60 protein-coding genes and 1 other RNA gene (2 of these 61 running past the window's edge) are annotated in these 55,681 nt (G+C 59.1%); 30 read left to right on the top strand and 31 right to left on the bottom strand.

Features of this window, described 5'->3' with window-relative positions:
• The 3 genes from GS611_RS00585 to GS611_RS00575 all read right to left on the bottom strand — a co-directional run.
• Window positions 1-72, bottom strand: partial view of a hypothetical protein gene (locus GS611_RS00585; RefSeq protein ID WP_152458722.1) — the beginning only. The gene continues 282 nt to the left of window position 1, outside the view; only the first 72 of its 354 coding nucleotides appear in the window; its start codon is at window positions 70-72; the stop codon falls past the left edge of the window.
• A gap of 133 nt (window positions 73-205) precedes the next feature.
• Window positions 206-691 carry a DUF6497 family protein gene (locus GS611_RS00580; RefSeq protein WP_171630883.1) on the bottom strand — a complete coding sequence of 162 codons (486 nt, stop codon included), beginning with the start codon at window positions 689-691 and terminating at the stop codon, window positions 206-208.
• A 109-nt stretch (window positions 692-800) separates the two neighbouring features.
• Window positions 801-2,333 (bottom strand): acyl-CoA carboxylase subunit beta, encoded by a 1,533-nt coding sequence (locus GS611_RS00575; RefSeq protein WP_171630880.1) that lies wholly within the window; start codon window positions 2,331-2,333, stop codon window positions 801-803.
• 183 nt (window positions 2,334-2,516) lie between these two features.
• Between GS611_RS00575 and GS611_RS00570 the strand changes: the two genes are divergently transcribed.
• Window positions 2,517-3,722, top strand: a complete 1,206-nt coding sequence (locus tag GS611_RS00570) for a multidrug effflux MFS transporter (protein ID WP_171630878.1) — start codon at window positions 2,517-2,519, stop codon at window positions 3,720-3,722.
• 63 nt (window positions 3,723-3,785) lie between these two features.
• Entirely contained in the window at window positions 3,786-5,186 is a 1,401-nt protein-coding gene (locus GS611_RS00565) for a short-chain fatty acyl-CoA regulator family protein (RefSeq protein WP_171630876.1), read from the top strand.
• Window positions 5,187-5,267: 81 nt separating this feature from the next.
• Here GS611_RS00565 and GS611_RS00560 read toward each other — a convergent pair whose 3' ends face one another.
• The 7 genes from GS611_RS00560 to GS611_RS00530 all read right to left on the bottom strand — a co-directional run bounded on the left by GS611_RS00560 (window position 5,268) and on the right by GS611_RS00530 (window position 11,753).
• Window positions 5,268-5,507 carry a YdcH family protein gene (locus GS611_RS00560; protein WP_152458727.1) on the bottom strand — a complete coding sequence of 80 codons (240 nt, stop codon included), beginning with the start codon at window positions 5,505-5,507 and terminating at the stop codon, window positions 5,268-5,270.
• Between the two features lie 100 nt (window positions 5,508-5,607).
• Window positions 5,608-6,255: a thermonuclease family protein gene (locus GS611_RS00555; RefSeq protein WP_171630873.1), complete on the bottom strand. Its 648-nt coding sequence runs from the start codon at window positions 6,253-6,255 to the stop codon at window positions 5,608-5,610.
• Between the two features lie 55 nt (window positions 6,256-6,310).
• Window positions 6,311-7,969, bottom strand: coding sequence for a choline dehydrogenase (gene betA, locus GS611_RS00550; RefSeq protein WP_171227852.1), 1,659 nt, complete (start codon window positions 7,967-7,969; stop codon window positions 6,311-6,313).
• A gap of 70 nt (window positions 7,970-8,039) precedes the next feature.
• Window positions 8,040-9,548: a choline-sulfatase gene (gene betC, locus GS611_RS00545; RefSeq protein WP_171630870.1), complete on the bottom strand. Its 1,509-nt coding sequence runs from the start codon at window positions 9,546-9,548 to the stop codon at window positions 8,040-8,042.
• Entirely contained in the window at window positions 9,545-10,117 is a 573-nt protein-coding gene (gene betI / locus GS611_RS00540) for a transcriptional regulator BetI (protein ID WP_171630867.1), read from the bottom strand. The genes betC and betI overlap by 4 nt, the downstream gene beginning before the upstream one ends.
• Before the next feature lie 87 nt (window positions 10,118-10,204).
• The gene (locus GS611_RS00535) at window positions 10,205-11,113 is read right to left on the bottom strand and encodes a DMT family transporter (protein WP_171633757.1); all 909 of its coding nucleotides are present in this window, start codon (window positions 11,111-11,113) and stop codon (window positions 10,205-10,207) included.
• A 40-nt stretch (window positions 11,114-11,153) separates the two neighbouring features.
• Window positions 11,154-11,753, bottom strand: a complete 600-nt coding sequence (locus GS611_RS00530; protein ID WP_171630864.1) for a LysE/ArgO family amino acid transporter — start codon at window positions 11,751-11,753, stop codon at window positions 11,154-11,156.
• Between the two features lie 87 nt (window positions 11,754-11,840).
• Between GS611_RS00530 and GS611_RS00525 the strand changes: the two genes are divergently transcribed.
• Window positions 11,841-12,734 carry a LysR family transcriptional regulator ArgP gene (locus tag GS611_RS00525; RefSeq protein ID WP_171630862.1) on the top strand — a complete coding sequence of 298 codons (894 nt, stop codon included), beginning with the start codon at window positions 11,841-11,843 and terminating at the stop codon, window positions 12,732-12,734.
• 26 nt (window positions 12,735-12,760) lie between these two features.
• Window positions 12,761-13,450: a nitroreductase family protein gene (locus tag GS611_RS00520; protein ID WP_171630860.1), complete on the top strand. Its 690-nt coding sequence runs from the start codon at window positions 12,761-12,763 to the stop codon at window positions 13,448-13,450.
• Between the two features lie 11 nt (window positions 13,451-13,461).
• Here GS611_RS00520 and GS611_RS00515 read toward each other — a convergent pair whose 3' ends face one another.
• Window positions 13,462-14,739, bottom strand: a complete 1,278-nt coding sequence (locus GS611_RS00515; protein ID WP_171630859.1) for a permease — start codon at window positions 14,737-14,739, stop codon at window positions 13,462-13,464.
• Window positions 14,740-14,888: 149 nt separating this feature from the next.
• Entirely contained in the window at window positions 14,889-15,629 is a 741-nt protein-coding gene (locus GS611_RS00510; RefSeq protein ID WP_152458737.1) for a YebC/PmpR family DNA-binding transcriptional regulator, read from the bottom strand.
• Between the two features lie 110 nt (window positions 15,630-15,739).
• On the opposite strand from GS611_RS00510, the gene GS611_RS00505 reads away from it, so the two are divergent.
• The 4 genes from GS611_RS00505 (at window position 15,740) to GS611_RS00490 (ending at window position 20,866) form a co-directional block, all read left to right on the top strand.
• The gene (locus GS611_RS00505) at window positions 15,740-17,512 is read left to right on the top strand and encodes an SLC13 family permease (protein ID WP_171630857.1); all 1,773 of its coding nucleotides are present in this window, start codon (window positions 15,740-15,742) and stop codon (window positions 17,510-17,512) included.
• 16 nt (window positions 17,513-17,528) lie between these two features.
• The gene (locus GS611_RS00500; RefSeq protein WP_171630855.1) at window positions 17,529-18,263 is read left to right on the top strand and encodes a glutamine amidotransferase; all 735 of its coding nucleotides are present in this window, start codon (window positions 17,529-17,531) and stop codon (window positions 18,261-18,263) included.
• Window positions 18,264-18,336: 73 nt separating this feature from the next.
• On the top strand, window positions 18,337-19,194 hold the full coding sequence (locus GS611_RS00495; protein WP_171630853.1) for a bile acid:sodium symporter family protein: 858 nt from the start codon (window positions 18,337-18,339) through the stop codon (window positions 19,192-19,194).
• Window positions 19,195-19,204: 10 nt separating this feature from the next.
• A complete protein-coding gene (locus GS611_RS00490) occupies window positions 19,205-20,866 on the top strand; it encodes an FAD-binding dehydrogenase (RefSeq protein WP_171630851.1) in 1,662 nt (553 codons plus the stop codon).
• A gap of 13 nt (window positions 20,867-20,879) precedes the next feature.
• On the opposite strand, the gene GS611_RS00485 is transcribed toward GS611_RS00490, so the two are convergent.
• The 3 genes from GS611_RS00485 to GS611_RS00475 form a co-directional block, all read right to left on the bottom strand.
• Entirely contained in the window at window positions 20,880-21,617 is a 738-nt protein-coding gene (locus GS611_RS00485; RefSeq protein WP_253284939.1) for a YbaY family lipoprotein, read from the bottom strand.
• A gap of 95 nt (window positions 21,618-21,712) precedes the next feature.
• Window positions 21,713-23,491: an SLC13 family permease gene (locus tag GS611_RS00480; RefSeq protein WP_171630849.1), complete on the bottom strand. Its 1,779-nt coding sequence runs from the start codon at window positions 23,489-23,491 to the stop codon at window positions 21,713-21,715.
• A gap of 87 nt (window positions 23,492-23,578) precedes the next feature.
• A complete protein-coding gene (locus tag GS611_RS00475) occupies window positions 23,579-24,394 on the bottom strand; it encodes a TIGR00282 family metallophosphoesterase (RefSeq protein ID WP_171114781.1) in 816 nt (271 codons plus the stop codon).
• Window positions 24,395-24,527: 133 nt separating this feature from the next.
• Here GS611_RS00475 and GS611_RS00470 point away from each other — a divergent pair, with 133 nt between their 5' ends.
• Window positions 24,528-24,755, top strand: coding sequence for a DUF333 domain-containing protein (locus GS611_RS00470; protein ID WP_224853568.1), 228 nt, complete (start codon window positions 24,528-24,530; stop codon window positions 24,753-24,755).
• A 3-nt stretch (window positions 24,756-24,758) separates the two neighbouring features.
• On the opposite strand, the gene GS611_RS00465 is transcribed toward GS611_RS00470, so the two are convergent.
• Together GS611_RS00465 and mgtE are read right to left on the bottom strand one after the other, a co-directional pair.
• Window positions 24,759-25,316, bottom strand: a complete 558-nt coding sequence (locus GS611_RS00465) for a 5-formyltetrahydrofolate cyclo-ligase (protein WP_171630847.1) — start codon at window positions 25,314-25,316, stop codon at window positions 24,759-24,761.
• The gene (gene mgtE / locus GS611_RS00460; protein WP_171630845.1) at window positions 25,313-26,707 is read right to left on the bottom strand and encodes a magnesium transporter; all 1,395 of its coding nucleotides are present in this window, start codon (window positions 26,705-26,707) and stop codon (window positions 25,313-25,315) included. The genes GS611_RS00465 and mgtE overlap by 4 nt, the downstream gene beginning before the upstream one ends.
• A 136-nt stretch (window positions 26,708-26,843) precedes the next feature.
• On the opposite strand from mgtE, the gene guaD reads away from it, so the two are divergent.
• Window positions 26,844-28,130: a guanine deaminase gene (gene guaD / locus GS611_RS00455; RefSeq protein WP_171630843.1), complete on the top strand. Its 1,287-nt coding sequence runs from the start codon at window positions 26,844-26,846 to the stop codon at window positions 28,128-28,130.
• Here the strand turns inward: guaD and GS611_RS00450 are convergent.
• From GS611_RS00450 to GS611_RS00440, 3 genes are all read right to left on the bottom strand, one after another.
• On the bottom strand, window positions 28,127-29,461 hold the full coding sequence (locus tag GS611_RS00450) for an 8-oxoguanine deaminase (protein WP_171630841.1): 1,335 nt from the start codon (window positions 29,459-29,461) through the stop codon (window positions 28,127-28,129). The genes guaD and GS611_RS00450 overlap by 4 nt on opposite strands.
• A 114-nt stretch (window positions 29,462-29,575) precedes the next feature.
• Entirely contained in the window at window positions 29,576-30,367 is a 792-nt protein-coding gene (gene hisN, locus GS611_RS00445; protein ID WP_171630839.1) for a histidinol-phosphatase, read from the bottom strand.
• Window positions 30,368-30,407: 40 nt separating this feature from the next.
• Window positions 30,408-30,779, bottom strand: a complete 372-nt coding sequence (locus GS611_RS00440; protein ID WP_152458749.1) for a helix-turn-helix domain-containing protein — start codon at window positions 30,777-30,779, stop codon at window positions 30,408-30,410.
• A gap of 339 nt (window positions 30,780-31,118) precedes the next feature.
• Between GS611_RS00440 and GS611_RS00435 the strand changes: the two genes are divergently transcribed.
• Window positions 31,119-32,075 (top strand): NADPH:quinone oxidoreductase family protein, encoded by a 957-nt coding sequence (locus tag GS611_RS00435; protein ID WP_171630837.1) that lies wholly within the window; start codon window positions 31,119-31,121, stop codon window positions 32,073-32,075.
• Between the two features lie 6 nt (window positions 32,076-32,081).
• Here the strand turns inward: GS611_RS00435 and GS611_RS00430 are convergent, their stop codons facing one another.
• The gene (locus tag GS611_RS00430; protein WP_171630835.1) at window positions 32,082-32,963 is read right to left on the bottom strand and encodes a LysR family transcriptional regulator; all 882 of its coding nucleotides are present in this window, start codon (window positions 32,961-32,963) and stop codon (window positions 32,082-32,084) included.
• Window positions 32,964-33,087: 124 nt separating this feature from the next.
• Between GS611_RS00430 and GS611_RS00425 the strand changes: the two genes are divergently transcribed.
• Both GS611_RS00425 and GS611_RS00420 read left to right on the top strand, forming a co-directional pair.
• Window positions 33,088-33,297, top strand: coding sequence for a DUF1127 domain-containing protein (locus GS611_RS00425; RefSeq protein WP_171630833.1), 210 nt, complete (start codon window positions 33,088-33,090; stop codon window positions 33,295-33,297).
• Window positions 33,298-33,481: 184 nt separating this feature from the next.
• Window positions 33,482-34,258, top strand: a complete 777-nt coding sequence (locus GS611_RS00420; protein ID WP_171630830.1) for a Bax inhibitor-1/YccA family protein — start codon at window positions 33,482-33,484, stop codon at window positions 34,256-34,258.
• Window positions 34,259-34,378: 120 nt separating this feature from the next.
• Here the strand turns inward: GS611_RS00420 and GS611_RS00415 are convergent, their stop codons facing one another.
• The 3 genes from GS611_RS00415 to GS611_RS00405 all read right to left on the bottom strand — a co-directional run bounded on the left by GS611_RS00415 (window position 34,379) and on the right by GS611_RS00405 (window position 36,096).
• The gene (locus GS611_RS00415; RefSeq protein WP_171630828.1) at window positions 34,379-34,885 is read right to left on the bottom strand and encodes a hypothetical protein; all 507 of its coding nucleotides are present in this window, start codon (window positions 34,883-34,885) and stop codon (window positions 34,379-34,381) included.
• Between the two features lie 208 nt (window positions 34,886-35,093).
• The gene (gene rpmG / locus GS611_RS00410; protein WP_037309480.1) at window positions 35,094-35,261 is read right to left on the bottom strand and encodes a 50S ribosomal protein L33; all 168 of its coding nucleotides are present in this window, start codon (window positions 35,259-35,261) and stop codon (window positions 35,094-35,096) included.
• A gap of 127 nt (window positions 35,262-35,388) precedes the next feature.
• Entirely contained in the window at window positions 35,389-36,096 is a 708-nt protein-coding gene (locus GS611_RS00405; RefSeq protein WP_171630826.1) for a DUF533 domain-containing protein, read from the bottom strand.
• Between the two features lie 278 nt (window positions 36,097-36,374).
• Here GS611_RS00405 and GS611_RS00400 point away from each other — a divergent pair, with 278 nt between their 5' ends.
• The 3 genes from GS611_RS00400 to GS611_RS00390 all read left to right on the top strand — a co-directional run bounded on the left by GS611_RS00400 (window position 36,375) and on the right by GS611_RS00390 (window position 38,266).
• Window positions 36,375-37,010, top strand: coding sequence for a DUF1326 domain-containing protein (locus GS611_RS00400; protein ID WP_171630824.1), 636 nt, complete (start codon window positions 36,375-36,377; stop codon window positions 37,008-37,010).
• A 13-nt stretch (window positions 37,011-37,023) separates the two neighbouring features.
• Window positions 37,024-37,866: a DUF2182 domain-containing protein gene (locus tag GS611_RS00395; RefSeq protein ID WP_171630822.1), complete on the top strand. Its 843-nt coding sequence runs from the start codon at window positions 37,024-37,026 to the stop codon at window positions 37,864-37,866.
• Between the two features lie 67 nt (window positions 37,867-37,933).
• The gene (locus tag GS611_RS00390; RefSeq protein WP_171630821.1) at window positions 37,934-38,266 is read left to right on the top strand and encodes a GYD domain-containing protein; all 333 of its coding nucleotides are present in this window, start codon (window positions 37,934-37,936) and stop codon (window positions 38,264-38,266) included.
• 6 nt (window positions 38,267-38,272) lie between these two features.
• Here the strand turns inward: GS611_RS00390 and rnpB are convergent.
• The 5 genes from rnpB to gatC all read right to left on the bottom strand — a co-directional run bounded on the left by rnpB (window position 38,273) and on the right by gatC (window position 41,979).
• Window positions 38,273-38,672: RNase P RNA component class A (gene rnpB, locus GS611_RS00385), an RNA gene on the bottom strand.
• 124 nt (window positions 38,673-38,796) lie between these two features.
• Window positions 38,797-39,507 carry an N-acetylmuramoyl-L-alanine amidase gene (locus tag GS611_RS00380; RefSeq protein WP_253284938.1) on the bottom strand — a complete coding sequence of 237 codons (711 nt, stop codon included), beginning with the start codon at window positions 39,505-39,507 and terminating at the stop codon, window positions 38,797-38,799.
• Window positions 39,458-40,162: a hypothetical protein gene (locus GS611_RS00375; RefSeq protein WP_171630819.1), complete on the bottom strand. Its 705-nt coding sequence runs from the start codon at window positions 40,160-40,162 to the stop codon at window positions 39,458-39,460. Before GS611_RS00375 ends, GS611_RS00380 begins: the two co-directional genes overlap by 50 nt.
• Before the next feature lie 38 nt (window positions 40,163-40,200).
• Window positions 40,201-41,688, bottom strand: a complete 1,488-nt coding sequence (gene gatA / locus GS611_RS00370) for an Asp-tRNA(Asn)/Glu-tRNA(Gln) amidotransferase subunit GatA (protein WP_171630817.1) — start codon at window positions 41,686-41,688, stop codon at window positions 40,201-40,203.
• A 3-nt stretch (window positions 41,689-41,691) separates the two neighbouring features.
• Entirely contained in the window at window positions 41,692-41,979 is a 288-nt protein-coding gene (gene gatC, locus GS611_RS00365) for an Asp-tRNA(Asn)/Glu-tRNA(Gln) amidotransferase subunit GatC (protein WP_117868236.1), read from the bottom strand.
• 226 nt (window positions 41,980-42,205) lie between these two features.
• On the opposite strand from gatC, the gene GS611_RS00360 reads away from it, so the two are divergent.
• The gene (locus GS611_RS00360) at window positions 42,206-42,364 is read left to right on the top strand and encodes a hypothetical protein (protein WP_170343617.1); all 159 of its coding nucleotides are present in this window, start codon (window positions 42,206-42,208) and stop codon (window positions 42,362-42,364) included.
• 156 nt (window positions 42,365-42,520) lie between these two features.
• Window positions 42,521-43,084, top strand: a complete 564-nt coding sequence (locus tag GS611_RS00355; RefSeq protein ID WP_171630815.1) for a DUF4202 domain-containing protein — start codon at window positions 42,521-42,523, stop codon at window positions 43,082-43,084.
• A 70-nt stretch (window positions 43,085-43,154) separates the two neighbouring features.
• On the opposite strand, the gene GS611_RS00350 is transcribed toward GS611_RS00355, so the two are convergent.
• A complete protein-coding gene (locus tag GS611_RS00350) occupies window positions 43,155-43,826 on the bottom strand; it encodes a ceramidase domain-containing protein (RefSeq protein ID WP_171630812.1) in 672 nt (223 codons plus the stop codon).
• A 60-nt stretch (window positions 43,827-43,886) separates the two neighbouring features.
• On the opposite strand from GS611_RS00350, the gene GS611_RS00345 reads away from it, so the two are divergent.
• Window positions 43,887-44,579 (top strand): metal-dependent hydrolase, encoded by a 693-nt coding sequence (locus tag GS611_RS00345; protein ID WP_171630810.1) that lies wholly within the window; start codon window positions 43,887-43,889, stop codon window positions 44,577-44,579.
• A gap of 15 nt (window positions 44,580-44,594) precedes the next feature.
• Here GS611_RS00345 and GS611_RS00340 read toward each other — a convergent pair whose 3' ends face one another.
• Window positions 44,595-45,059 (bottom strand): nucleoside deaminase, encoded by a 465-nt coding sequence (locus GS611_RS00340; protein ID WP_171630808.1) that lies wholly within the window; start codon window positions 45,057-45,059, stop codon window positions 44,595-44,597.
• 62 nt (window positions 45,060-45,121) lie between these two features.
• Here GS611_RS00340 and GS611_RS00335 point away from each other — a divergent pair, with 62 nt between their 5' ends.
• The 11 genes from GS611_RS00335 to GS611_RS00285 form a co-directional block, all read left to right on the top strand.
• On the top strand, window positions 45,122-45,937 hold the full coding sequence (locus tag GS611_RS00335; protein ID WP_171630806.1) for a pseudouridine synthase: 816 nt from the start codon (window positions 45,122-45,124) through the stop codon (window positions 45,935-45,937).
• 175 nt (window positions 45,938-46,112) lie between these two features.
• Window positions 46,113-47,027, top strand: coding sequence for a 5-bromo-4-chloroindolyl phosphate hydrolysis family protein (locus GS611_RS00330; RefSeq protein WP_171630804.1), 915 nt, complete (start codon window positions 46,113-46,115; stop codon window positions 47,025-47,027).
• A gap of 30 nt (window positions 47,028-47,057) precedes the next feature.
• On the top strand, window positions 47,058-48,248 hold the full coding sequence (locus GS611_RS00325; RefSeq protein WP_171630802.1) for a toxic anion resistance protein: 1,191 nt from the start codon (window positions 47,058-47,060) through the stop codon (window positions 48,246-48,248).
• A gap of 49 nt (window positions 48,249-48,297) precedes the next feature.
• Window positions 48,298-49,218: a DUF2927 domain-containing protein gene (locus tag GS611_RS00320; protein ID WP_171630800.1), complete on the top strand. Its 921-nt coding sequence runs from the start codon at window positions 48,298-48,300 to the stop codon at window positions 49,216-49,218.
• Window positions 49,219-49,240: 22 nt separating this feature from the next.
• Window positions 49,241-50,389, top strand: a complete 1,149-nt coding sequence (locus GS611_RS00315; protein WP_171630798.1) for an SPFH domain-containing protein — start codon at window positions 49,241-49,243, stop codon at window positions 50,387-50,389.
• A gap of 9 nt (window positions 50,390-50,398) precedes the next feature.
• Complete coding sequence (locus GS611_RS00310) at window positions 50,399-50,716, top strand: CPCC family cysteine-rich protein (protein ID WP_171630797.1); 318 nt, start codon at window positions 50,399-50,401, stop codon at window positions 50,714-50,716.
• A gap of 7 nt (window positions 50,717-50,723) precedes the next feature.
• Window positions 50,724-51,839 (top strand): TFIIB-type zinc finger domain-containing protein, encoded by a 1,116-nt coding sequence (locus tag GS611_RS00305; RefSeq protein ID WP_171630795.1) that lies wholly within the window; start codon window positions 50,724-50,726, stop codon window positions 51,837-51,839.
• Window positions 51,840-51,938: 99 nt separating this feature from the next.
• Complete coding sequence (locus tag GS611_RS00300) at window positions 51,939-52,607, top strand: nitroreductase (RefSeq protein WP_171630793.1); 669 nt, start codon at window positions 51,939-51,941, stop codon at window positions 52,605-52,607.
• Between the two features lie 42 nt (window positions 52,608-52,649).
• Window positions 52,650-53,087, top strand: coding sequence for a D-aminoacyl-tRNA deacylase (dtd, locus tag GS611_RS00295; protein WP_171630791.1), 438 nt, complete (start codon window positions 52,650-52,652; stop codon window positions 53,085-53,087).
• Window positions 53,087-54,190 carry a glycerate kinase gene (locus GS611_RS00290; RefSeq protein ID WP_171630789.1) on the top strand — a complete coding sequence of 368 codons (1,104 nt, stop codon included), beginning with the start codon at window positions 53,087-53,089 and terminating at the stop codon, window positions 54,188-54,190. The genes dtd and GS611_RS00290 overlap by 1 nt, the downstream gene beginning before the upstream one ends.
• 237 nt (window positions 54,191-54,427) lie before the next feature.
• A protein-coding gene (locus GS611_RS00285) for an ABC transporter substrate-binding protein (protein ID WP_171167064.1) crosses the window boundary here: on the top strand, window positions 54,428-55,681 show its 5' portion. The gene runs 333 nt beyond the window's last position; only the first 1,254 of its 1,587 coding nucleotides appear in the window; the start codon lies at window positions 54,428-54,430; its stop codon lies beyond the right edge, outside the window.

Genomic DNA, 55,681 nt, shown 5'->3' with positions numbered 1-55,681 from the left:
ATTGGCGCGGCGAATAGTGAACTGAAAATCGGTGCCTGAAAGACGCCCTGGAAACCCGCGATGTTTCAGCATGGCGACACTCCACAGCTTTGTTTTGCAGTCAAAAATAGTTCGAACCCGAACTTGGATGGGATCATGTTGCGCACCTCCAAAGCCGCACCGTTGGTCTGAGAAGCTTTGACGTCATGACAGCGTGAGTTCATGGTCAAAGCCCTTCCCAGATACACCGGGACTGCTCCAGCCGGTAGGCTTCAAAATACTGTGTCGCGTCCGGAGCGGTGTCGCCGAATTCCACCGGGCGATCAGACAGGGAAATGACAACTCTGGATGGCTGCAATTCGTGCAGAGCCACATAAGGAACGGCAAGAACCTGGCACAGATGCTCCATATCCCTGGACGCCACATCATAGCCGATCCGTCCCACTGATGCTCCGATCTTCGGGGCGACAAATCGAAAGCGCACCCAAAGCTCACCGGGGTTGTTGTCCAGCAGGACATCGCTCAGATGCACGGGCTGACCGGACGGTACCGGCAACAAACTGTCTGTCTGGGCAAAAACAGGAGCGCCGAGCGCGCACAATACCAGACATATGGCACGATCCCGGACCCACCGAAGGCAGGCTCCTCCTTCCGGGATCGCGCGCGCAGTGCTTTTGGCCTGCGCGGTTCTATGTCTGACGGGTCGGATCATTCAACTATTTGTCGCTTTTTGTCAATTCCGCCGCAATTTTGAGCATTTCCTGCTCAGAATCGGACTGCCGGTGCCAACAACCGGGGCGGACAACGCCGCCCCGAATGGGTCAAAGCGGAATATTGTCGTGCTTTTTCCATGGGTTCTTAAGCTGTTTGCCGCGCAAACTGGCAAAGGCCCTGGACACGCGCCGGCGGGTCGAATGCGGCATGATGACCTCGTCGACGAACCCGCGTTCGGCGGCGACAAAGGGGTTTGCAAACCGATCTTCATAATCGGCGACATGCTGTGCGGTCTTTTCCGCATCATGCAGATCTGCCCGGTGAATGATCTCGGTTGCACCCTTGGCACCCATCACCGCGATTTCGGCTGTCGGCCAAGCATAGTTGAAATCGCCGCGCAGGTGTTTGGACGCCATAACCACATAGGCACCGCCATACGCCTTGCGCGTGATCACCGTGACCTTGGGCACGGTCGCCTCGCCATATGCATAAAGCAGCTTTGCGCCGTGCTTGATCACGCCGCTATATTCCTGCTGTGTGCCCGGCAGAAAGCCCGGCACATCGACAAGCGTCAGGATCGGAATTTCGAAACAGTCGCAGAACCGCACGAACCGCGCCGCCTTGCGCGAACTGTCGATATCCAGACATCCCGCCAAAACCATCGGCTGGTTCGCCACCACACCTACGGTCTGACCTTCCAGCCGGATAAAGCCGGTGATGATGTTCTTGGCGAAATCTTCCTGAATTTCGTAGAAATCGCCTTCATCGGCTATTTTGGTGATGAGTTCCTTCATGTCGTAGGGCGTGTTCGGATTGTCCGGAACCAGAGTGTCCAGCGAATCCTCGATCCGGTGAGGGTCATCAAAGAACGGGCGCACCGGAGGTTTTTCGCGGTTGTTGAGCGGTAGGAAATCCACCAGACGGCGCACTTCTGCCAATGCTTCCACATCGTTTTCGAACGCGGCGTCGGCGACCGAGGACTTCTTGGTGTGGGTCGAGGCGCCACCCAGTTCTTCAGCCGTTACAACCTCGTTGGTAACCGTTTTGACCACGTCGGGGCCCGTCACGAACATGTAAGACGAGTCTTTGACCATAAAAATGAAGTCAGTCATCGCGGGGCTGTAAACCGCACCGCCGGCGCATGGGCCCATGATCACGCTGATCTGCGGAACCACCCCCGAGGCCGTGATGTTGCGCTGAAACACTTCGGCATACCCGGCCAGCGAAGCCACGCCTTCTTGGATTCGCGCACCGCCCGAATCGTTGATTCCGACAATTGGTGCTCCGTTTTGCACCGCCATATCCATGATCTTGCAGATTTTCTGGGCATGCGTCTCGGACAGCGACCCACCAAAGACCGTAAAGTCCTGGCTGAACACATAGACCATGCGTCCGTTGATGGTGCCCCAGCCGGTGACAACGCCATCACCTGCAGGTTTTTGTTTTTCCATTCCGAATTCGGTGCATCGATGACTGACAAACATGTCGAATTCTTCAAAGCTGCCCTCATCCAGCAGCAACTCGATCCGCTCTCGCGCCGTCAGTTTTCCGCGCGCATGCTGGGCATCAATCCGCCTCTGCCCGCCGCCCAGTCGTGCGTCGTTGCGGCGGTTTTCCAACTCGGAAAGGATGTCTTTCATGACGATTATCCCCTGTAAAATTTGCCGGGACCCTACCCCTTTGCGCCTCTCATCCAAAGCCCTTTTCGGCAAATTTGCAAATATTCAGCAACAACAATCTGGATAACTGTAAACTTGCAAAGTATCTTATTGAGATCGCTGGATTGCTGGCAATCCCAAATTCCATGACTATACATGTGAACCATGCAGTTCAGCTCTCGCGCGGTTCGCCGCACACCACCCACATTGGCGACACTGGTATTGCTCGCGGGCTTGTCTGCGCTGAGCATGAACCTGTTTCTGCCGAGCCTGCCGAACATGGCCGCGTATTTTGGCGCCGATTACAAGGTCATGCAGCTGTCGATCGCGCTGTATCTTCTGGTCAATGCCGTTCTGCAAATCCTGATTGGGCCGCTCGCCGACAAGGCAGGTCGCAGGCCTGTTCTGCTGTGGGGGATCGGCTTGTTCCTGCTGGCCACGCTTGGATGCATCTATGCCCCCAACGTTGAAATCTTTCTGGCGTTCAGAATGTGCCAGGCGGTCGTGGTTGTCGGCATGGTTCTCAGCCGAGCCGCGGTAAGGGATATGTACGATCAGGATCAGGCGGCATCGATGATCGGATATGTGACAATGGGTATGGCCGTGGTCCCGATGATCGGCCCGGCGATCGGCGGGCTGCTGGAGGAAAGCTTTGGCTGGAAAGCGAATTTCTGGCTGCCTTTCGCCCTGGGTGGATTGACGCTTGCCTTGACCTTCGCGGATTTTGGCGAAACGTCAGCCAAAAGCGGCAAGACCCTTGTTCAGCAGTTCAAGGAATACCCTGAACTTCTGACCTCGCCACGGTTCTGGGGCTATTCACTGTCCTGCGCGTTGTCTTCGGGCACCTTCTTTGCCTATCTCGGTGGCGCGCCCTTTATTGGAACCGAGCTGTTCGGACTAAGCGCGGCACAGGTCGGCATTTATTTTGGTGCACCGGCAGTCGGTTATTTTGTTGGCAACTTTCTGAGCGGTCGTTTTTCCATGCAGATTGGCATCAACCGGATGGTGCTGTGGGGCAGCCTGCTGAACGCCTTGGGCGTTGCGCTTTCGGCATCCTTGTTCCTCGCAGGTCTGGGCACCGCACTCAGCTTTTTCAGCTTGATGACCTTTGTGGGCGTCGGAAACGGCATGGCCATTCCCAATGCCACTTCCGGCGCATTGTCTGTTCGTCCGCATCTGGCCGCAACCGCCTCGGGGCTGAGCGGCGCAATCATGCTGGGGGGCGGCGCGGGCCTGAGCGCGCTGGCAGGCACCCTGCTGACCCGGGAAACCGGAGCCATGCCGTTGCTCTGGCTGATGCTCACCTCCGCAGTTCTGGCGATTTTCGCAATTGGATCCGTCATTCGGCGAGAGCGTCAATTGGGGCTGTGACCACTTGCCCCGAAAACTTTGCAAAGTTAGTCTTCCAAAATAGAAAACTTGCAAAGGTACCTCATGGCCACCCAAAAGCTCTATGCCGGCGCGAAACTGCGTGAAATGCGCACGCGACTGGCCCTGACACAACGCGAATTCGCGGCGAAACTGGGTGTTTCACTCCCATATCTGAACCAGATGGAGAACAACAACCGGCCGATCTCTACCACGGTTGTGTTGGCTCTGGCACAAGAATTCGGCATGGATGTCACCGAGCTCAGCACCGGCGACAGCGAGCGACTGGTGTCGGACATGCGCGAAGCTTTGGCCGACCCGGTTTTTGCGGATATTCTGCCGCCACTTGCCGATTTACGCCTGACGGCATCAAACGCCCCGGCCTTGGCCCGCGCATTTATCGAGCTGCACAAAACCTACCGGCAAACGCATGAACGCCTCGCGTCACTGGACGAAGCTTTGGGGCGGGAAGACGCCCGAATACAGGCCAGCCCCTGGGAAGAGGTGCGGGACTTCTTCCACTATTGCGACAACTATATCGACGCCGTGGACCGGGCGGCAGAGCTGTTCGCCAATCGCGCGGAAAACCCGGGCAGTATCCGGCAGGCGGCTTTGAACAGCCTGACTGAGCGCGGCATTCAAGTGATGTTCTCTGACATCGCCCCTTTGCGCACCTATGACGCTGAAAGCAAAATCCTGCGCCTTTCCTCCCGCTCGACTCCGCAAACGCAAGTGTTTCAACTGCTGTTGCAGGTCGCATTGATCAGTCAGGACAAGCTGCTGGAAGCGACACTGGATTTTGCCAAGTTCCAAAGCGAAGAGGCGCGGTCCATCGCCAAGATCGGCCTCGCCAATTATTTCGCCGGCGCTTCCTTGATGCCCTATTCCGCATTCCTGACCGCCGCTCAGGAAGAGCGCCACGATCTGGAGCTGCTCAGCAACCGGTTCGGCGCATCGATTGAGCAGGTTGCGCATAGACTGTCGACGCTGCAACGCCCCGGTGCAAAAGGTATCCCGTTCTTTTTTGTCCGCGTGGATCAGGCCGGAACAATCACGAAACGGCACTCGGCCACGCGTCTGCAATTTGCACGGTTTGGTGGCGCATGCCCCCTTTGGAACGTGCATCGGGCCTTTGAAACGCCGGGCCATTTCCTTCGGCAACTGGCAGAAACGCCGGATGGTGTGCGTTATATCTCGCTGGCTCGGGATGTGTCGAAATCAGGTGGTTCATTCGGCGCACCGGTCAGGCGGTACGCAATTGCGCTGGGGTGCGAGGTACGCCACGCCCCGGCGCTCGTGTATGCCGACAACCTCGACATAAACAACGCCAGCGCTTACGAGCCCATCGGCATTTCCTGCCGCATCTGCGAGCGGCAAAACTGCCATCAGCGCTCGGTCCCGCCGCTGGAACGTCGGCTCAGCATCGACACCCATACGCGCGGCACCCTACCATACGAAGTCACCTGAGTTCGTATGGCCAGAAATTAACCGGGGGAGCCCCGACCGGGGCCGGGAAAGGATAGGGACAGTATCCCCCGGCCATAATGTTCAGGCCTTGGACAAAATCGCCCAGATTTCGTCTTTCAGCGCTGCCCGCTTCTTGCGCAAATCAACTTCGGCCAGGTCTTCCATGGGTTCGACGTTGGTTTCAGCCCGATGCACAACGCGATTGACCTCGTGATACTCATCAGCCAGACGGGCAAAATGCGCGTCCGTTTGCTTGAGCTGGCTCATCAGTTCAACCTTGTCCGGAAACTCTTCGGCCAGTTCATGCGGGGTGTGGGACATGTCTGTTCGCTCCTTAATATGTCGTTGCATATCAGTGGTAGAAGCGTGACGCGCCGCCCACTTTGACGCGGATCAATTTCACACAGTAAAAATTCAGAATTCAGCGTCGCGCAGCACGCCAACCCGCTGCACGTGCTTCGGCAGCAGAGCAAAACCATCGCTCGCCCTTGGCTGCGCTGATCCGGGTCTTGGAATAGTACCTCTGGCCCGGTTCGTGAAAGATCCTTTCGCCCTTTGACGAAACATTTCCTTTAATAATGCATACATCAGAGGATTTCGGTTTCTTGCGCGCCCTGTGCACCCAAGGCACCTGAATCTGAGTTTTGTGCAATCCCCTGTTTCCAGTCTTCGCAACCCGCTCGGCGCCTGCATACGTGTCCGAATATTTGCGGTACGCAAAGGCCAAGCCCTGCTCTACAATCTGGGTGGCGACGTCTTCGCGCTCCACGCTGCACCGAGCAACGATGCGACCGTAGCGATCCCGATCCACCGGGACACATGTGGTCATCCGTCCCTGAAACTGCTTCTGAACCATATGAGTGGCCCACGCCCCGCACGGCCAGCTTGATCCGTCGGAATCCTGACAGGTCTGATCCAGTTCGGGCGCATCGATACCGTGCAGCCGCACCCGAACACCACCGACATTCCAGGTGTCCGCATCGATTACGTGAACCCGACCCGCAAGGTGCTCTGCGGCATGGGTCAGACCTGGCAGCAGAAGAACAAAGGTTAAACAAATCCTTAACATGCCCCCGATATGCGCGGTATTTCACGCGCATTCAACCGGGGGCCGTTTGGAAAGGTTAACGTTGAGCGGTTGCCCAGTTGGGGTGAATCCACGGACGATCATTGGCCTTCGGCAACGGATCTTTGCCCAATAGCGAATCCGACACTTTTTCACCCACCATGATAGACGGCGCATTAAGGTTGCCGTTGGTGATCTGCGGAAAGATTGAACTGTCCGCAACGCGCAACCCGTCCACGCCGATGACACGGCCTTGGGGGTCGACTACCGCATTCTTGTCATCCGCGCGCCCCATCCGACACGTACCGCAGGGGTGATAGGCGCTTTCCGCATGCTCCGCGATAAAGGCGTTCAGCTCTTCATCCGTTTGGACAGCGGAACCGGGCTGAATTTCCTTGCCCGCAAAGGGCTTGAAGGCGGCTTGCCCAAAGATTTCGCGGGTCAGCCGGATACAGGTGCGGAAATCCTCCCAATCCTTTTCATGGCTCATGTAGTTGAACTTGATCACCGGCGCATCTGCGGCTTGGGCAGAGCGCAATGTGACCGCCCCGCGTGACGGGGACCGCATCGGGCCGACATGCGCCTGGAACCCGTGCCCCTCGGCAGCGGCCTGCCCATCATAGCGCACCGCTATCGGCAGGAAGTGGTATTGAATGTCGGGGTATTCCACGCCCGGCTTCGACCGGATGAACGCAGCGCTTTCGAACTGGTTCGATGCGCCCAGTCCCGTTTTGGTAAACAGCCATTGCGCCCCGATCAGGCCCTTGCTGAACAGGTTCCAGTGCTTGTAGAGCGTGATCGGTTGCAGCGACGCCTGTTGGATATACAGCTCAAGATGGTCCTGTAGGTTAGCACCAACCCCCGGGCGATCCGCCACGACGTCGATCCCATGCTCGGCCAGATGCGCCGCTGGGCCGATACCGGACAACATCAGCAGCTTGGGCGAATTGATCGACGATGCCGCCAGAACAACTTCGCGCCGGGCCTTGATGACCTCTTTCCTGCCGCCACGGATCAGTTCGACCCCTGTGGCGCGGCCGTTTTCCATGACAACCCGAGACGCAAGACCGCGCACGATATCGCAATTGTCGCGCTTGAGCGCGGGTTTCAGATAGGCATTCGCCGCAGACCAGCGCCGCCCTTTCCAGACGGTCTGCTCCATCGGGCCAAAGCCTTCCTGCTTTTCACCGTTGTAGTCGCCCGTGACTTCGTAACCGGCCTGCTGACCGGCATCCACAAAGGCCTGAAACAACGGGTTCTCGCGCGGGCCGCGCGACACGTGCAGCGGACCGTCAGTGCCGCGCCATGCCGGATCGCCCCCGTGGCCGCCGTCGTGCCAGGTTTCCATCCGTTTGTAATAAGGCAAAACATCCGCGTAAGACCAACCGTCAGCCCCCATCTCGGCCCAGGTATCGAAATCGCGCGCGTGGCCGCGAACATAGACCATGCCATTGATCGAGGACGACCCGCCGATCACCTTGCCGCGCGGACAGGCCAGGCGGCGGTTGTTCAGGTGCGGCTCGGGCTCGGACTGATAGCCCCAGTCATAGCGCGACATGTTCATCGGATAGCTCAGCGCCGCCGGCATCTGAATGAACGGCCCCATATCGGTGCCGCCGTGTTCGATCACCAGAACCGAGGCCCCGGCCTCGCTCAGACGATATGCCATTGCGCAGCCTGCGGACCCTGCGCCGACGATGACAAAATCTGCTTCCATTTCCACAACTCCTGCCCCGCCGAGAAGGTTGGATGCCTCCGGCGGGAGTTTTTTCGAAAAGATGAAGAGGTTATTCGCCGCGTGGGAACCGGGCGTTTTCCTCGACGATGTTCAGATCCATGTGATTGCGCATGTAGCGTTCCGACGCTTTTTGCAGCGGCTGATAGTCCCACGGGTAGTATCCGCCCTGCCGCAGCGCTTCGTACACAACCCAACGCCGCGCCTGGCTGGCACGGACTTCGGCGTCGAAGCGATCCAGATCCCAACGGGCCTCGGATTTGGCACGCAGTGTTTGCAGCGTACCTGCGTGTTCGGGGCTGTCTGCCAGATTGTTCAGTTCGTGCGGGTCGGCCTCAAGATCAAACAACTGATCAGGGTCCAGCGCACAGCGGTTGTATTTCCACTTGCCATATCGCAACGAGACCAGCGGCGCGTAGGATGCCTCGGCCGCGTATTCCATGGCTACCGGTGTGGTTCGTTCCTCGCCCAGTGCCAACGGCACGAGGTTTTCGCCATCGGTCCAGGGGGCAATCTCGGCCATGTCTACGCCGGCCAGCGCCCCCAGGGTCGGCGTTACGTCAATTGTTGACACCGGAGCATCAATCCGGCCGGCGGGCAGATCAGGCGACGCGATCATAAGCGGCACTCGCGCCGAACCTTCGTAGAAGTTCATCTTGAACCACAGCCCGCGTTCACCCAACATGTCCCCGTGATCCGAAACGAAAAGGATGATCGCCTCTTGCCGGGTGGTTTCCAGCACTTCGAGGATTTCGCCTATCTTGTCGTCCAGATAGGAAATATTGGCGAAATAGGCGCGGCGCGACTTGCGAATGTCTTCCTCGGTGATGTCGAAGCTACGCCAGTCGTTGGCATCGAAGATCCGCTTGGCGTGAGGATCCTGGTTGTCATAGCCGATATCAGCGATTTCGGGCAGCAGATGCGCGCAATCCTCGTAAAGGTCCCAGTATTTGCGCCGGGCGACATAGGGATCATGCGGATGGGTGAAGCTGACGGTTACGCACCACGGGCGATCATCCTTGCCGCGTGCCAGTTCATAAAGCTTGGCCTTGGCGTTGTAGGCGACCTCGTCATCATATTCCATCTGGTTGGAAATCTCGGCAATACCCGCGCCGGTGACGGACCCCATGTTGTGATACCACCAGTCGATGCGTTCACCCGGCTTGCGGTAATCCGGGGTCCAGCCGAAATCGGCCGGGTAGATGTCAGTGGTCAGGCGGTCTTCGAACCCGTGCAGCTGATCGGGACCGACGAAATGCATCTTGCCCGACAGGCAGGTGTAATAGCCCGCGCGGCGCAGGTGATGTGCGTATGTGGGGATATCGCTGCGAAACTCGGCCGCGTTGTCATAGACGCCGGTGCGCGACGGCAATTGACCGGACATGAAGCTGGCCCGCCCGGGCGCGCACAAGGGCGACGCCGTGTAAGCGTTGGCAAACCGGGTTGACCGTTCTGCCAGTTTCTTCAGGTTCGGAGCGTGAAGCCAATCAGCGGGACCGTCTGGAAAGAGAGTCCCGTTGAGCTGATCCACCATCAGGATCAGAATGTTCGGTTTTGTCATTTTTCAGCCTCGAGCAGAGTGTTGAGCACACGCATCGCGTGGTTCACGGCCAGTTGCGGTTCTTCAGGGGCGCTGAGTGCGGCGCGGATGTACAGACCGTCAATCAGGGCAACCATGTTCTCGGCCGCCTCTTGCGGGTCAGCCAACTTGTGCCGCAGGGCGTGGGTCAGATTGGATTTGATGCGGGCCTGATAGATCTGCCACAGGCGCAGGGCATCATCATTTGTCTGAGCCAGCACATAGAAGGTCATCCATGCCGCGATCACATCGGGTGTGAAACAAGAAGGCGCAAAACACGCCCTGACGATCGCCTGCGCCCTTTGGTCCGGCGTAGCCGCTTTCAGCTCGCCCCTTGCTTCTTCGCCGAAGTCCGACAGGATCCGGCGCATGGCGGCCAGAAAGATCTGATCCTTGCCGCCGAAATAGTGATGCGCAAGCGCGCTGGACATGCCCGCACGTTTGGCAATCTGACTGACGGTTACATCAAGGGATTTCTTCACGCCCAGCTCAGCGATTGTCGCGCGAACAATCGCATCCCGGCGGATTGGCTCCATTCCAACTTTTGGCATCGTTCTCCCCTTGAGCAGGCGTCACGAGACCACGCTAGGGGGTTTTTATTGACTCGTCAATTAATGAAAAATCAGAGAGCGATTTCGTTACAGCTTCGGCGCAATACTCGGAGGCGTCAAGTCCTTGCGGTTCAACATGAATTCGCGCCACGATATAAAGCTCACGGCGGCAAGGATCAGCGTGCCGCCCGCGACAACCCACACGTCAACGCTTTCATGGAAAACCGCGGCGCCCAGGATCGTGGCCCATATCAGCTGAAGAAACGTCACCGGCTGCGTGACGGCCACTGGCGCCGCCTGAAGCGCCAGGGTCATGAAATAGTGCCCGGCGGTCGCAAAGCTGGCCACCAGAAAAAGAACCCCGATATCCCGCAGGCTTGGCTGCGTCCAAACGGCGATCGCAAAGGGTATCAAGGCAATGGTCACCCAGATCGACAGATGTGCCACAACGACGGCGGGCGGTACGTCACGCACCAGAATCTTGGCCAATAAATACGACCCCCCAAGGGTCAGGGCCGTTCCCAGCATGGCCAGATGGCCTGATGACACTTCGCGAAACCCGGGCCGCAGGATGATCAGGACGCCAACCAGAGCGACCAAAATCGCAGCAATCCGGCGAAAGGCCAGCTTTTCGCCCAAAAACAGGGCCGCCCCCAGTGTGACGTAAACCGGAGTCATGTAATTCATGGCTGTAACTTCGGCCAGTGGGATCTGTGTCATCGCAAAGAACCAGAGCATGACCGCAACCGCATGCACGACGCCTCGCAGACCGAACAGCGTCAGCAGGCGGGGGGTCAGATGCGTCGCCATGATCGACCGCATGGCCGGCAACAGAAACACCAACCCCAGCACATATCGCAGAAAAGCGGCCTGGATGGAATTCATCGATGTGCCCAGCGACTTCACCAGCGCGGTCATCACAACAAAGGACAAGCCGGCGGCGAACATCCAGAACATGCCGGCAAGCGGACGGGACGATACGGTGGATGAAGTCATGTTCAAGGTTGAACACCGAAACCCGGCCGGGAACAACCCTTCACATGGTAACAAGTTTCAACGCGATACCCAACATGACCACGCCAATCCCTGCGTCCAGCACCTGCCACGCCCTGGGGCGCGCAAAAACAGGCGACAGGATGCTTGCCCCATAGCCAAGCGAAAAGAAGAATACAAAGCTGGATGTCATCGCGCCGAGGGCGAAACCAAGCCGGTCGTCATATTGGGCCGAGATCGAGCCGATCAGCACGACCGTATCCAGATATACATGCGGATTCAGCCAGGTGAACGCGAAAACCGTCAGCAGCGCAGCCTTGAGGCTGGTTCGCTTGCCATTGCCGATTTCCATCACCGAACCACCCAGCCAGGACGACCGAAGACTGCGCAAGCCATACCAGGTCAGGAATGCCGCCCCACCGTATCGCATCACGGTTTCGAACCAGGGTGCGGCCTGTGCCAGTGTGCCAAAACCTGCTACGCCTGCTCCGATCAGGATGGCATCAGACACCGCGCAGGTCAGGCACAGAAAAAACACATGCTCGCGTCGCAAGCCCTGCCTCAGAACAAAGGCGTTCTGCGCCCCGATGGCGAGGATCAGGCTGAAACCCAGCGCGAAACCGGCGATCACGGATGTAGGCATGGTACCTCCTGCGTTGCCTTTGCGTTGACTAATGGCCGCGATGCGATCTATCAAATTAAAGATGTTGCCCTCAGTTAAGTTTTGCTAATGCTGCTGGATCCTCACCAATTGGCCGCCTTGTCAGCCATTCTACGCCATGGCAGCTTTGATGCGGCGGCGGCGGAACTGGCTGTAACCCCTTCGGCGATATCCCAGCGGATAAAAGCGCTGGAGGATCGCGTGGGCGCCTCGCTCATCCATCGGGGAACCCCTTGCACCGGAACGCCAGCCGGGCAGCGCATCGCACGTTACGCTGAAGATGTCGGTCTGCTCGAGGCGCAGCTGGCAGGGGAATTGGCTCTGGTACAAGAACCCGGGTCCGCAAGGGTTCGCGTTGCGGTACCCGCCGACATTCTGGCCACCTGGTTCATTGACGCGATGGCGCGGGTGCCCGACCTGCTGTTCGACCTTGTGATCGACGATCAGGATCATTCTGCAGACTGGCTGAGGCGCGGCGAGGTCAGCGCCGCCGTCACTGTCGGCGGACAAACCGTGAGCGGTTGCGACGCGATTGAGCTGGGCGTGTTGAGGTATCTGCCCACCGCCAGCCCGGAATTTGTCAACACCTGGCTCAAGAACGGCGTGACCGAGGAAACCCTCAGCAAAGCGCCTTGCCTTGTCTTCAACAGGAAGGACGGTCTGCAAAAAGCGTGGATCGCACATCACACCGGCAAACATCTGTCACCGCCTTTCCACTTCCTGCCATCTTCGCAAGGGTTCGTTGATGCCGCAATCGCCGGAATTGGCTGGGGCATGAACCCCGCAGCCCTTGTGCAAGACGCCATGGCGCGCGGACTTCTGAGCCCGATCGTTCCAGATGCGCCACTGGACATCGCGCTCAGCTGGCAGGTCGGGCGGGTTCTTGCCCCGGCGCTCAAACCCCTTACACAGGCAGTCCAGCATGCTGCGCAACGGGTTTTACTACCGTCACAAGGCAAATAGTCAGACTCATTCGATTGGAGGAACCAATGTTCTCGCGCGACGCCCTCAGTTATGACCCCATTCCCCTGCCTGACCGATGCGAGATCAGTGATGCGGACATGCAGGACGCGGCAGTGGCTTTTTTTGAAAAGATGCGGCGACGTCATACCGTTCGGGACTTCTCCACGCGCCCGGTGGCTCGTGACGTGATCGAAACCTGCCTGCGCACCGCGGGAACAGCCCCGTCAGGTGCAAACCACCAGCCCTGGCATTTTGCTGCAATCTCGGACCCCAAGCTGAAACTGCGCATCCGCGAGGAAGCCGAGGAAGAAGAGCGTCGCTTTTACGCGGGAGCGGCGGGCGATGAATGGATCAAGGCTCTGGAACCCATCGGGACAAACGCAGTCAAGGAACATCTGACCATCGCCCCGTGGCTGATCGTGGTCTTTGCCCAACGCTGGGGGCAATTCGAAGACGGGACGCGGTACAAGAATTACTATGTGCCAGAAAGTGTGAACATTGCCACCGGCTTTCTGCTGGCGGCGTTGCATCACGCCGGTCTCAGCACATTGACACATACCCCGAACCCGATGCGATTTCTGACCGATGCGCTGGATCGGCCCGCTTCAGAGAAAACGACAATGATCATCGCAGTTGGACATCCCTCGGAAACCGCGACCGTGCCGTCCGTTGCAAAGCTGAAAAAGCCCCTGGACGAGATTTCTTCCTTTTTCTAGGCGGAGCCGCATCAGCCCTGTGTGCCAGAGGCGTCCTTTCGGCCCGGCGACATCGTCAGATAGCATGTCACGCAGGCCACCAGGCTGGCCGCGACTATGAACCCGACGGCCAATGCAACCTCGTGCATATGGGCGACCGCGGCCAGAGCCGCCGAAAGCAGCACCGCCAACAAACGGGTAAAAGACTTGATCGCGGCTGATCCCTGAACGCGCTGTTCCTTGGGCGCGACGTCCAGGAAATAGAGCTTGCGCGCGCTGCTGATCCCGGTCACCGCAACGGTGACGACAAACAGCGCGATCGCGTGCAGATGCACATCGTGATCGATACCCAAGTCGTGAAATGCCAGAAGAACGCCACCGGTTGCGGCCACCATCAGTGTCCCGACCACCATGACGGCACGATGAGACTTCATGTTCACGACCTGCCACAAAGGCCCGGACACAAGATAGCCCGAAGCAGATGAAACAATCATCGCGGTCAGTCCCTTGGCCGAGCTGTGATGCGCCTCGGCCGCGATCAGCGCGAAGAACGGGACAGAGAGCGAAACAGCCACCAAGAGCATTCGCATGACCATGTAACGCCGAAACCACGAGTATTCGAACATGCCCAGAATACCCCGGGCATTGGCCTTGAACGACAGCTTTGCCGTGGGTCCGGTCTTGTTTGCCGACTCCGCCGAGCGGGCATTCTCTGTCATGGCCAGCATCAAAAGCCCTGACAGCATGAAGAACGCAACCGATACACCGATCATGGTTGAGTGGCGGGAAAAAGGTGGGTTTTCCTTGGTGATCTGATGCACCAGCATGGCAAGACCGATGGCACACAGGCCTCCGCCCCCAAGTTGCAGGTAATGCAGGACCATGCGCGAACGCGAGTGGACATGATCGCCCAGCAGATCGGTGAACATCAGGTTCTGAACCTCGTCCACAAGACCGATCACGAAAAAGACCGCCACGAAAACCACTGCGATCAACGGAACGATCCCGGTCGCGGCGGCCACCATCGCCAAAACCAGACAGGATCCGATGATCGCTTCGGTCAGGGCAATGGCGCGTTTCTTTTGCGATTTCGCCGCGACGGATTGCGCCAGAAAGAAATCGGAAATCATGCTGCCAATCATTCGCACCGAAACCAGCGCGCCCGCCACGAACATCGGCAATTCGAATGACACGGCCAGAAACGGCAAAACCACCGATGGGCTGCCCAGAGTCCACGCAACCTGAGACACGATACTCTGCCCAGCAAGAACCGGCACGTTTCGCTTGGCCTTTTCAGCAGTCGCATCCATCGCGGATCTTTCGGTGGTGTTGTCCCGGAAATTCCGAGTTTTTCCAGCCTATGCGTTTCGAAGGGTTCAGCCAACAACTCTTCAAAACTGTCCGAAAACGAAAAAACCCGGCCGTTGAGCCGGGTTTCGCCGTCAAGATCCGCAACAACTCAGAGCTGTGCCATCACCTCATCCGAGGCTTCGAAATTGGTCGTGACACGCTGCACGTCGTCATCGTCTTCCAGCGCGTCCACCAGCTTCATCAGCTTTTGCATGTCTTCCAGACCCAGCTCGGTCGTGGTGGTTGGCTTCCAGACCAATTTGGTGGATTCCGATTCACCCAGCGCGGCTTCCAACGCGTTCGAAACGTCGTTCAGATCCGTATCCGCACACCAGATGATGTGGCCATCCTCTGAACTTTCGACATCTTCCGCGCCGGCCTCGATGGCGGCTTCGAAAATGGTGTCTGCGTCACCCGCCGTTGCCGGGTAAATCACTTCGCCCTTGCGTTCAAACATAAACCCGACCGAGCCCGTCTCGCCCAGATTGCCGCCGTTCTTGGAAAAGGTCGAACGCACGGTCGACGCAGTGCGGTTGCGGTTGTCCGTCATGGTTTCAACAATCACGGCCACGCCGTTGGGGCCATAGCCCTCGTAGCGGATTTCTTCGTAATCGTCGCCTTCACCGGCGGTGGACTTTTTGATCGCGCGGTCAATCACATCCTTGGGAACCGAGTTCGACTTGGCCTCTTTCACGGCCAGACGCAAGCGCGGGTTCTTGTCGGGATCGGGGTCGCCCATCTTGGCGGCAACGGTGATCTCTTTCGACAGTTTGGAAAACAGTTTGGACCGCGCGGCGTCCTGACGCCCCTTGCGGTGCTGGATGTTGGCCCATTTTGAGTGGCCTGCCATAATGCGTCCTCGTCATCGTGATTGCGTGTTCGGCGCTCATATAGACGTTTGCAGGGGGCAGGATCAAGAGAGCGGCTTGCGACGGCTTCACCGACTAGTATGGTGACGGCATGACGACAGACCAGATCATTCTTTTTGCGCTTTTCATCACCGTCTTCGGAATGCTGCTGTGGGGCCGGTTTCGATACGACCTTGTGGCCTTTGCCGCGCTGATGATCGGCGTCGTGCTGGGCGTCGTGCCGGTGGATGACGCCTTTGCCGGGTTCGGACACCCGGCCACCATCATCGTGGCGCTGGTTTTGGTGGTTTCTGCCGGTTTGGTCCGGTCCGGAGCAGTGTTCCTGATCACCCGCACGCTGGTGGATGCCTCGCGGGGTCTGGGCGCGCATATCGCCCTGATGGGTGGGATCGGTGCGGTTCTGTCGGCCTTCATGAACAACGTAGCGGCGCTGGCGCTGCTGATGCCCGTGGACATTCAGACCGCACGCAAGGCCGGACGATCAGTGGGCCTGTCGCTGATGCCGCTGAGCTTTGCCACTATTCTGGGGGGGATGGCGACGCTGATCGGCACACCTCCGAACATCATCATCGCGTCGATCCGGGCCGAAACACTGGGCGAGCCGTTTCACATGTTCGATTTTGCCCCGGTCGGTGGGCTGGCCGCGATCGCCGGTCTTGCCTTTGTCGCACTGGTAGGCTGGCGCCTGATCCCCAATCGCGGACCGCAGGCCGAGACATCGGAAACCTTGGCCGAGTACATCGCCGAGCTGACCGTTCCCCCGGAATCCGCCCATATCGGCAAACGGGTCAGCGAGCTTTATGAGGTGGCCGAGAAATCGGACGTGGCCATCATCGGATTAATCCGGGATGGCAAGCGTCGTTATGGCCGGTCGGCGCACGCTGTTTTACAAGAAGGTGACGCGCTGGTTCTGGAAGCCCGACCCGAAGCGCTGGACGAGTTTCGCGCGGCGCTCAATCTCAACTTCTCGGACACGCGCCGGCAGGAATTGCTGACGGCTGAGGGTGACGGGCTGGAAGTGATCGAAGTCGTCGTGCCGGAAAGCGCGCGTATCACAGGTCGCACGGCACAAGGGCTTGGGCTGGCCTGGCGGCAAAGCACCGTTCTGATGGGCATCTCACGCCAGGGGCGCAGGATCACCCAACAGGTCCGCAAGACCGAGGTGGAACCGGGCGATATCCTACTGCTGCTCTGCCCCCGCGACCGCGCTGCGGATGTTACGGAATGGCTGGGTTGCCTGCCCCTTGCCGGACGCGGGCTGAACGTTACTGCAAACGACAAGGCAGGGTTGGCCATCGGTCTGTTTGCCGCCGCTGTTTTGGCCGCAAGTGTTGGGTTGATCTACCTTCCCATTGCTTTGGGACTGGTCGTGATTGCCTATGTGCTGACCAAGATCATGCCGATCACCGACATTTACAATCACATCGAATGGCCGGTGGTCGTACTGCTGGGGTCTATGATCCCTCTGGGCAGTGCTTTGGAGACCTCGGGCGGCACCGAGCTGATCGCAAACGCCCTGATCCAGCTGACCGATGGTCTGCCCGCCTGGGCCATTCTGACCGTATTGATGGTTGTCACGATGACTCTGTCGGACGTGTTGAACAACACCGCCACCGCCATTGTCGCCGCGCCGGTCGGGATACAGATGGCACGCACGCTCGAGGTGTCACCCGACCCGTTCCTGATGACCGTGGCCGTTGCGGCCTCGGCTGCCTTCCTGACCCCCATCGGGCACAAGAACAACACGCTGGTTCTGGGTCCCGGCGGCTATCGATTCGGAGATTACTGGCGCATGGGATTGCCGCTGGAAGTGCTGATCATAGCCGTTTCTGTTCCCGCCATTCTTGTATTCTGGCCGCTGTGACCGGTAAAGGCTGCGCATGAAACCCTTTTTGATCCTGCAACTGCGCCCCGAAACAGATGCGTCCGACGCCGAATATGCCTCGATCCTGAACCGAAGCGGGATGCCTCAGGAACGGGCGCATCGCGTCCGTTTGGATTGCGACGACCTGCCAGAAGGGCTGGATGTCACGGAGTATGCCGGTGTCATCGTAGGCGGCGGACCGGGATGCGTCAGTGACGACCCGGCAACCAAATCCCCGCTGGATGCCCGGATCGAGGCTGCGATCATGGGATTGATGCCGCAGATCATCGCACAGGATCACCCATTCATGGGCTGCTGCTATGGCCTTGGCATTCTGGCGGCTTACCTGGACGGCGACGTCAGCAAGGCCCGGTATGGCGAACCCGTCGGACCATCCACGTGCCACCTGACCCCGGAGGGGCGGCAGGATCCGTTGACCGCCGGGTTGGAACCCACCTTCGACGCTTTCGTTGGCCACAAGGAAGCGGTTCAGGCTCTGCCAGAGGGATGCGTGCACCTTGTCGCGTCAGCCCCCTGCCCGTTCCAGATGATCCGTTGGGGGCAGAACGTATACGCCACGCAGTTCCACCCAGAAGCCGACGCCAGGGATTTTGAACAGCGCATCAATATCTACAAGAACCACGGCTATTTCCCGCCTGAAGACGCGCAAAAACTAATCGACCACTGCCATTCGGCCGATGTCACGCAGCCGGGCGAAATCCTGCGCCGGTTCGTCCGACGATACGAATGACCCAACGGCGCGGTTGCCTGCGCCTTGCCCCCTCGCATAGGCTGATCTGACGCAACTTTGGGAGGAGTTGTCCTTGGATTTGCTTTTGAATGTCGGCTTGCCGGTGTCGCTTGCCATTATCATGTTGTCTCTGGGCATCGGGCTGGAGGTGGCAGACTTCCGTCGTGTCCTGAGCCGGCGACGCGCCTTTGCCATCGGGGCGGCAAGCCAGATTGTTCTCTTGCCAGTCGCGGCCTTTGTGACGGTCACAATCTTTGCATTGCCCCCCGAGATCGCGGTTGGTTTCATGCTGCTCAGTTTTTGCCCGGGCGGCGTAACCAGCAACATCCTCTCCAAGCTCGCCAAAGCCGATGTCGCGCTTTCGGTCAGCCTGACCGCCGTGATCAGCCTTTTGTCGATGGTGACCGTGCCAATACTGGCCGCGTGGTCGATCAGGCACTTCATGGGCGACGAAGCCCCCGAGGTTTCGATCACCGGTCTGGCTGTTGCATTGTTTCTGATAACAACGCTGCCCGTGGCCATCGGGGTCGGAATTCGCAACTTTGCAACAGGGTTTGCAAACCGCGTAGAGCCGGGATTGTCGACGCTCGCGACCGTTTTGTTCGTGCTGATCGTTGCCGCGGCACTGGCCGGGAACTGGCAATTGTTCGTCGACAATCTTGGCATCATGGGCGCAGGTTTGATTTCTTTGAATATCGCCCTGCTGTTCATCGGGCTCGGGCTGGCGCGGATATCAAACCTGTCCTGGAATGAGTGCAAGACGATCTCGATCGAAACCGGAATTCAAAACTCCACGCTGGGCATTACACTGGCGGCGCTGATCACGAATACCGAAAGCGGGTTCAGCCCGCTGGCCCTGCCCTCGGCAGTTTATGGCATTACGATGTACGCCGTGGTTCTGCCGTTTCTTGTCTGGTTCCGCAGGCGCTGAAAGGACCGTTATGACAAACAACACTGCTGATGCGATCGTAATCGGTGCTGGTCTGGCCGGATTGGCCGCCGCCGCCGAACTGGGCGACCGAGGTAAGAAGGTAATCATACTCGATCAGGAACCAGAAGGTTTTCTGGGCGGTCAGGCCTTCTGGAGCCTGGGTGGCCTGTTCATGGTCGACACGCCGGAACAACGCCGCATGGGTATCCGCGACAGCCACGATCTGGCATTGCGCGACTGGATCGGAAGTGCACAGTTTGACCGCGAAGAAGACATCTGGCCCCGCAAATGGGCCGAGGCGTATATCGAGTTCGCCGCCGGTGAAATGCGCCCCTGGCTGCATGACATGGGCCTGCGCTGGTTTCCGGTCGTGGGTTGGGCTGAACGTGGCGGGTCTTATGCAAACGGGCATGGCAATTCCGTCCCGCGCTTTCACATCACCTGGGGCACCGGACCCGGCGTACTGGAACACTTCATCCGCCGGGTCCGCGACCATGTCAGCGCCGGCCTGATCCAGCTGAAGTTCCGCCATCAGGTCAGCCATATCATCATGCAGAACGGCGAGGCCAAGGGCGTCTCGGGCGAGGTTCTGGCCGATGACGCGGCCCCGCGCGGCGGCAAGACCAACCGTGACGAGGTGGGCGAGTTCGAGGTCTATGCACCATCCGTCATCGTCACCTCGGGCGGGATCGGTGGCAATTTCGAGATGGTGCGCCAGAACTGGCCCCGCGACCGCCTGGGCGAACCGCCCAAGGACATGGTGGCGGGTGTGCCCTTCCATGTGGATGGTCGGATGATCGCCATCAGCGAAAAGGCCGGTGGCCATGTCATCAACGGAGACCGCATGTGGCATTACACCGAAGGCGTGCGCAACTGGGATCCGATCTGGCCCGACCATGGCATTCGCATTCTGCCCGGTCCCAGCTCGATGTGGTTCGACGCGCGCGGAAACCGGTTGCAGCCCCCCTGCCTGCCCGGGTTCGACACGCTGGGCACCCTGCGCGAAATCCTTAAGACTGGCTATGAATACAGTTGGTTCGTCCTGACACAGAAGGTGATCAAGAAAGAATTCGCCCTGTCCGGGTCTGAACAGAACCCCGATTTCACATCAGGCAGCTGGAAGGAAGTGATCCGGCAGCGCATCCTGTCGGGGTCGAAAGCCACCGGCCCGGTCGAGGCGTTCAAGGAAAAGGGCGGGGATTTTGTCGTCGCCAACACGTTGACCGAACTGGTGAGTGGCATGAACCACCTGGGCAGGGGTCTGATCGACGAGGCGCATCTGCGCGCCCAGATCGAAGCACGGGATTCACAGGTGGACAATCCGTTCTCAAAAGACGCGCAGATGATGGCGATCCTGGCGGCGCGCAACTATCGCGGCGACAAGCTGATCCGCACCGCCAAACCGCACAAGTTCCTGGACCCCAGGAATGGCCCGCTGATCGCGGTCAAGCTGCACGTGCTGACCCGCAAGACACTGGGCGGTTTGCAGACCAATCTGGACAGTCAGATGATCGGCGCCGACGGTCAGGTTGTGCCGGGCCTGTTCGCAGCCGGCGAAGTCGCCGGGTTCGGAGGCGGTGGCTATCACGGCTACAACGCGCTTGAGGGAACTTTCCTGGGCGGCTGCATCTTTTCGGGTCGCAACGCCGGACGATCGAGGGCCATCGCGTGACAGCCCTGCCCTATTACTTGCGCATCATTTTGATCACCGGCTCACCCTGAGCATCCAGCAAGGCCAGCGCGTTGCCTTGCATCGCGAAGGTCGTGACACTTTGCATCGCCTTGAGAAACTGCCGCTCGACCTCATCCAGCGGGGGTGGGCAAGCCATGAGCGTTGCAGCCATATTGTCCGGGAACGCAATCCGATTGTCAGAAATCTCGGCCTGGCCACTGAACCGGTTGCAACCTCCGCTGCCTGAAAATGCCCCTCCCTGCCCAAAAGCAAGTTCAGGACGTTTCTCTGTCTCGACAGCCGCACCATTGAGGCCCGAAGCGACCCATTCGGTGTTTTCCAGCATCACGGCACCTTGGTGTTGCACCTGTATCATCAGCAGGTCAGCAGAATTCTCGGCCCCATGTGTAAGTACCGGATAAACGGTATCCGTGGTGAACAACAGCTTTTGCCCCTGCATGACCGAAGCACGCACGGCGTATCTGCGCCCGTCCTGTATCAATGCGTCATCATAGGTCAGTTCGAACTGCGCCGGAACTCCGTTCAGAGCATATCTCTGCGCGGCAAGCGTTTCGGCCGGCGCATCCGCCAATGAGATATCCTGAAGCTCGACGAACAAGGTCGTGTCAGGCGGAAGCGCAATACGCTCTCGGTAGGTTGCAGTTCCTTCGACGGTTCCGGCAAGCGATGCGCCGCTCAAAACGGTGGCGAAAGCAACCGCAGGAAACATGGTGCGGCCGAATGTCAGCATGGCAGTACCCCTTAAAGTAATATTTCTACAAAAGATTGCTGTTCATCCGACATTTACAAGTACGCCGCGGATAAAGCGGCAAATCTGCGCCGATGTCATAACGGCCAGATCAACGGGATCAGCAGAGACGCCAACAATCCGACCGTCAGGTTCAGCGGCACACCGACCTTCATGAAGTCGGTGAACCTGTAGCCCCCGGGGCCATAGACCATCATGTTCGTCTGGTATCCGATCGGAGTTGCAAAAGACGCCGAGGCCGCCACCATGACCGCGACGACCAGTGGGCGCGGATCTATTCCGACCGCCTGAGCCAGACCGATGGCGATCGGGGTGACCACAACCGCCACGGCGTTATTGGAAACCAGTTCCGTCAGCACCGAGGTCAGCAGGTAAATCGCCCAGATAATCAGGAATGGCGGCAAGACACTGAGCCCCGGCGCAACGGCCTCGACGATCAGAGAAACCGCGCCCGAACTGTCCAGTGCAGCCCCAATGCCCAGCATCGCAAAGATCAACGCCAACAGGCGACCTTCCACAAAAGAAAACGCCTCATCCGCATCGATACAACGGGTCAACAGAACCACGGCGCAGGCCACAATCGACAACAACAGGATGGGCGCAATGCCCAGCGCGGCAAGGGCAACAATCCCTACAAGAGCCCCAATCGCAATCGGTGCGTGGCTGCGACGGAAGGCACGAGCCGATGGCTGGGTGACGTCCACCATGTCCATTTCCGCCGCCAGCCGCTGGATATCCGCCGGGGCACCTTCCAAAAGCAGCGTATCCCCAACCCTGACCACCAAGTCATCCAGTTGACGACCGATATTCTGGTTGCGGCGGTGCACCGCCAGCACGTAAACGCCATAACGACGCCGAAGCCGCATCATCCCAAGGGTCCGACCCACCAGACGGCATCCGGGCGTGATCAACACCTCAACCGTCTTGGTTTCAACGGCCGATACCTGATCCACGCGCTTGAGTTCCCTGTTGCGCTGAAGGCTCAGAAGCTCGGTCATCTCGGTGCGTAGAACCACCCGGTCGCCGACCTTAAGTTCGACGCCTTTCAGGTTGCGCCGCAACGACTCATCCCCCCGGATGACATCGATCAGACGCACGCCGGGGCGTTTGAACAACTGCACGCCGGTCACTTCGCGCCCGATCAGGTTGCTGTCCGGCGGAATGACGGCCTCGGTAAAGAACTTCATCTTGGACCGGTCGCTGAGCAGCGACGCCATGCTGTCCCGCTCGGGCAACAGTTTCGGCGCGATGAACCGCAAATAGATCATGCCGTAGATCACCAGCGCGATCCCCAGCGGCGTGACTTCGAAAATCGTAAAGGGTTTCATCCCCTGCGCGCGGGCCACACCATCGACCAGCAGGTTGGTGGACGTGCCGATCAATGTCAGCGTGCCGCCCAGAATGGCCGCATAACTCAGCGGAATCAGCAATTTGGACGCGGGAACATTCAGGGTGCGGGCGATTTGCACAAAGACCGGTATCATCACCACGACCACTGGCGTATTCGAAACCACCGCCGAGGCCAGCACGACAAACCCCATGAGCAAAGCGATTGCGACACGCGGGTTCACCTGAGCTTGCTTTTGCGCGGTCGAGGTGAACGAATCCAGGGCTCCGGTCCGCACCAAAGCCCCCATGATGATGAACATCGCCGCAATCGTCCAGGGTGCCGGGTTGGACAGAACTGCAAGCGCACTCTGATAGGGCAGAATGCCGGTTACAAGCATCAGTGAGACACCGCCAATGGCCACGACTTCGGTCGGATAAACCTCGCGCAGGAACATGATAAACATGCCCGCAACGATGACCAGCGCCAGAACTGCGCTTCCTGTGTCTGTCAGTGAAAGGAAATTCATTCGTGGTATTCTGTCCGAACCCGGGCCCAAGCGCCTGATGACATGCAGTTTCACGCATTGCGCCCGACAGAGCAAGCCTGACGATGACTATTCGGGCCCGGCTTGTTCCAGGCGCCCTCCGACGCGCACCATGCGCACGGTTTTGGCTTGTCCGTCACGATCATCGGTTTCCACGAACACGCCGCTTAGTGTGGCTTCGCCGTTTGCAGGGGTAAAGCGCGCCTTGGGCATGCCGGTGATGAACCGGCGCATGGGCTCCTGCTTGTCCATGCCGATGACCGAATCGTAATCTCCGCACATGCCCGCATCGGTCAAATACGCAGTGCCCCCCGGCAGAATCTGGGAATCCGCCGTCGGGACATGGGTATGCGTTCCCACCACAAGGCTTGCACGTTTGTCGCAGTAGTGCCCCATCGCCATCTTCTCGGACGTGGCCTCGCAATGCATGTCCACGATGATCGCCTGCGCCTGCCCGCCTCTGGGATGAGATTTCAGGATCGGTTCGATAGCCGAGAACGGATCGTCGAACGGGCGTTTCATAAAGACCTGACCCAGCACCTGAACCACCAGAACCTTGCGCCCCCCCGGGGCCGTGAACAGCCGATGACCCCGCCCCGGCGCTCCTTTGGCGAAATTGACGGGTCGTATGATGCGCTGTTCCTTCTCGATGAATTGCAGCATGTCTTTCTGGTCGAACGCATGATCGCCCAGCGTCAGGCAATCCGCTCCGGCGTCGAGCAACAGCCTGGCGTGATCTCCGGTCAGCCCCATGCCGTTCGACGCGTTTTCGCCATTGACCACGACAAAATCCAGCCGCCATTCGTCGCGCAGGCGCGGCAAATGCTGCTGAACGGCAGCGCGTCCCGCGCGCCCCATGACATCACCAAGAAACAGAATCCTCATGATCCGGGTCGTAGGGGCTGTACTTGGCAATAACAAGGCGGAAGCGTGAAATTAACGGCAGACTTGGGGGTTGAAATCAAATTCTGCCGTGGCAATGTTTCGATACGTCTCTTGAATACAGAAGGAATTCTTCGTGAAGTCGTCAATTGTTCTGACCGGCTGCCTTTTGGCGGCAACTGCTGCCGCTGCCGAAGGCACCAAGACATCCATGCCCAACCCCGCCGCGACCTTTTGCATTGAAAACGACGGGACCTACCAGCTTCGTAAAAACGAAGACGGCAGTGTCTATGGCGTCTGCATCCTGAAGGACGGCACCGAGGTGGATGCTTGGGATTACTTGCGCAGCCATTTCGAGCAATAGCAGCTAGAAGGTCAGCACGCGGCTTTCCGTGACAACCATATCTAGCGGTTGGTCGGTTGGCTCGAGCGGCAGGTCCGCAGCCTCTTGCGCATCAAAAGCAAAACCGATGGCAAGCGTCGGGCGTTTGGCGCGCAGACCTTCCAGCGTTCGGTCATAAAACCCGCCGCCATACCCCAGGCGGCCACCATTTGCGTCGAAGGCGACCAGTGGAACGATCAGAATTTCGGGGTCGAAATAGTCATCCACCTGGGGCACTTTTGCACCGAACGGGCCGTCCTTAAGCACACCGTCCGGCGTCCAGCGAGAGAATTTCAGCGGCTGACCGGCTGCCTGAATGACAGGTACCCCCACCGGGCCATAAGCCGATGCTTCGGCCATCGCAGGCACCGGGTCGATCTCGGTCCGGATCGGCATGTAACCTGACAGGGGCACGCCGCGATAGCCTGCCAGAACCTCGGACAAGCGCCCGGCTGCGCCCGGCAAGCGGGCATCAAACGCGGCCTTGCGGCGGGCAAATGCCGCTTTGCGCGCTGCGGCTTTGATATCGGTCAGATCGGTCACAGTAGCACCACGCTGGCAAGCCCAAGAAATATGAAGAAACCCATGACATCCGTCGTGGTTGTCACAAAGGTTCCTGAAGCCAGAGCCGGGTCAATTCCCAGACGATCCAGCACCACCGGTACTACCGTACCTGCGAACCCGGCGATGATCATATTCACGACCAAGGCCGACCCGATCACGACACCCAGCAGCGGGGAATCGAACCACAGCATCCCCACGGTCCCCAACACGATGGCAAAGCAGAGCCCATTCAGCATCCCCACCAGCAGTTCCCGCCTGATAACGCGCATCACGTTCGAATTTGTCAGGTCGCGCGTCGCCAGCGCACGCACCGCCACGGTGAGCGATTGTGTTCCTGCATTGCCGCCCATTGACGCAACGATCGGCATCAGGATGGCCAGCGCGACCAATTGATCAATTGCCGCCTCGAATTGCGAAATCACCAAAGAGGCACAAATCGCCGTGCACAGATTCACCGCCAACCAGGGCAACCTTCGCCGGCTGGTTGCCGCCACACTGTCAGACAACGAGCTTTCGTCGCCAACGCCGGCAAGACGCAGAATGTCCTCTTCGTGCTCTTCATCCAGAACGACCATCGCGTCGTCAATGGTGATGACACCGACCAAACGACCATCCGCATCCACCACCGGGGCCGAGATCAGGTGATACTGGTTGAAGGCATAAGCCACGTCTTCCTCATCCTGATCGACGGGGATGATGTGAAACTCTTCTTCTGCCAGATCAATCAGCGGCACTTCACGACGCGCCGCCATAAGCTTGCCCAACGTCACCTGAGCAACCGGTTTCAGGCGCGGATCGACCAGAACGACATGATAGAACTGCTCGGGCAAATCGTCATTGGCGCGCATGAAGTCGATAGCTTGCCCGACGCTCCAATGTTCCGGCGCCATGACGACTTCCCGCTGCATGAGACGACCGGCCGAGTTCTCGGGGTAGGACAGTGCCTGCTCGGCTGCGATCCTTTCGGAAACCTCCAATGCGTCCAGAATGGCTTCCTGCTGCGGTTCCTCAAGGTCTTCCAGCAGGTCAACGACATCGTCGCTTTCCATCTCGCGCACGGCTTCGGCCAGAACATCCGGGTTCAGAACAGAGATCACCTCTTCACGAACCGATTCATCCAGTTCAGACAGGATGTCGCCGTCGAACTCTTTGTCATACAGGCGGATCAGGCGCGCCCGGTCAAACGGATTGATCTGTTCAAGAAGGTCGGCAATGTCGGCCGAGTGCAGCGGCTCCATCAACTCAACCAGCTTGTCGCGGTCGTCTATGTCCACCGCGTACAGAATTGCCGCTACAGCCTTGGGGTCCAACGCATAGGCGTCTTCATCCCGGGGCTGATCGTGTCCGGCTTCGTCTCTGCCTGTCGTCATGCTCTGCCCCTTTTTTACGATTTGCCCTTAAATAGAAGAAGCAGCTACCGGAAAACAATGACAATGCGCCGATTTACCCACTTCTTTCGTCCGCCTATGCTGGTGTGCGGTTCCAAACAGGTGGAGAACAGGGAAAATGGCGCAAAAGACGCTTTTGAAAGGGCGTGTTCTGAGTTTCACAGGATCACCCTTCGACGGAGAGCCGACCGAGGCGACCCGGCTGGACGAAGCGGTCGTGATCGAACACGGGCGAATTGCAGAGGTCGGCACCGCCGATGCGCTGAATAAAGCCCATCCTGACGCAGTCACGAAGGATCACGGAACGCGCCTGATCATGGCTGGGTTCGTCGATCCACATGTGCATTATCCACAGACAGCGATGATCGCCAGCTGGGGCAAACGGCTGATCGACTGGCTGAACACCTACACCTTCCCGGAAGAGATGAAGTTCGGCGATTTCGACTATGCGACCGAGATCGCCAACCGGTATCTGGACCTGACGACCGCCCACGGCACCACGACTATGTGCAGTTTTTGCACGATTCACCCTGAAAGCGTCGATGCCTTCTTCACCGCGGCGCAACAGCGTGGGCAGCGTGTCGTCGCCGGCAAGACCTGCATGGACCGGAACGCGCCCGAAGGGCTGCGCGACACCGCGCAGACGGCTTACGACCAATCCGCCGCCCTGCTGGAAAAATGGCATCGCGTCGACCGCTTGTCCTATGCGATCACGCCGCGCTTTTCACCGACCTCGACCCCGGAACAGCTCGAGGCCATGGGCGCGCTTTGGGCCGAGCATCCCCATTGTCTCATGCAAACCCACCTGAGCGAGCAAACAGATGAAATCGAATGGGTTCGATCCCTGTTCCCTGAAGCAAGGGATTATCTGGATACCTACGAGAAATTCGGCCTGTTGGGCCAGAACGGCCTGTATGGCCACGTCATCCATCTGGAAGACCGGGAACGGGATCGGCTGCGCGAGGTCGATGCCTCTTTGATCCATTGCCCCACGTCGAACACCTTCATCGGATCGGGATTGTTTGACATGAACGGGCTGATCCATGACGGCCACCGGATCGGTCTGGCCACGGATACCGGCGGCGGGTCCAGCTTTTCGATGCTGCGCACCATGGCCGCCGCTTATGAGATCGGCCAATTGCGCGGCCGTCCCCTGCATCCGGCGCAATTGCTGTGGTTGGGCACGGTCGGATCCGCCCGAAGCCTGCGTATGGACGACTGCATCGGCAACATCGCTCAAGGGATGGAGGCGGATCTGGTGGTAATCGACCTCGCCTCGACCCCCGCCATCGCCCAGCGCGAGGCCCATGCAGAAGATGTTTGGGAAGCGATCTTCCCAACCATCATGATGGGCGATGATCGCGCCGTGGCTGAGGTCTGGATCGGCGGACAACAGGCGGCTTAGGCCTGCAACGCCCGGGCAAGCGTGTTCTGGCGTTCGATCACGCGGGGCAGATCGATGGTCGTTATGTGCCCGTCACGCACGATCTGGCGGCCTTCGACGAACAGATGTTTCACAGACATCGGCCCCGCCAGAAGCAGCGCCGCCGGATCCCAACTGCCCGCGCTTTCGATGCCGCGGGTATCCCACACAGCAATATCGGCTCGTTTTCCGGGCATCAGCCGTCCACAATCGGGACGTCCCAACACATCCGCGCCGCCGCGCGTCGCGATCTCGAGCGCTTCGCGAGCCGACATGGCATCTGCACCATTGGCGACCCGTTGCAGCAACATGGCCTGGCGCGCCTCAAGCATGAGGTTGCCATTGTCATTGCTGGCCGATCCATCGGCGCCGAGGCCGACCTTGACACCCGCATCGCGCATCGCCCGCACCGGTGCGATACCCGATCCGAGGCGGCAATTTGAACAGGGGCAATGGGCCACGCCTGTTTCCGAGCGCGAGAACAGATCAATCTCGGCCCCGTCCAGCTTGACGCAATGGGCGTGCCAGACATCCGGGCCGGTCCAGCCCAGTTCCTCGGCATATTGCCCCGGGCGGCAGCCGAATTGCGCCTGCGAATAGGCGATATCCTCATCATTCTCGGCCAGATGGGTATGCAACATCACGCCCTTGTCCCGCGCCAGCAACGCCGCATCGCGCATCAGGTCGCGGCTGACGGAAAATGGTGAACACGGGGCAAGGCCAACGCGGCACATGGACCCCTCCGACGGGTCGTGAAACGCGTCCACGACACGTACCATGTCGTCCAGAATAGCGGCTTCGTTTTCCACCAGGTGATCCGGCGGCAAGCCCCCGTCGCTCTCGCCGATGCTCATCGCGCCGCGTGTCGGATGAAACCGCATCCCCAACTCGGACGCGGCCGCGATCGTATCCTCAAGCCGCGCGCCGTTGGGATAGAGGTAAAGGTGATCGGAACTGAGCGTGCACCCCGACAGCGCCAGTTCGGCCAAACCGATCTGAGCCGAGGTGAACATTTCCTCCGGCCCGAAACGCGACCAGATCGGATAGAGCGTTTGCAGCCACCCAAACAGCAGCGCATCCTGCCCGCCCGGCACCGCCCGTGTCAGGGTTTGGTAAAGATGGTGGTGGGTATTCACCAGGCCAGGCGTCACCAGACAACCTGAAACATCATGCACCTCACCCTGTGTTTCCAGTCGCTGCCCGATCCGCGCAATCTGCCCGTCGCGGACCAGAATATCGGCCTTGGACAATTCCTGCCGGGACTCGTCCATCGTCAGGATCAGATCAGCATTCTTGAGTAGGGTTTCCGTCATTTCGCGCTCCTGCATCTGCCCGTCTCATGCAAGAAGTGCGTCGGCCGGTGGAAAACGGGCGCAAGAACCGGCCATCACCGGTGTAGTTGCCTTTGATGCGCCGGGCAACAGAATTCAGAATTGGCGGAGTATCTCAAGCGCTGCGGCGTGAAGGTCAGCGTTTGCTGCGGCCAGGGCCCGGCCGCCTTGATGTGCGGGGCCGCCCTGCCAATCGGTCACAATACCGCCGGCCGCCTGAATAACGGCAATCGGCGCTTGGATATCATAGGAATTCAAGCCCGCCTCGATCACCAAATCCGCCTGCCCGGCAGCCAGAAGCGCATAGGCATAGCAATCCATTCCATAGCGCGTCAGCTGTACCTGCTCGGACACCGCCTGAAACCCTGCGCGGTCCTTCGGGGTTCCAACCTCAGGGAACGTGGTAAACAAAGTCGCCTGATCCAGCGCCCTGGTATCGCGCGTGTGCATTCTTCTGGTGCCCTGCGGACCGGTCATGTGAGCACCGGAAGACGATCCGACAAAGCGCTCTCCGATATACGGCTGATCGATTACACCCATAAAAGGCCCGTCCTGATCACTCAGCGCAATCAGAACACCCCAGGTTGGCGTGCCGCTGATAAACCCGCGGGTCCCATCGATGGGGTCCAGTACCCAGGTGCGGCCACTGGTGCCCGTATGCGCGCCGAACTCTTCGCCCAGCACACCGTCATCCGGGCGCCGCCGCGCCAGAACGTCCCGCATCGCCTGTTCAGCGGCACGATCAGCCACTGTGACCGGGTCGAACCCATCGGCCAGCTTGTTCGTAGTTTCCAGATTTGTTTGACGAAAAAAGGGGAGTATGGCCTCACGCGCAGCTTCGGCCATTTCTTCGGCAATTTCGATATCGCTCTGTGTCGTCGGTTGCATGACCCTGAGGTGCGAGCAATCCGCGACAAAGTCAAGTCAGTCAGGCAACGTCGCTGAGAACCCGCGCCAGCTCGAACAGGCGGCGACGCTGATTTTCCGGAATCGCATAGTAAGAGCGCACCAGATCCAAAGCCTCTTTGTCACCCATCAAGTCGGCAGGGACGGATTTCTTGTCCGCATCGCCTTTCTGGGCTTCTTCCAGACCTTCGAAGAAAAAGCTGACCGGAACATCCAGCGCCTCGGCGATGTCCCACAGGCGGGATGCGCTGATTCGGTTGGCACCGGTCTCATATTTCTGGATTTGCTGAAACTTGATACCAACTTGCTGCGCCAACTGCTGCTGGGTCATCCCAATCAGCCAGCGGCGATGCCGAACGCGCTTGCCCACATGGACATCGACGTGATGAGTCATTGGTATTCTCCTATACTACACAAACATCTGCACGGGATTTTGCGACGTCCGATATCGCAGTTTTAGAGAGCTCCCCTTAACCGCTCCCTAATACGGACTGTACCGCCCCCCGTTTACAGCACTGATTATCTATAATGCCGGTTTTGAGATTTTTTTCAAGCTGGTTGAATCGAACGCCCCTGACAGGGATTTGTGGTTGTATTACCCAAAGCCTTTACAGAACCGTGTTCCTGCAACTGAATCCTCCTTCAAAATCGGGTGCCTTTTGCGCCCGCGCAGCAAACGGATTGACTTTTCTGACGGCACACGCGCCTATGTCGGAAACTCTTGAGGAACAATATGCGGGCCTATTGCATTCCATCCGACGGGGCGCCTGCCCAGCTTTGTGACGTGAAAATACCCGAGCCGGGCGAAGGTCAGGTGCGGGTCGCGATAAAAGCTTGCGGCCTGAATTTCGCCGATCTGCTGATGCAGACGGGCGCGTATCAGGACACGCCACCTGCCCCATTCACCCTGGGCATGGAGATCGCCGGTATCGTGGAGACAGTCGGGCCTGGCGTTTCAACGCTCAGCCCAGGCGACCGGATCGCAGTCTATTCCGGTCAGGGTGGGTTGGCCGAGTACGGTGTATTCGACGCGGATCGTGCGATCGTGCTGCCGGACGACACCGGATTCGAAGACGCCGCCGCCATCCAGATCGCATATGCCACCAGTCACATGGCCCTGGATCACAGGGCACGCCTGCAACCGGGTGAAACCCTTCTGGTCACCGGCGCAGCGGGAGGCGTCGGCCTGACTGCCGTCGAAATCGGCAAGCTCATGGGCGCCACGGTCATCGCGCAGGCGCGCGGCGAGAACAAGCTTGCCGTTGCCCTTGCCGCTGGTGCCGATCATCTGATCGATGCTTCCGAAGACCTGCGCGAGCGGGTCAAATCGCTGGGTGGCGCAGATGTCGTCTATGACGTCATCGGCGGGGATATTTTCAAGGCCGCATTCAGGGCCACCAATCCCGAAGGGCGTTTGCTGCCCATCGGATTCGCCGGGGGCGATATCCCGCAGATTCCGGCCAATCATCTGCTGGTCAAAAACCTGACCGTGATCGGGGTGTATATCGGCGGCTATCTGAAGTTCCGCCCCGAAGCTGTGCGCAACAGTTTTGACACCCTGTTCAAGTGGCATTCTGAGGGCAGGATAAAACCGCATATCAGTCATGTTCTGCCCCTTGAAGATGTCGCACATGCAATGCAGTTGCTGAAAGAGCGCAAGTCGACGGGCAAGATCGTGATCACGCCCTGATCGCGATCATCCAACCACGGCCCGCAACTGGGTACCGCCCAGCAATCTGAAGTTCTGTCGCACCAACTGTGCCAGAGCTTCGACAACCGCATCCCGGCCCTGCTCACCACCGTAGAGGTTGATCATGTGTGCAGGTAGATCCGGCAGGGCCCCACCCGAGTCGATCTGTTCAAGATGTGCGGCCTCGGTTCCGTCCAGCATTGCGTGAACCGCAAGATCGGCACTGACCGTGGCTTCTATGGTACGGTCGTTTTCGGTTTCCACGGACAGCTCCCACGGTATTCCGGCCGCATCCAGTGCCGATATGACCTGCGGTCTGAACAAGCAGCGCCGCCCCAGCGCCAGAGGCAACGGGCGCTTGCGCCATGCGGACCCGCCCGGCGCGCCGATCCAGCGCAACGGCAGCTCTGCGATGGTCTCTGCGCCATCGGCCGAAGACGGTTCGGTCGTCAGGATCACATCACATTCGCCCCGCTTGAACATGTCTTTCAATTGCAGTGAATAGGACGACACCAACTGCACCCTGACGCGGGGAAAATCGGCATTGAACCGTTGCAGGACCCGGGGAATCGCGGGGTAGACGATGTCATGGGGAACGCCCAGAACCACTTCGCCCTCAAAGGCCTGATCGGTGAGTTTTGAGATTACCTCGTCATTCAGGGCAATCATGCGGCGCGCGTAGGCCAGCAGCTGCTCACCGGATGCGGTCAATGCAATTGTCCTGCCGCTTCGGTCCAGCAACTCCAGGCCCAGCAGCTCCTCCAGCCGCTTCAGCTGCATGGACACCGCAGACTGCGTCAGGTGCAGAAATCCGGCGGCGCGGGTTACACCGCCCTGATCCGCCACCGCCACAAAAGATCGCAGGGTTGTAATGTCCAGATTTCGCATCTTCACGATTCCTTATGCGTTCCATCAATAATATTCGTTTTAAAAATATGTCATACTCACCCATATCAATCAAGGAAATTGATGACACCCATCGAAACCATCAAAAATTCGGAAAGGACACGTTATGACTCAACTCGCAATCCATAATCCCTGCAAACCAGCCAAACGTTCTTTGGTGTCCCTGATCTCACAAGCGTTCGAACTGTCCAGACAGCGGCGAAAGCTGGCACAGCTGGATGCCGCCGTGCTGGACGATATCGGAGTCACCCGCGAGGAAGCATCCGCAGAAGCAAAACGCTTTTTCTGGGATGCACCTCAATTCTGGAAAAGGTAACTGTGACTCTCATATTTTTATGGCGATGGGCGACCGTGGGTCGCCTGTTGGCATTTTTGTTGCGTGTTTTAGTCGGTTTTCGCCCGGAATCTCTTGAAACACAGCCCCTTGTTGCCGATATTTAGAGGGAAAACCGCCCCGCTCTGCCGGGGCGCTGTAACTTGACGACTAGGGAGACCCTTTGATGGCACAATTCGACACGATCCGGACGGCATCCGGCGCGCGCGCCGCCGAGATTGATCAGGGCCTGCGCGCCCACATGAACAAAGTCTACGGCACGATGTCCGTCGGCATGCTGATCACCTTTGCAGCGGCCTGGGCAATTGCCGGTCTGGCAACCACAACCGATCCGTCGGCAGCCGCCGCTCAACTGAGCGAAAGCAAGTACCTGACGTCGTTTGGTTACTCGCTGTTTGCGTCGCCTCTGAGATGGGTCATCATGTTTGCCCCGCTGCTGTTTGTCTTTGGCTTTAGCGCCGGGATCAATCGTATGTCGGCCGCGGCTGCCCAGCTGGTGTTCTACACCTTTGCTGCGGTCATGGGTGTCTCGATCAGCTGGATTTTCCTTGTGTTCACCGGTGAATCGATCATTCAGGTGTTCCTGATCACTGCAATCGCCTTTGCCGGTCTGTCGCTTTATGGCTACACGACCAAGAAAGACCTGTCGGCAATGGGCACATTCCTGATCATGGGTGTGATCGGCCTGATTGTCGCCTCGATCGTGAATATCTTCATCGCCTCGTCGGCGATGGCGTTTGCGATCTCGGTTCTGGGCGTACTGATCTTTGCCGGCCTGACAGCCTATGACACGCAGAACATCAAAAACACCTATCTGCAAATGGCCCATTCGGGCGATCAAGAATGGTTGGGCAAAGCCGCGATCATGGGCGCGCTGAGCCTGTATCTGGACTTTATCAACATGTTCATGTTCCTGCTGCAACTGTTCGGCAATCGAGAATAAGCGACCGGAATAGCCGACTTCCAAGGGCGGGCCTTACGGGTCCGCCTTTTTGTTTGCCGTAAACCAAACAAAAACCCCCGCCGAATTCGGCGGGGGTTTTGGACTTGAGAGAGAAATCTGTTAGCTGCAATTCAGCGGAACGGCAAAGCCCGAGCTCTTTTCCGAGGTGCCTTTGCGGTAGACCTGACCAGCCGGCAGACAGCCGGTAAAACGCTCTGCTTCTTCCGCAAAGCCTACACCGACCGAATTGTCGACCTTCACACTGTTAGAGCGCGTACGCAGCACACCAAATAAGGTGCCGTTGACGCTGACAGTGCTGAGGAACAGGTTTGTGTCGCTTCCTTGCAGTTGAACAGCAGTGTTTGGCGTCTGCCCGCCATTGTCTATTGCAACCGAAGCCACCTTGGACGGGTCAACCTCATCACTCAAAAGCGTGACTGTCCGCAGTTCCGCCAGCTCTGCCGGAACGTTGGTCGCGTCTGGCAGAAAGGCGACGGCCCCGGGTACGTCCGAAATCGTGCGCGGTTCGCCATCGATTCCAGTAAACCCGACACCTTCGCGGTTAAACGGGTCTTCACAGGCCGCTAGGGTCAGAACGGCAATTGTGGATAACAAGATTTTTTTCATGGCGGTCAACATTTTGTGGCGGTTTGCTGAAGCGTACTTGCAGGTTCCCATAAAAAGCAAGCCGCAGGGGATGCGATTGTCCCAAACGCTGATGCGCCACTGCAACGGACCGCCGCAGCCTGCCATCCGCCGAAATCAGGAAACCGGAACTGAAAAAGGGCTCTGTGCAACAGAGCCCTTTTTCGGACTTTCCAAATGGAATGGCAGATTACTTGATCTTGCCTTCCTTGTACTCGACATGCTTGCGAACGACCGGGTCGTATTTACGAATGGTCATTTTCTCAGTCATGGTGCGCGCGTTCTTCTTGGTCACATAGAAGTGGCCCGTGCCCGCGGTCGAGTTCAGACGGATCTTGATTGTCGTCGGCTTCGCCATGGTTATCTCCTGCGTCCGAAAAGGCAGGGGCCTTTCGGTTGAATTCCTATGAGCGTGCGCTTTTACGCGCTGCACCGCCTATGTCAAGGCCAATCGGATGATACAGGCACAGGAATCTGATGCAGGTTCAACTAGGCAAGGTTGGCGCGCCCATATACGTGTGAATCTGGTCCCTTTCCGCGTCGGAAAGACCCAGAGCGGTGGACAATTGCCGCAGGTAAGACGCCTCGCGCGCATTGTCCAGACGGATCGCAGCCAGGGAAGTTGCATAGATCTGCGTCTTGAGCGGCGCACCAGAATCAGCCGCCAATCCCATGACGTCAATCGGTGCGTTCAGCTGCTCTTGCACGAATGCGCGCTCTTCCTCGCTGACATCATCGCCCAATTCACCCAGGATGATTTCCTTTTCCTGTTCGTCAAGTTCACCATCTGCCTTGGCAGCCTGAATCATTGCGCGCAGCATGAGTTTTGCCTGCTCTTCCATCGCTGCACCCGCGGGCGTGCCGCCGAACACGGTTTCCATCATGTCACCTGTGTGTTGATTGGCAGTTTTGGCAGCCCCTTGCATGGCGTTCAACAACCCACCCAAACCAGCGGCTCCGGCTGTGCTGCCGCCAACCCCCATCTTGCTCATCATGTCCTGCAAGCCTGACGCGCCACCGGGCAGACCAAATTGTTCTGCCATTTTGCCCAACTGATCCATGCCCAAACCACCGCCGGCACCTTGCATCATGTCTTGCAGTCCGGCCATGCCGCCCATCTTCTGATATTTTTCCATGCCCTTGGCCGCAGCAAATCCAATGGCCACGGACGCCAGCGTTTTCATAAAGCTCATAATCAACCTCCCATATCTTCAAATTGGTTCCGAAAGTCTAACAGCCGAATGCAATCCCGAATACCGTGCTCAACCTGAACGCGACCGGCCCTTAGCCCGGCGCACGATAAAGCCCAAAGAAGGCATGTAATTTGCGATCTTGTTTGTACATATCACAGATTCGTGATAGGTTCGCCCATCCAAGAAGCCGAATTCAGGCTCGAAGGCCGAGGCAGCGTGAATGCGTTAAACCTGCAACGAGCAGAGTTGTTTTAGGCGACTTTTCTTGGGGGGCTATCATGACAGAATGGGCTATTCAGGCCGAAGAACTGGCCAATTGCAATTGCAACTTTGGTTGCCCGTGTCAGTTCAGCGTACTGCCGTCACACGGCAATTGCGAGGCGGTTGTGGTCTTTGACATTCAAAGCGGTCACTACGGTGAAACTGATCTGGGCGGTCTTCGGGCGGCAGGGGTCTATCATTGGCCGGGACCAATTCATGAGGGCAACGGTCAGATGCAGCTGATCATTGATGACAGCGCGACAGCTGAACAGCGGGCTGCGTTGCAAGCAATCATGACCGGTCAGGATACTGATGAAATGGCCACGTTCTGGTATGTCTTCAGCGCCATGGCGCCTTTGAAACATGAAACTCTGTTTGTTCCGATTGAACTGGACTGGAACCGCGAAGAGCGCAGCGGATACGCCAAAGTTACCGGAGTTTTCGATGTTGAGGTCAATCCGATCCCTCATATCGTATCGGGCGCACCTCACCGCGCGTCGATACAGTTGCCGAATGGCTTTGAATACCGCCATGCCGAGGCGGCATCAGGCAGTGCGACTACAACGGGTGGTCAGATCCGGCTGACCTTTGACACAACCCATGCTCATCTGGCGCATCTGAACATCTCGGGCCATGGCGTCTTGGGCGCATAATCAGAGAACACCCATGACCAAACAGAACGCATCGCCCCGGGGCGGGACGGTTGAGTGGTTGCTGAGACAGGACAGCGCGATTGTTCTGGGAAGCGTTCTTCTGATCATCCTCGGTGCAACCTGGTACACGATAGCTGGCGTCGGGATGAACATGTCCGCGGTCGAGATGACCCGGATGGCCGGCCCTGTCGGAGACCCGATGCAAATGGGCCCGGCAGCAGCGTGGAGCGCAAGCTATGCCTTGCTGATTTTTCTGATGTGGTGGGTCATGATGATCGCCATGATGACCCCAAGCGCTGCGCCTGCCGTTCTTCTGTTCATCGCGGTCAAGCGGACAGGGCCTGAAAAGCACCGGACGGTTGCGTTCAGCCTGTGGTTTTTATCCGGCTATCTGGTGGCCTGGGGGGCGTTCAGCCTGATTGCAACCGCATTGCAATGGGGGTTGGAACAAATCGGGTTGTCCGACGGGCCGATGATGACGATTAGTTCGGGTGTCTTCGCAGGAGGCATCCTGCTGGCGGCTGGCGCCTATCAGTTTTCAGCTTTGAAAAACGCATGTCTGCGCCACTGTCAGAGCCCCGCACGTTTTCTGGCCGATCACAACCGACCCGGAACATTCGGTGCATTCCGCACCGGTATCCTGCACGGCACGTATTGTCTGGGATGCTGCTGGGCACTGATGCTGCTGCTTTTCGTCGGAGGGATCATGAACCTCTACTGGATTGTCGGAATTGCCGCGTACGTCGCGCTGGAAAAGCTTCTGCCCGGGGCCCGGTGGCTTGTGCCGGTGACAGGTTTTGCGCTGATCGGCGCTGGCCTTTGGTTCATCACGGCACTGTTGTTTTCTGGCACCTGATTTTGAACGGCCCTGGGGTCGGCTGACTTGAAGACCCAAAAACGATTTGATGTAACAGGAGGTATCAATGCCCATTTTCATTACTTACGCATCTTACTCGCAAGCCGGTGTCAAAGGCATGTTGCAGAAACCCGAGAACCGCACCGGCCCCGTGAAAGCCTTGCTGGAGAAAGTCGGCGGCAGACTGCTGTCCTTCTACATGACAACCGGGGGCAATGACGTGGTCGTGATCAGCGAAGCGCCGGATGGCACGGACGCCGTGGCCGTAGGCATGGCTGTCGCGGCGTCGGGCGCGGTGACCAACATAGAAACAGTACGTGCCTGGACGGCTGACGAGTTCGTCTCAGTCGCGGAGAAGGCCGCGAAGCTGACAGGGGCGTACACACCGCCCGGAGGATAAGGGAATACGCGCGGAGGGCCTGTAAGCCGGATCTTGTTCCGGGGTTGCCCCCTTCGATGACCATTCCTCTAGGCCGTGCATTGCTGCGCGGCTCAAGCTGCCAACCCGGTCCCTCTCGGCCAAGACGCGCTTAGCGGTGGTATCGGCGGACGCCGACCTTCCCGCGCGGGGACCCTATTTGGCATTGCTCCCGGTGGGGCTTGCCGTGCCGCCCCTGTTGCCAGAGGCGCGGTGGGCTCTTACCCCACCGTTTCACCCTCACCCTGAACCTAGGTTCCGGGCGGTCTGATTTCTGTGGCGCTTTCCGTCGGGTTGCCCCGCCCGGGCGTTACCCGGCACCGTTGTCTTGTGGAGTCCGGACTTTCCTCTCGGGCCTTGCGACCCCAGCGGCCATCCGGCCCTCCGCGCGTGGGTTGGGTAGGCTCTGCGGTCGGCGGCGTCAAGGGTGGATGGTTCAGAGAAGGGGCCAGCCCCTTCTTGGCCTGCGGCCAATTCAACCCCGGGATATTTTCAGCCAGATGAAGTGCGGATCAGGTGTGCGGGATCAACGGTGCAAGGTCGGCTTGCTGCAAAGGCCCCCTGCCCCATGGGCGGTATCGAAGGCGGACGGCATGCAACAGCGTATCATCGTCTACGTCAGCGCTGAAACCGGCGGCCCGAGCCAGGCTTCGGAACTGGCCCTTTGATGCAGTTTGCGGACCAGCGGCATATCCGCGGGGCGCGGCCAGCAGGTTACGCTCGAGCCGCAACCAGTCAAATCGCAGACCGGGGTCAAATTTGCGCCCGGGTGCCATGTCCGAATGGCCGATAACACCGTTTGGCAAGATGGCCCAACGGTGCATTATCTGGCGCAACAGCTGTTCCAACCGGTGCATCTGGGGTTCAGGGAACGGATGCTTGCCGGCGTTGTCCAGCTCGATGCCTATGGAACGAGAGTTGATGTCGGTCTGACCGTGCCACTCCCCTGCCCCAGCATGCCAGGCACGTTCTTCTTCGCGCACCATCTGCCACAGCGTGCCATCATTGCCGACCAGGTAATGGGCCGAGACCTCGGCCTTTGGGTCGCACAGGCGATCCAGAGCCGCCTGCGCGCTGTCCATCGCCGTGTAATGGATCACGATCAAGGATGGTGTCAGACCATCTCGGCGTTCACCAAAATTGGGTGACGGATGCCAGATCGGGTTCAGGGGGTCAGTTGCTGACGGCACTGCGGAACGGGCTCGGGTCCCAGCCACACGCATAGCCATCCCCATCCGGGTCCAGACCTTTGCGGTCGCGCTGGGGGCCGCCATTGGACAGAAACTCGATCTGAGCCTGATCAGGGGATGGGAATTGCGCGCAGTTCCTCTGAGCCTTGGCCTGAAGGTTGAAGCCCGAGCGGCTGTAGAGTTGCACACCTACCGGATTGGACGTGCTCAGCGCATATTGCACAATGTTTGTCTGGCCGCTCGCCGTGCGCTCGCGCACTGCCGTCGGGGCCACGATTTCGTAGGTCTGGCGGTTCTGCTCGATCCGGGCGGCGTCGGATTCAATGCTGCGGCGTTCGGACACGGCGGCAAAATCCTGTTCATCCGAAATCACGCCAGTGTTCGCCACGGGAACCGCCGTGGCTGCGGCTGGGTTTTGGCCAGATGTGCTGGCCAATGCCGCCGCGGCCTGGTTGGCGATATCCGCGTTTTCACCCGTGGCAACAGGCGCCGTACCAGGGGTGCCCAGCGGTTGTTGTGAAACTTCGACCGGGGCCAGCAGAGGGTTGCCGGCCACGCCCTGACCTGCCAATTGAGCCTCGCGCTGCGCCTGGTATTCAGGCGTGTTGAAACCCGTGCTGGTCAGCGGTGCGACATCCGTGCACGCCGCTGCCAGTGCAAGAGCGGGGACCAAAAGCAAAACGCGCATAGTTTGGCTCCGTGTCTAGTGCTTCAGTTGCCCGAGGCTTACCACCATTTCCCGGGCTTGGCCACAAAACCGGCCGCGTTTTCCAGCGCATAGGCGGTATTGAGCAGGTCGCCTTCTTCCCAGGGACGTCCGATCAGCTGCAATCCCAGCGGAAGACCTTGTGTGTCCAGCCCTGCGGGGACCGAGACACCGGGCAGTCCGGCCAGGTTCACGGTCACGGTGAAGACATCGTTCAAATACATTTGAACAGGATCTGCTTCGGTCATTTCGCCCAGACCGAAGGCCGCCGATGGGGTTGCCGGGGTCAGGATGGCGTCGACACCGGCCGCGAACACGTCTTCGAAGTCTTTCTTGATCAGCGTGCGCACCTTGCGGGCACGGTTGTAATAGGCGTCATAGAAACCAGCCGACAGAACATAGGTGCCAACCATGACCCGGCGCTGCACTTCGTGGCCAAAGCCCTCGGCGCGGGTTTTTTCGTACATCTCGGTGATGCCATCACCCTGCGCCATCTGTGCACGATGCCCATAGCGGACACCGTCATAGCGGGCGAGGTTCGAAGACGCCTCGGCCGGGGCGATCACATAGTAGGCAGGCAGCGCATACTTGGTGTGCGGCAGCGAGATATCGACAATCTCGGCCCCCGCATCCTTCAGCATCGCGGCACCATCGGCCCAGAGCTTTTCGATCTCGGTGGGCATGCCGTCCATGCGGTATTCCTTGGGGATACCGATCTTCTTGCCCTTGATGTCGCCAGTCAACATCGCTTCGAAATTCGGGACGGCCAGGTCCGCACTGGTCGAATCCTTGGCGTCATGGCCGCACATGGTTTCCAGCATGATCGCGGCGTCGCGGACGTTCTTGGTCATCGGACCGGCCTGATCCAGCGAGGACGCAAACGCCACAATGCCCCAGCGCGAGCATCGGCCATAGGTCGGCTTGATGCCGGTGATCCCGACAAAAGCCGCGGGCTGGCGGATGGAACCGCCGGTATCAGTGCCCGTTGCCGCAAGGCACAGGTCGGCGGCCACAGCGGCCGCGGACCCGCCCGACGAACCGCCCGGTGTCAGCTGCGCATCATCGTTGCCACGACGCCACGGGCTGACCGCGTTGCCATAGACCGATGTTTCGTTGGACGAGCCCATGGCGAATTCGTCCATGTTCAGCTTGCCCAGCATGACTGCGCCTGCGTCGGCCAGTTGCTGTGACACGGTGGATTCGTATTCCGGCTTGAAGCCTTCAAGAATGCCCGACGCGGCTTGTGACGGCACGCCCTTGGTGCAGAACAGGTCCTTGATGCCGATCGGCAGGCCACACATTGACGGAGCGTCCCCGCCCTTGATCCGTTCATCCGCAGCCTTGGCGCGCTCCATCGCGATCTCGGGCGTCTTGTGGACGAATGCGTTCAGCGCATCTGCTTCATCAATGGCTTTCAAGCAGGCTTCTGTCAGCTCAACAGAGGTGACGTCGCCGGCTCGCAACGCGTCGCGGGCCTCGGCCAGGCCCAATTTGTTCAGATCGCTCATGTCTTACTCCACCACTTTGGGGACTGCGAAGAACCCTTCGCGGGCGTCGGGGGCGTTGGCCAGAATCTTGTCCTGCTGATTGCCATCGGTGACTTCGTCCTGACGACGCTTGAGGCGCATGGGTGTGACCGAAACCATCGGCTCGACACCTTCCACATCCACTTCGTTCAGCTGTTCGATGAACCCAAGGATGGTGTTGAACTCGGATGCCAGCGCCGGCAGCGCGTCATCCTCGACCTTGATCCGGGCCAGTTTGGCCACTTTGGCGGCGGTGCTTTGGTCAATCGACATCGGCTTCCCTCATCTACGTTAGGGGGCGTTTACCCGTCTGCAGCGGCAGTCGCAAGACCGGGGTGCCTTGGGCAGGTCCGAGTTTGGAATCCCCCCTCTTATGAGGCTATTCAAAACTGAATGACTGGTATGCAAAAAAGTAAACCGAATAGTTCATTATCGATCTTGAAAACTGTACTGTACTGTTCATTTTATTTATGCGACATAACGCAAACCGGAGAAAAACATGAAACCCCTGATAACAGCCGCAGTCTTGTCCGCCACGATTTTGGCCGCACCGGCCATGGCTTTGGGTATCGACACAAGCAACCTGACACGCACGTTGACCTTCCCGTCCCCTATCGCGGAACCGGTCACGCAGGATCAGGTTAAACCTGCCAAGTAACGCGCAGGTCCAAGCCGGGTCAGATATCCCCTCTCTGACCCGGCTGTTTTGCATTTTCGAGGATGCACATCCCTGAGCAAGCCGCTAGCATGACGTCGAATACAGAACAGAACTGCGCCGAGGTTTCGTAGTTCAGGCAAGCCAGTGGAGCAGATGATGAGCGCGCAAAAACAAGCGGTTCTGGACGCAATCGACGCAGCCAATGCAAATGACCCCAACCAAGACGAGGGCCGCCCCGCGGCACTGTTGTATGGCGAACGCATGAGTGCCGAGCTGGGCCGCCTGTTTCCGGATGCTTCCGACGCCCTTCAAATCGCCGCGCGCGGTCAGCATGTGGAACGTTGGAAACTTGCCCGCAGTGAATACCCCGAAGGCCGGGTTGGATATCTGTCATGGCGCAAGGCGCAGGGCGAACACCATTCCGACGTGGTCATGGGGTTGATGGCCCGCGAAGGTTACGATTCAGAACAGATCGAGGCCGCAGGGCGCATGTTGCGCAAACAAGGCATCAAGCGCGACGCGGAAGTGCAGGCGTTGGAAGACGTGATCTGCTTTGTGTTTCTGAAATGGTATTTCCAGCCCTTTGCCGCAAAACACTCGGCCGAGAAAATCCAGAGCATCGTTGAAAAAACGGCCCGCAAGATGTCGCCCGAAGGCCGCGCTCGGGTGTTGAGCGAATTTGATCTGCCCGACCATCTGGCCGCAGCCTTTCAGAACTAGAATCGGACCGGGGCGGTTTCGTTGGCTTCTTGCCATGAGGCTCGGAAGACACACGCGATCCTTCCGCGCCTTAAGGCGCCGGGCCTTTGCTAAAACGGCCCCTGACAAGAGCTGCGCGATACACCTCGATCATCCATCCCAGCATGATGGCATTCAGGATATGCCACATGAAATGCGTCCCCACCGGCCATTGCCCGCAAAATGGCAAATCCAGCGCCCGGAACGTGATCGACAGAATCAGGATCAAGGCCCCGACTGTCATCCCTTTGGCCAGGATCATGTCTTGGCCCCGCAGCAGGAACGCATAGATCAGGATCAACAAAGGAACCGGCGCGTAAACCGCCGACCCGCCAAACCCCGGCACAAGCTGGAACAAAGGCGCAACAAGTGCCGCAAAGGGAAGAAACAGAAGCGTACCGCAGATCGCCATTCCGGACGACATGCGACAGATGTTCCGGTTCACCGCAAATATATAGACCAATATGAACAGCAGGATCGGCGCCACATCCGCCAATGCCGCCCAAACCCGGGCATGGGTGTGAAACAGATAGCTTCCAACCCCGATCACGGCCAAAATCACGACCAGACCTTTGGCCAGCGGCATGTCCTGATCGCGCACGCGCTGCCACATGACCCATGCGGAAATCAGAAAAGCCGCATTTGTGATCGCGTTGATCGGCTCGGCCCAATACTCCGGCGACACGCGTTCGCAATAGCCATCAATTTCTCGAATCCAGTCCATGGAAATTTACATAGCCAATGCTAGGCTGGAGCCAAGACAAGACTTGAGAGGAATTCCGGAATGAACATTATCTGGCTGGGCCATGGCAGTTTTCGCATAGAAACTCAGGGGCAGGTTCTGTTGATCGACCCGTGGCTGACCGGCAACCCGGTCTTGCCCGAAGATCGGCATGATGCCGTGCTGGAAGGGGCGACCCACATTCTTTTGACCCATACGCATTTTGACCACGTGGCCGATGTACTTCCTCTGGCAAAGCACCTGAAAATCCCCGTTGTCGGACAGTATGACCTGATGGGATACTGGAGCGAAGCGGAAGGCATTGAGACCATCGGTTTCAACAAAGGCGGCACCGTCGACCTGAACGGCGTCATGGTGACAATGGTACCGGCCTCTCACAGCTCGACTTTTTCAACACCGGACGGTCTGCGCACTGGTGGCAGTGAGGTCGGCTTCATGATCGCGGCCGAGGGGCGTATGCTCTACGTCTCGGGCGATACCGACATCATGGCCGACATGGAATGGATGGGGGATTACTACAAACCCGATATCGGCATCCTTTCGGCTGGCGGGCATTTCACCATGGATATGAAAGCCACCGCTTATGCCGCGAAACGGTACTTTGACTTCAAGACGGTCATCCCATGTCACTACCAGACGTTCCCCATTCTGGAACAATCCGCACAGGCATTGATCGACGGGTTGCCCGGGGTCGACGTGATCGAACCTGAGGTCATGAAAGCCATCACCGTCTGACGACAGCGCAGCGCGTCAGCCCGGCTTGTCCTGGCGGCGCGCTTCGAAGAAGGCCTTCAAAAGCGCGGCAGCCTCTTCGCCTGCAATTCCGTCATAGACTTCGGGCACGTGATGCGCCTGTGCATGCGAAAACACGCGCGCGCCATGCGCCACGCCCCCGGATTTGGGGTCTGCCGCACCGTAATAGATCCGCCGGATGCGCGCGGCCGCCAAGGCCGCGGCGCACATCGCGCAAGGCTCCAACGTGACGTAGAGATCATGATCCGGCAGCCGTTCAGAGCCCGCCTGCGCACAGGCGGCACGCAAGGCCAAGATTTCCGCATGGGCCGTGGGGTCATTCAACTCGCGCGTCCGGTTCCCGGCCGCGGCCACGACCGTTCCGTCCGGTCCGACGACAACGGCCCCCACGGGCACCTCGCCGCGGTCAGCGGCTGCGCGCGCCTCGGCCAGGGCCTGTTGCATATGCGATTTGAACACCATGCCCCCTGACTGCCGCAGAAACCCGCCTTTCGCAAGCGCCCGGGATGCGGTATGGCCCTGACATGAACAAGACCCCACCCCCCGGCGATCGGATCGCCAAAGTCCTGGCCCGCGCTGGCGTAGCATCCCGGCGCGAGGCTGAACGCATGATAGAAGCAGGCCGCGTGGCAGTGAATGGCAAGACCATCGACAGCCCCGCCCTGAACGTGACCGCGAAAGACAAGATCGCAGTCGACGGCAAGCCGGTCTCGGAACCGGAACCGTCGCGTCTGTGGCTGTATCACAAGCCCGCCGGGTTGGTGACGACGACCCGCGACGAAAAAGGACGAGATACAATATTCGACAAGCTGCCTGACGACATGCCACGAGTGATGAGCGTTGGTCGGTTGGACCTGAATTCCGAAGGATTGCTGCTGTTGACCAACGATGGCGGCATCAAGCGCAAGCTGGAACTGCCCTCGACCGGGTGGTTGCGGAAGTACCGCGTGCGGGTGAACGGTCGCCCGAAGGACGAGGATTTCGAACCGCTGCGCAAGGGGCTGGTGATCGAGGGAGAACGGTTCCAGCCAATGACCGTCACACTGGATCGCCAGCAGGGCGCAAATGCATGGCTGACGATCGGCTTGCGCGAAGGCAAGAACCGCGAAATCCGCCGCGCGATGGAAGATATCGGCTTTACCGTGAATCGTCTGTTGCGCGTGTCCTACGGCCCCTTCCAGCTTGGGACGCTGAAACAGGGCGAGGTCGAAGAAGTCCGTCGCCGGGTCATGCGGGACCAGCTGGGTCTGGACGCCGAAGACAAACCCGGCAACGCGCCCAAACGCCCGTCACGGCCCAAAAGAAAACGGCCTCTGATCGGCAAGAATCCCCGTAAGTGATGTGGGTTCGGCAACCTTCCCCCTAGCGCTAAGCCCGCGCATACCCTAAATTTTCAGTGAAAGCTGCTATTTGGGGGGCGTGATGTCCGGAAGCGGAGTGCAAAAACTGGCCTACGCTGTGCTGTTGGTGCTGTTGTTTGGCGTCTGCACTGGTTTGCTCGGAGGTCTGTAAGCCATGGCAAAGCGGTTCGGCGGCAAATACAGCCCACAGGGGGATGAATCGGAAAACACCCCACTGCCGAGGGGGCAGTTTGACGGCGCACGGGTCGAGCCCGCTGGCGCACGTGCGAATATTCTGTTTCTACCCGCCATTCCATTGGTGTTTCTGTCCCTAAACGACGGCGCGATTGGCATGACACTGGGGCTGGTCGCCGCTGGTTTTCTGACGGCGGCCGCATTTTTGCTGCGAGAAGGTCTGAGAGCTGAGGCCGCGTACAATGCCCGCAAAACCGCCCGACGTCCTGCTTTTCCGCGGAAGATATTTGCCAGTGTTCTCACCGGCCTTGGCGCTGGCCTTGCGTCTTACAGGTCCGAGTTTCTGGACGCTGAAGCGGCAGCGCAGGTCAGTTTGTTGGCCCCCGTGCTGTTTGGTGTTGCAGCGACCGTTCTGCATTCTGTCTCATTCGGGCTTGATCCGATGAAGAACAAGGGCATGGAAGGGGTCGACACTTTTCAGCAGGACCGCGTGGCCCGCGTGGTCGATGATGCCGAGAAACATCTGTCGGAAATGACGAATGCCATAAAACGCGCTGGTGACCGCAGGGTCGAAGCCCGCGTCGAACGGTTTCAGAACACCGCGCGGGATTTGTTTCGCACGGTCGAGGAAGACCCGCGAGATCTGGCCGGTGCTAGAAAGTACCTGACCGTGTACTTGCAGGGCGCTCGCGACGCGACCGTTAAGTTTGCTGATGTCTACGCCCGAACCCGCGATGCGCAGGCGCTTGCGGATTACTCTGCTTTGCTGGACGATCTGGAACAGAATTTCGCCGCGCGAACGCGGAAAATGCTTTTGGATGACCGCAGTGATCTGACGGTCGAAATTGACGTGTTGCGTGAAAGACTGCAGCGCGAAGGCGTCCGGCTGGACTGACCGGCCATTATTTGAGCGAGGAACATACCCATGTCCGATGAGATCAAGAACAAGGCAGTTCAGGCCGAAACACTGGTACAGGAAGTCACCGCAGTTGCCCTGCCCGAACCGCAGGCCGAGGTCGTGTCGTTGGAGGAAGCCGACGAACCCGTCAGCGCCGAAATCCGCAAGCGGATGGATGAAATCGACATGGGCAACACCAATTCGATTGTCGCGTTCGGCTCGTCCGCGCAGGCCGAGTTGCAGGAGATCAGCCAGGCCATGCTTGCGGATGTGCGCAACAAGGATGTCGGCCCGGCCGGTGACAGCCTGCGCAATATCGTAACTACGATCCGCGGTTTCTCGGTCAGTGAACTTGACGTGCGGCGCGAGCGCAGCTGGTGGGAGAAACTGTTGGGCAGGGCTGCGCCTTTTGCCAAATTTACCGCCCAGTACGAAGAGGTTCAGGGCCAGATCGATCGCATTACCGACGATCTTCTGGGGCATGAGCATACGCTGCTCAAGGATATCAAATCTCTGGATCTGCTGTATGAGAAGACCTTGGGCTTTTATGACGAACTGGCGCTGTACATCGCTGCGGGCGAAGAGAAGCTGACCGAGCTGGACAGCCACGACATCCCTGAAAAGGAAGCCGAAGTTCAGGCCGCTCCGGAAGACCAGCAAGTGATGAAGGCACAGGAACTGCGTGACATCCGTGCGGCGCGTGACGACCTAGAACGCCGGGTTCATGACCTGAAACTGACACGACAGGTCACGATGCAGTCGCTGCCGTCGATCCGTTTGGTTCAGGAAAACGACAAATCGCTGGTCACCAAGATCAACTCGACGCTGGTAAACACGGTACCGCTGTGGGAAACGCAGCTGGCCCAGGCGGTTACGATACAACGCAGCGCCGAAGCCGCCGCCGCGGTGCGGGATGCCAACGACCTGACGAACGAGCTTTTGACTTCGAATGCGGCCAACCTGCGCGAATCGAACAAGATGATCCGCCAAGAGATGGAGCGCGGCGTGTTCGACATCGAAGCGGTCAAGCAGGCCAATGCCGACCTGATTGGCACCATCAACGAAAGCCTTGCCATTGCGGACGAAGGCAAAGCCAAACGCGCCGCAGCCGAGGCTGAGTTGCAGAAGATGGAAAAGGAACTGCGCGACACTTTGGCGGCCGCCAAAGCGCGCCGCGACGGAACCGGCGACAATGCCGGTACGGCGGTTCCCGGCTGAGGGCGGGATCGGCGTGCGGGCCTTCGGTTACTTGAAAGGAACCTTGGGGATGGTGTCGCTCTTGGCTCTGGCCAATTGCGATGAAACCCTGACGTCATCTGTTGTTCCGCAACCTCGCCCGACACCCGCACCCGTGGCAGCCAATGCCTATGTGCCACCGTCAGCCGCAAGTCAGGATCTGGCGCGTTTTTATCAGCGGGTTGAACGGGATTTGCTGGTGCGAGGGCTTTTACGCACCGATGGGGGCGGTCCGGACACCCCCTATGATGCCGATGATCTGGCGCGGAATTTCGAAGCGATTGCGTTCTACAGCGAATATCCGACGCAAAGCGTCGCGGCTGGCTCGCGTCAGACCGACGGGCAACTCAGCCGGTGGCTCGGCTCTGTCCGCATACAGACCGAGTTCGGGCCCTCCGTGCTTCCTTCTGCACGGCAGCAAGATGCGGATCAGGTTCGGTCCTTTGCCACCCGACTGGCCAGATTGACCGATCATCCGGTTTCCGTCGTCTCTCGCAACGCCAATTTCCATGTCTTTATTGCAGGCAAGGACGACAGCGCCTATATCGTATCCCGCCTGAAACAGCTGATCCCGAATATCAGTCAGGACTCGCTGAATCTGGTGGCCAATCCACGCGCCAATTTCGATTGCCTGGTGATTGCATCGGCAACGACGTCTTCACCACACAGATACGTGCGTGCCGTTTCCCTTATCCGGGCCGAATTGACGGATCTGGGCCGCCAAAGCTGCATTCACGAAGAAATAGCTCAGGGTCTTGGCCTGTCCAATGACAGCCCGGCAGCGCGGCCTTCGATTTTCAATGATGATGACGAATTTGCCCTGCTGACCAGTCACGACGAAAAGCTGCTGACGATGTTGTATGACCCACGGTTGCAGCCCGGCATAGACGTTGATGAAGCGCGACCCATTGTACGAATAATCGCACATGAATTGATGGGGCAGCCGCTCTGACCCCGATGACAGGAGAACCCAGATGGGAATTTTCGATTTTCTGACCGGAGAATTCATTGATGTCATTCATTGGGTGGACGACACCCGTGACACGATGGTCTGGCGGTTCGAACGTGAGGGCCACGAGATCAAGTATGGCGCCAAGCTGACCGTGCGCGAGGGCCAGGCGGCCGTATTCGTGCATGAAGGCCAGCTGGCCGACGTGTTCACGCCGGGCCTCTACATGCTTGAAACCAACAACATGCCGATCATGACGACGCTGCAACATTGGGATCACGGGTTCCAGTCGCCGTTCAAGTCCGAGATCTATTTCGTCAACACGACCCGGTTCAACGACCTGAAATGGGGCACCAAGAACCCGATCATGCTGCGCGATCCCGAATTCGGCCCCACCCGGATCCGCGCCTATGGCACCTACACGATCCGGGTGAAGGACCCGGCCCGTTTCCTGGTCGAGATCGTGGGCACCGACGGTGAGTTCACCATGGACGAGATTAGCTTTCAGATCCGCAACATCATCGTGCAGGAATTCAGCCGAGTGATCGCGGGCTCGGGCATCCCGGTTCTGGACATGGCTGCAAACACCGCCGATCTGGGCAAGCTGATCGCGGCCGAGGTCTCGCCCGTACTGGACGGCTATGGGCTGGAGATGCCGGAATTCTACATCGAGAACATCTCGTTGCCTCCGGCGGTCGAGGCGGCGCTGGACAAGCGCACCTCGATGGGTCTGGCGGGGGATCTGGGCAAGTTCACCCAGTATTCCGCGGCCGAGGCGATGACGGCGGCAGCCAGTTCCCCGGGCGGAGGCGGCGGCATGGGCGCTGGCCTTGGTATGGGAATGGGCATGGCGATGGCGAACCAGATGTCGAACATGGCAGCGGGTCAGTCGTCAGGCCCGTGGGGCGCGCCCGCGCCCGCTGCCCCGCAACCGGCCGCACATGTGGCCCCGCCGCCTCCGCCGCCGGTCGAGCATGTCTGGCACATTGCGGTGGACGGACAGACCAGCGGCCCGTTCTCGAAGGCCAAGATGGGCCGCATGGCCAGTGAGGGCGAGATCACGCGCGACACCTACGTGTGGACGCCCGGTCAGGACGGCTGGAAGAAGGCGGGTGAGGTGCAGGAACTGGCGCAGCTGTTCACCATTCTGCCTCCGCCCCCGCCCGGCGCATGAGGGCACCGCATGGCCGGCCTTGGAAAGCGTTCGAAAAAGGGCAGGCGCAGAACGCGGCCCGAACCGCATTTCGTCTGCACCTGCTGCGACTATGTCACCCTTTCGGAACGTGGAAAGTACCTGATCTGCCCGATCTGTTTCTGGGAAGACGAGGACATCCAATATGACACGAACCTGCGCGAGCCTTCGGCGGCCAATCACGGCCTGACATTGGCTGAGGGGCGTAAAAACTTCAAGACGATCGGGGCCTGCGAGGCCGCGATGCTGCCGCATGTCCTGCCTGCGGAAGACCGCGCGGACTATCTCTACTTCCCTCTCAAGGACTGAGCGTAGCATGACGGATGCCCCTGCCCCATCGCCTGATTTCGCGGAACATCGTTTCCCGTGTGACCAGTGCGGCGCCGATTATCGGTTCGATCCAAAATCCGGCACGCTGATCTGCGATCACTGTGGCCATTCCGAACCGATCGGTGCCGGCCCCTGGGGCGGCGCCAGCCTGCGCGAGCTGGATTTCGACGCTGCCATCGCCGACCGCCTGCCCGACAGCGAAATCGAAGAGACGCGGGTTCTGTCCTGCCCGAACTGTGCGGCGCAGGTTGAATTCGACCCCAACACCCATGCTGCGGAATGCCCGTTCTGCGCCACTCCGGTTGTGACCGACACCGGGGTGAACCGGCATATCAAACCGAAGGGTGTTCTGCCCTTTGCTCTGGATGAACGCTCGGCCCACAGGGCGATGAGCGATTGGCTGGGGCGGCTGTGGTTCGCGCCGAACGGGCTCAAGGACTATGCCCGCAAGGGCCGCAGGATGCAGGGCATCTATGTGCCCTACTGGACCTTCGACGCCGATACGAAGTCGGCCTATCGCGGAGAGCGCGGAATAGTCTACTATGAAACCCGCACCGTCATGCGGGATGGCAAACGGGTGCAACAACAGGTGCCCAAGGTCCGCTGGACGCCCAAGTCCGGCCGGGTGGCGCGGTTTTTTGACGACGTGTTGGTGTTGGCCTCAAGGTCCCTGCCCAAGGCTTACACGGATGCTCTGGAGCCTTGGGATCTCCCGGCTCTGGAACCCTACCAGCCAGAGTACCTCGCCGGTTTTCGGGCCGAGGCCTATACGGTCGAGCTGAAAGATGGATATGCCGAGGCACGCGCTTATATGGCCCGCGTGATCGAGCGGGACGTGCGGTTTGATATTGGGGGCGACAGGCAACGCATCCATGCAGTGGACACCGATGTGCGCGATGTCACGTTCAAGCATATCCTGCTGCCGGTCTGGTTGGCGGCGTACAAGTATCGCGGTCAGACCTATCGTTTCGTGGTGAACGGCCGGACCGGCCGGGTTCAGGGAGAACGCCCCTGGTCGGCAATCAAGGTCACGATAGCCGTTGTGCTTGGCCTGCTGGTTGCGGCAGGCACCGGATACCTCATGGCGACCGGACAGCAATGACCTTCGGGGGCCGCAGCCAAAATCTGTGCGGCGGAACCCCTTGAACATCCCCGGCTTCTCACCCATCCTGCCGCCGGCTGCCCCGGAGGAGAAGACGACGTGACCCTGGCCGATCTGAACACGCTTCTGACTGCGCGCCATTCCTGCCGCGCCTTTCGGCCTGACCCGGTGCCACGTGGTGACATCGAACAGATCGTGACCAGCGCGTCCCGGGTGCCGAGCTGGTGCAATGCGCAACCTTGGCAATTGGTCATCACCAGCGGAGACGAAACCGACAGGTTCCGCGACGCGATGTCAAACGAAGCCAGGAACGGCACGCCGGCCCCCGATCTTCCTTTTCCCGTTTCCTACTCCGGCGTGTATCAAGACCGCCGCCGGACGTGCGGCTGGGCGCTGTACCGCGCGGTTGGCGTAGAACGGGGGGACCGTAAAGGATCGGCGCAGCAAATGATGCAGAACTTCGCCCTTTTTGGCGCACCACATTGTGCCATCATCTCAAGCCCGGCAGAGCTGGGACCTTATGGTGCAATGGATTGCGGCGGCTTTGTCACGGCTTTTGCGCTCGCCGCTCAGGCTTTGGGCGTGGCGACCATCCCGCAAGCGGCATTGGCGGCGTACAGCCCGTTTTTGCATCAGTATTTTCAGATCCCCGATGACCGGTTGATCTTGTGCGCAATTTCCTTTGGCTATTCGGATATGGATCATCCTGCAAACAGCTTCCGTACGGAACGCGCGGCATTGGGTGACTTTGTGGACTGGCGCGGCTAAACCGTCGCTCAGGCAGGCTCAACGTTTCGGGGGAGGAACCAAGTGCGCGCATTGCTGCAAAGGGTGACACAGGCCAAAGTGTCGGTCGAAGGCACCGTCATCGGCAAAACTGGTCCCGGGCTCATGATTCTTGTCTGCGCCATGCAGGGCGATAGCAAGGCACAGGCAGAAAAATTGGCCGAGAAAGCCGCAAAACTGCGGATTTTCAAGGATGACGCCGGCAAGATGAACCGCTCGCTTCTGGATGTTGAAGGCTCTGCTTTGGTGGTAAGCCAGTTCACACTGGCGGCGGACACCTCCAGCGGCAATCGTCCCGGATTTTCAAACGCGGCCCCGCCCGAGTTGGGAGAGCAATTGTACAAGGTCTTCGCAGAGCACCTTGCCGCGCAGGGGATCGCGGTGGAATCCGGACAGTTCGGCGCGGACATGGCGGTTGAGCTTGTAAATGACGGGCCGGTCACGATCTGGGTGGAGAATTGATGGATATTGAAAAGCAAGCTGTCAGGTTGTGGCAGGCCGGTGTTGATGCCGTCGGCGGGTATAAGGCCACCCTGGCCGCCTTGCCTGATGTCCCGAAACCAGACCGTATTCTGGCCGTGGGCAAACCCGCCGCAGCCATGGCGCGGGCTACGCTGGAACATTTCGGCGCCATCCCCACGCTTGTGGTCACCAAAGACGGACATGGCCACGACCTGCCGGCTGGGGTCGAGGTGATCGAAGCATCACACCCCGTTCCGGACGACCGCAGCGTGGCGGGCGGGCGGGCGCTGCGCCTGGCCATGGATCAGATGGGGCCCGGATCACATGTTCTGCTGCTGGTCTCGGGCGGCGCGTCATCCCTGGCCGAAGACCTGCTTCCCGGAACATCGCTGGCGGATCTCGAGGCGTTGAACCGCGAACTGCTGTCCAAAGGGCTGGATATCCGCGCAATGAATGCCGAGCGGCGCAAGCTGTCGCGCATCAAGGGCGGCGGCCTGCTGTCCCATTTCGCCGGAGACCGCGCCACTGTTCTGGCGATATCGGATGTGCCCGGAGACGATCTGAACGTCATCGGTTCGGGAATCGGAGCATTGCCCGACAATCATTCCTTTGCCGCCAGCACCCGGATCGTTGCTTCGAACGCGCATGCCCGCAGTGCCGCTGCCAAAGCAGCGGAAATAATGGGGCTGAGGGTCTTGATCAATGATGAGGCTCTGCACGACGACTATTTGCAGGTCGCGGCGCGTCTTGGGCCCTTGCTGCGTGGAATGGAAAAGGGCGTGATGATCTTTGGCGGAGAACCGACCGTGGTCTTGCCTGATCACCCGGGACGTGGCGGCAGAAATCAAGCCCTTGCGCTTGCTTTGGCAAAAGAGATCGCGGGGCAGACGGATCTTGCGGTGATCGTGGGCGGCACCGACGGCACGGATGGCCCGACAAATGCGGCGGGTGGAATCATAACAGGAAAGACTTGGAGTGATGGCGCCGAACGCGCTCTTCACAAAGCCGACAGCGGATCATTCCTGGAAAAAGCGCACGGCCTGCTGACAACCGGACCAACCGGCACCAATGTCATGGACCTGGTTGTCGCGATACGTGGATGATTTGACGCTTATCATGCCGCTTTGGCCCGCAATCGACCGGAAACTACCCGAAGATGCAGAATGTACCTGAACACCCACTCAGCAATTACCGCACACCGGACAACAAAGCGATGGCTTTGGCCTTCGGTATTTAAGAGAAATAACCTTGCCCGGTTCGCGGAAATAAGCCAACGTTGACTCATGCGTCAACAAAAAGCCCCCAAAGGGGCTGGAACCACTCAATAGGGAGAACACTCAATGAATGAACAAATAACGCATATGGCCGGTCAGGTCACAGCCGGGAAGATGACTCGCCGCGAATTCATGGGGAAAGCCGCGGCCCTGGGCGTTTCGGCTGCCGTGGCCAGCACGATGTTCGCGGACGCAGCACGCGCAGCAGGCCCGAAAAAGGGTGGTGATCTGAAGTTCGGTCTGCAAGGCGGTGAGTCGACCAACTCGCTGGATCCGGCGACCTATGCCAGCTCGGTTCCGTTCCAGAACGGCAAGCAGTTTGGCGACCAGCTTGTAGAAGTTGCACCCGATGGGTCCATCGAACCGCGCCTGGCGGAAAGCGTCGAAGGCAGCGCGGATGCCAAGGTCTGGACCTTCAAACTGCGTCAGGGTGTCGAATTCCACAACGGCAAAACCATGACCAGCGAGGACGTGCTGAAGACAATGCAGCGCCACTCGAACGAAGACTCCAAGTCCGGTGCCCTTGGTATCATGAAGGGCATCGAGTCAATGAAAGCCGATGGCGACAATTTCCAGGTCACTCTGTCCGAGCCAAACGCTGACCTTCCGTATCTGATGGCCGACTACCACCTGATCATTCAGCCCGATGGCGGCATGGACAATCCCGGAGCAGGTATCGGAACCGGACCGTACAAGGTGGAAGTGGACGAACCCGGTGTGCGCCACTTGTTCACAAAATACGAGAACCACTGGAACTCTGATTTTGGTAACTTCGACAGTGTTGAAGTTGTGGTTATCAATGACGCAACTGCGCGTACCGCTGCATTGCAATCGGGTCAGGTCCACGCCATCAACCGTGTTGAACCAAAGGTCGCGGACCTGCTGGGGCGCGCACCCAATCTGACCGTGCACTCGACCGCTGGCCGCGGCCACTATGTCTTTATCATGCACTGCGATACCGCACCGTTCGACAACAACGAACTGCGCACGGCCCTGAAGTATGCCATCAACCGTGCGGATCTGGTGGACAAAGTACTGCGCGGTTATGGCTCGATCGGTAACGACATGCCGATTAACGCAGCCTATCCACTGTTTGACGAGACAATCGAACAGCGCGAGTTCAGCGTGGAAAAAGCAGCCGAGCACTACAAGAAGTCCGGTCATGACGGCTCGCCGATTGTCCTTCGTGTTGCAGACGGCGCCTTCCCTGGCGCGGTGGATGCTGCAGCCCTGTTCCAACAGACAGCGGCCCAGGCTGGAATTCCGCTGGAAATCAAGCGCGAGCCGAATGACGGCTACTGGTCCGAGGTTTGGAATGTG

Source organism: Ruegeria sp. HKCCD6119 (assembly GCF_013110585.1).
Lineage (GTDB): Bacteria > Pseudomonadota > Alphaproteobacteria > Rhodobacterales > Rhodobacteraceae > Ruegeria.
The sequence above is the reverse complement of the archived record's forward strand: the minus strand, read 5'-3'. Positions and strand labels throughout refer to the sequence as shown.

Bases quoted from the DNA above. Each gene is read 5' to 3' on its own strand.
- GS611_RS00305 (WP_171630795.1), top strand. From the start codon at position 50,724: ATGACGGATGCCCCTGCCCCATCGCCTGATTTCGCGGAACATCGTTTC.
- GS611_RS00400 (WP_171630824.1), top strand. From the start codon at position 36,375: ATGACAGAATGGGCTATTCAGGCCGAAGAACTGGCCAATTGCAATTGC.
- GS611_RS00450 (WP_171630841.1), bottom strand. From the start codon at position 29,461: ATGACGGAAACCCTACTCAAGAATGCTGATCTGATCCTGACGATGGAC.
- GS611_RS00315 (WP_171630798.1), top strand. From the start codon at position 49,241: ATGGGAATTTTCGATTTTCTGACCGGAGAATTCATTGATGTCATTCAT.
- GS611_RS00395 (WP_171630822.1), top strand. From the start codon at position 37,024: ATGACCAAACAGAACGCATCGCCCCGGGGCGGGACGGTTGAGTGGTTG.
- GS611_RS00530 (WP_171630864.1), bottom strand. From the start codon at position 11,753: ATGCCTACATCCGTGATCGCCGGTTTCGCGCTGGGTTTCAGCCTGATC.
- gatC (WP_117868236.1), bottom strand. From the start codon at position 41,979: ATGTCGATTGACCAAAGCACCGCCGCCAAAGTGGCCAAACTGGCCCGG.
- GS611_RS00425 (WP_171630833.1), top strand. From the start codon at position 33,088: ATGACTCAACTCGCAATCCATAATCCCTGCAAACCAGCCAAACGTTCT.
- GS611_RS00480 (WP_171630849.1), bottom strand. From the start codon at position 23,491: ATGAATTTCCTTTCACTGACAGACACAGGAAGCGCAGTTCTGGCGCTG.
- betC (WP_171630870.1), bottom strand. From the start codon at position 9,548: ATGACAAAACCGAACATTCTGATCCTGATGGTGGATCAGCTCAACGGG.
- GS611_RS00415 (WP_171630828.1), bottom strand. From the start codon at position 34,885: ATGAAAAAAATCTTGTTATCCACAATTGCCGTTCTGACCCTAGCGGCC.
- GS611_RS00580 (WP_171630883.1), bottom strand. From the start codon at position 691: ATGATCCGACCCGTCAGACATAGAACCGCGCAGGCCAAAAGCACTGCG.
- GS611_RS00420 (WP_171630830.1), top strand. From the start codon at position 33,482: ATGGCACAATTCGACACGATCCGGACGGCATCCGGCGCGCGCGCCGCC.
- GS611_RS00330 (WP_171630804.1), top strand. From the start codon at position 46,113: ATGGCAAAGCGGTTCGGCGGCAAATACAGCCCACAGGGGGATGAATCG.
- rpmG (WP_037309480.1), bottom strand. From the start codon at position 35,261: ATGGCGAAGCCGACGACAATCAAGATCCGTCTGAACTCGACCGCGGGC.
- GS611_RS00345 (WP_171630810.1), top strand. From the start codon at position 43,887: ATGAACATTATCTGGCTGGGCCATGGCAGTTTTCGCATAGAAACTCAG.
- GS611_RS00335 (WP_171630806.1), top strand. From the start codon at position 45,122: ATGAACAAGACCCCACCCCCCGGCGATCGGATCGCCAAAGTCCTGGCC.
- betA (WP_171227852.1), bottom strand. From the start codon at position 7,969: ATGGAAGCAGATTTTGTCATCGTCGGCGCAGGGTCCGCAGGCTGCGCA.
- gatA (WP_171630817.1), bottom strand. From the start codon at position 41,688: ATGAGCGATCTGAACAAATTGGGCCTGGCCGAGGCCCGCGACGCGTTG.
- GS611_RS00475 (WP_171114781.1), bottom strand. From the start codon at position 24,394: ATGAGGATTCTGTTTCTTGGTGATGTCATGGGGCGCGCGGGACGCGCT.
- GS611_RS00555 (WP_171630873.1), bottom strand. From the start codon at position 6,255: ATGTTAAGGATTTGTTTAACCTTTGTTCTTCTGCTGCCAGGTCTGACC.
- mgtE (WP_171630845.1), bottom strand. From the start codon at position 26,707: ATGACGACAGGCAGAGACGAAGCCGGACACGATCAGCCCCGGGATGAA.
- GS611_RS00520 (WP_171630860.1), top strand. From the start codon at position 12,761: ATGTTCTCGCGCGACGCCCTCAGTTATGACCCCATTCCCCTGCCTGAC.
- GS611_RS00320 (WP_171630800.1), top strand. From the start codon at position 48,298: ATGGTGTCGCTCTTGGCTCTGGCCAATTGCGATGAAACCCTGACGTCA.
- GS611_RS00360 (WP_170343617.1), top strand. From the start codon at position 42,206: ATGAAACCCCTGATAACAGCCGCAGTCTTGTCCGCCACGATTTTGGCC.
- GS611_RS00525 (WP_171630862.1), top strand. From the start codon at position 11,841: ATGCTGCTGGATCCTCACCAATTGGCCGCCTTGTCAGCCATTCTACGC.
- GS611_RS00515 (WP_171630859.1), bottom strand. From the start codon at position 14,739: ATGGATGCGACTGCTGAAAAGGCCAAGCGAAACGTGCCGGTTCTTGCT.
- GS611_RS00435 (WP_171630837.1), top strand. From the start codon at position 31,119: ATGCGGGCCTATTGCATTCCATCCGACGGGGCGCCTGCCCAGCTTTGT.
- GS611_RS00570 (WP_171630878.1), top strand. From the start codon at position 2,517: ATGCAGTTCAGCTCTCGCGCGGTTCGCCGCACACCACCCACATTGGCG.
- GS611_RS00380 (WP_253284938.1), bottom strand. From the start codon at position 39,507: ATGCGTGTGGCTGGGACCCGAGCCCGTTCCGCAGTGCCGTCAGCAACT.
- GS611_RS00340 (WP_171630808.1), bottom strand. From the start codon at position 45,059: ATGGTGTTCAAATCGCATATGCAACAGGCCCTGGCCGAGGCGCGCGCA.
- GS611_RS00355 (WP_171630815.1), top strand. From the start codon at position 42,521: ATGAGCGCGCAAAAACAAGCGGTTCTGGACGCAATCGACGCAGCCAAT.
- GS611_RS00510 (WP_152458737.1), bottom strand. From the start codon at position 15,629: ATGGCAGGCCACTCAAAATGGGCCAACATCCAGCACCGCAAGGGGCGT.
- GS611_RS00310 (WP_171630797.1), top strand. From the start codon at position 50,399: ATGGCCGGCCTTGGAAAGCGTTCGAAAAAGGGCAGGCGCAGAACGCGG.
- hisN (WP_171630839.1), bottom strand. From the start codon at position 30,367: ATGCAACCGACGACACAGAGCGATATCGAAATTGCCGAAGAAATGGCC.
- GS611_RS00390 (WP_171630821.1), top strand. From the start codon at position 37,934: ATGCCCATTTTCATTACTTACGCATCTTACTCGCAAGCCGGTGTCAAA.
- guaD (WP_171630843.1), top strand. From the start codon at position 26,844: ATGGCGCAAAAGACGCTTTTGAAAGGGCGTGTTCTGAGTTTCACAGGA.
- GS611_RS00485 (WP_253284939.1), bottom strand. From the start codon at position 21,617: ATGCTGACATTCGGCCGCACCATGTTTCCTGCGGTTGCTTTCGCCACC.
- GS611_RS00500 (WP_171630855.1), top strand. From the start codon at position 17,529: ATGAAACCCTTTTTGATCCTGCAACTGCGCCCCGAAACAGATGCGTCC.
- GS611_RS00405 (WP_171630826.1), bottom strand. From the start codon at position 36,096: ATGAGCTTTATGAAAACGCTGGCGTCCGTGGCCATTGGATTTGCTGCG.
- GS611_RS00505 (WP_171630857.1), top strand. From the start codon at position 15,740: ATGACGACAGACCAGATCATTCTTTTTGCGCTTTTCATCACCGTCTTC.
- GS611_RS00535 (WP_171633757.1), bottom strand. From the start codon at position 11,113: ATGACTTCATCCACCGTATCGTCCCGTCCGCTTGCCGGCATGTTCTGG.
- GS611_RS00575 (WP_171630880.1), bottom strand. From the start codon at position 2,333: ATGAAAGACATCCTTTCCGAGTTGGAAAACCGCCGCAACGACGCACGA.
- GS611_RS00565 (WP_171630876.1), top strand. From the start codon at position 3,786: ATGGCCACCCAAAAGCTCTATGCCGGCGCGAAACTGCGTGAAATGCGC.
- GS611_RS00430 (WP_171630835.1), bottom strand. From the start codon at position 32,963: ATGCGAAATCTGGACATTACAACCCTGCGATCTTTTGTGGCGGTGGCG.
- GS611_RS00560 (WP_152458727.1), bottom strand. From the start codon at position 5,507: ATGTCCCACACCCCGCATGAACTGGCCGAAGAGTTTCCGGACAAGGTT.
- GS611_RS00290 (WP_171630789.1), top strand. From the start codon at position 53,087: ATGGATATTGAAAAGCAAGCTGTCAGGTTGTGGCAGGCCGGTGTTGAT.
- GS611_RS00375 (WP_171630819.1), bottom strand. From the start codon at position 40,162: ATGCGCGTTTTGCTTTTGGTCCCCGCTCTTGCACTGGCAGCGGCGTGC.
- GS611_RS00325 (WP_171630802.1), top strand. From the start codon at position 47,058: ATGTCCGATGAGATCAAGAACAAGGCAGTTCAGGCCGAAACACTGGTA.
- GS611_RS00440 (WP_152458749.1), bottom strand. From the start codon at position 30,779: ATGACTCATCACGTCGATGTCCATGTGGGCAAGCGCGTTCGGCATCGC.
- betI (WP_171630867.1), bottom strand. From the start codon at position 10,117: ATGCCAAAAGTTGGAATGGAGCCAATCCGCCGGGATGCGATTGTTCGC.
- GS611_RS00350 (WP_171630812.1), bottom strand. From the start codon at position 43,826: ATGGACTGGATTCGAGAAATTGATGGCTATTGCGAACGCGTGTCGCCG.
- GS611_RS00490 (WP_171630851.1), top strand. From the start codon at position 19,205: ATGACAAACAACACTGCTGATGCGATCGTAATCGGTGCTGGTCTGGCC.